This window comes from Actinophytocola sp. (genome assembly GCF_050699935.1).
In the GTDB taxonomy this organism is placed as follows: Bacteria; Actinomycetota; Actinomycetes; order Mycobacteriales; family Pseudonocardiaceae; genus Actinophytocola.
In genome coordinates this window covers 1-41,177 of record NZ_JBOHGB010000055.1, presented here as the reverse complement: position 1 = coordinate 41,177, position 41,177 = coordinate 1, and the positions used below count along the sequence as shown (strand labels likewise).

Genomic DNA, 41,177 nt, shown 5'->3' with positions numbered 1-41,177 from the left:
GCCGTGTCCCGGTGGGCGGCGGCGCCAGCCGTGTCCCGGTGGGCGGCGGCGCCAGCCGTGTCCCGGTGGGCGGCGGCGCCAGCCGTGTCCCGGTGGGCGGCGCGGCCCCGTGTTCGCCGTCTCCGCGGATCACGGCAGGGAACACGTACCGGGTCAGCACGAAGGCGATCGCCACGATGATCATCGGGCCGTAGATCCACGCGGTCCAGTGCGGCATCGAGTCCTCCCGTCGGTGGAGGAATCGTGACGCCGCGCCAGTGCGTAACACACAACCCGGAGCGAAGGTCGGCACCGGACCCTCCGCATCGCACAGCACCCCTAGCATGTGGGTGGCACGTACGAGCTGCGGGAGGGCTGGGCCGGTCATGAGGTGGTTCCGCCGGCGCGACCGGGACCCCGTCCCGGAGCGGCCCGACCCGCGCACGCTCGCCGAGCGGTTCTGGTGCGGCTGGCAGGAGCTGCTGCCCGAGGTCGCCGCCGCGCTCGGCGACCGGGAGCCGGGCCGCGTGGAGAACCAGCTCTGCGAGCTCGTCGCCGGCCTGCACCCGGACCTGCACTTCTCGATCGAGCGTGGCCAGCGGGCGATCTACGCGCTCGTCGTCACCGGCCAGGAGGACCCGCGGCTGCGCCCGTTCACCGACGCGTGGCAGCGGGCCGCGCCACCGGAGGACACGATCTGGGAGTACCACGACTCGGTGCCGGCGGTGCCCGACCCGACCCTCGTGACCGTCAACCTCGGCCCGCACCGCATCTCGCTGGCGGAGGTACGGGTCGTGGCGCAGGTCGACGAGGCCGCGGGCGTCGTCGACGTGGCCGTGCACCACCCGGTGATGGCGTCGCTGGACGAGGCGGCCCGCTCGGCGATGACCTACCTGCCGCTCGACGCGGCGCTGGGGGAGCGGCTCGCGGCCGAGCGGCTGCGCCGGGTGGAGACGGCCGAGGCGGAGCCCGCGGACACGATCGGACTGCTCGAGCTGCGCACGCTCGTGCGGGACCTGGCGGGCTGAAAACCGTCGGTGGCGCGCACTAGTCTGCGATCGTGACCAGTGCGGACAGTGCGGACGGCGACGTGACAGTGCGGGCCGAGGGCGTCGAGGACGTGCCGGCGGCGGTCCGGGCGCGGCACGGCGCGCTGGCCGAGGAGATCAACGGCCACCGTTTCCGCTACTACGTCCTCGACTCGCCGACGATCTCCGACGGCGAGTTCGACGCGCTGTGGCACGAGTTGCTCGCGCTGGAGGAGAAGCATCCGGGGCTGGTCACGCCCGAGTCGCCGAGCCAGCACGTCGGCGGCACCTTCTCCACCGAGTTCGCGGCCGTGGACCACCTGGAGCGGATGCTCAGCCTGGACAACACCTTCGACGCCGACGAGCTCGGCGCGTGGGTCGACCGGGTGGAGAAGGAGCTCGGCACCACGTCGTACCTGTGCGAGCTCAAGATCGACGGGCTCGCGATCAACCTGCTGTACGAGCAGGGCCGACTGACCCGCGGGCTGACCCGTGGCGACGGGCGCACGGGCGAGGACGTCACGCTGAACGTGCGCACGCTCGACGGGGTGCCACACCAGCTGAGCGCCAGCGACGAGTTCCCGGTACCGAAGCTGGTCGAGGTCCGCGGCGAGGTCTACTTCCGGCTCGCGGACTTCGAGGAGCTCAACGCCCGCCTCGTCGAGGCCGGCAAGCCCGCGTTCGCCAACCCGCGCAACACCGCGGCGGGCTCGTTGCGGCAGAAGGACCCCAAGGTCACGGCCAGCCGCAAGCTCAGGCTGATCTGCCACGGGCTGGGCAGGCGGGACGGCTTCGAGCCGGCGCGGCAGTCGGAGGCGTACCGAGCGCTCGCGGCGTGGGGGCTGCCGGTGTCGCCGCACACCAAGGTCGTCTCCTCGCGCGAGGAGCTGTTCGCGCACCTCGACTACTGGGGCGCGCACCGCCACGACGTCGAGCACGAGATCGACGGCATCGTGGTCAAGGTCGACGAGGTGGCCAAGCAGCGCCGGATGGGGTCCACGTCGCGCGCGCCGCGCTGGGCTATCGCGTACAAGTACGCCCCGGAGGAGGCCACGACCACGCTGCTGGACATCCAGGTCAACGTGGGCCGCACCGGGCGGGTCACGCCGTTCGCGGTGATGGAGCCGGTGAAGGTGGCCGGCTCGACGGTGTCGCTGGCCACGCTCCACAACGCCGGCGAGGTCGAGCGCAAGGGCGTGCTGATCGGCGACCGCGTGGTGATCCGCAAGGCGGGCGACGTGATCCCGGAGGTGCTCGGCCCGGTCGCGGACGCGCGCGACGGTTCCGAGCGCGAGTTCCGGATGCCCACGACCTGCCCGTCGTGCGGCACGACGCTGGCGTACGAGAAGGAGGGCGACGCCGACATCCGGTGCCCCAATGCGCGGTCGTGCCCCGGGCAGCGCAAGGAGCGGCTGACCTACATCGCCGGCCGGTCGGCGCTGGACATCGAGGTGCTGGGCTACGAGGCGGCGGCCGCGCTGATCGACTCGGGTGTCCTCGGCGACGAGGGTGACCTGTTCGACCTCGACGAGTCGCGGCTGCTGGAGGTGGAGCTGTTCCGCACCAAGGCAGGCACGCTGTCGGCCAACGGCCAGAAGCTCCTGGCGAACCTGGAGGTGGTGAAGCGGCGTCCACTGTGGAAGGTCCTGGTCGCGTTGTCGATCCGCCACGTCGGGCCGACGGCGGCGCGGGCGCTGGCGCAGGAGTTCGGCTCCCTCCCGCGGATCATGTCGACCCCGGAGGAGGAGCTGGCGGCGGCCGAGGGCGTGGGCCCGACCATCGTGACGGCCATCAGGGAGTGGTTCGCGACGGACTGGCGGCGCGAGATCGTGACGAAGTGGCAGCGTGCCGGGGTGCGCATGGAGGAGGAGCGCGACGCGTCCATCCCCCGCAACCTCGACGGTCTGTCCATTGTGGTCACCGGCAGCCTGCCGACGTTCTCGCGCGACGAGGCCAAGGAGGCGATCCTGGCCCGCGGCGGCAAGGCGGTCGGCTCGGTGTCGAAGAAGACGTCGTTCGTGGTGGTGGGCGACTCGCCGGGGTCGAAGTACGACAAGGCCGTGCAGCTGAAGGTCCCGGTCCTGGACGAGGACGGCTTCCGGGTGCTGCTGGCCGAGGGGCCCGACGAGGCCACCAAGGTGGCGACGATCGGCGACGACACGTCGGCATCGGACCCCGACGCCGATGAGTGAGGTGACGATCCGCCGGGCACGTGAGCCGGAGCTGGCCGAGGTCGGCACGTTGACGGTCGAGGCTTACCGGGCCAGCGGCTACCTGGAGGCCGACAGCCCGTATGCGCTCAAACTGGCGGACGCCGCGCTGCGCGCCCGGGAGGCGGAGGTCTGGGTGGCGGTCGACGAGCCCGACACGGTCCTGGGCACGGTGACGATGGCGCCGCCGACGTCGCCGTGGGCGCAGGTGGCCGGGCCGTGGGACCTGGAGTTCCGCATGCTGGCGGTCGGGGCGGCGGCGCGAGGCCGTGGCGTCGGTGAGGCCCTGACGCGGGCGGTCCTGGAACGCGCGGCGGAGCTGGGCCTGACCGGCGTGGTGCTGAGCAGCTCGACGGAGATGACGACCGCGCACCGGATCTACGAACGCCTGGGCTTCCGCCGGACTCCCGACAAGGACTGGAGCCCGTCGTCGGGCACCGAGCTGGTGACCTACCGCCTGGACCTTGGCTGACCGAAGTCGCCCAGGACCGAACCGATGGCCGAGACGGCGTCGGCGATCTCGGACGATGTCCGGGCCGCGTACCCGAGCACCAGCCCGGGCGCCCCGTCGCGCTGCCGGTGCCACGACAGCGGCTGCACCTTGACCCCTCGCTCCAGCACCGCTCCCGCCAGCGCGACGTCCGAGAACGACCCCGGAAAGGTCACCGTCAGGTGTAGCCCCGCGGCCGCCCCGTGCACGGAGGCTCCCGGCAGCGAGGCACGGATCGCGGCGATCATCGCGTCCCGGCGCCGGCGATGCCGCGGCCGGAGGTACCGCAGCTGCTGCTCCAGCGCCCCCGACTCCATCAGGTGCGCCAGGACGAACTGCGCCAGCACACCGTTGCCCAGGTCCGCATTCCGTTTGGCCGCAACGACATCCGCGTGATGACGCGGTGGCACCAGCAGCCACCCGATCCGCAGCGCCGGCGCGAGCAGCTTCGACACGCTGCCCGCGTAGCACACCCGCGTCGACACCATCGAGCGCAGTGCTGGGACGGGCGGGCGGTCGTACCGGTGCTCCGCGTCGTAGTCGTCCTCGATGATCACGCCGCCGGACGACGCCCAGTCGAGCAGCTCGCGGCGGCGCTCGCCGGAGAGCACCACGCCGGTCGGGAACTGGTGGGCCGGCGTCACGAGCACGGCCGGCGCGGTCAACGCCGACACCCGCAGGCCGTGGGAGTCCACCGACACCGGTGGCGTGGCCACGCCCCAGTTCCGCAGGTGCTGGCGGGTACCGAGCGAACCGGGATCCTCGACCGCGATCGCCGGCAGCCCCAGCACCTGTGCCAGCAGCCCGAGCGCCTGCGACACCCCCGCCACGATCACGACCTCGCCCGGGTCCGCACGGATCCCGCGGTTGCGCGCGAGCCAGTTCGCCACCGCCTGTCGCAGCGACGACGTTCCCCGTGGGTCGCCGTAGCCGAGGTCGGACGCGGACAGCGAACCGAGCACGGTCCGCTCCGCCCGCAACCACGCCGCCCGCGGGAACGCCGCGAGGTCGGGCACGCCCGGCGTCAGGTCGACCCGTGCCGGCGCCTCGCGCAGCGCGTCGAAGACGTCCAGCCCCGGCGGCCCGGCGAACGGCCCCGCGTTCGGGCCCGCGGTCGGGTCCGTGGTCGGCGCCGCCGTCGGCTCGGTGGACGGCGAACCCGGCTCGGCGGAGGCGGGCGAGGTGACCGGCGCGGCCACCACGATCGTCCCGCCACGGCCCCGGCCCACGACGTGCCCGTCCTCCACCAGCCGCTGGTAGGCCTCCGTCACCACGCCGCGCGAGACCCGTAACTCCGCGGCCAGGACCCGGGACGCGGGCAGCCGGCTACCGATCGGCAGGCGGCCGTCGGAGATTGCCGAGCGGAGGCGGTCCGCCAGCCACGCCGACCGGCCACCCGCGGGCGCGTTCGCGATCGAGAGCTGCAGGAAGTCCGCTCCGGTTATGGACCTCTCGGTTATCTCCGATTTGGACCTGTTCACCGGACCATTGTGCCGGCACAGTCAACGGCGTGACCGCGATCGACAGTCCCACGGCGTACGTGCACGGATACGGACCCCACGAGACCCGCCGCCTCGGCGACCAGGCCGACACGCTCGCGAGCCTGCTCCACGCCGGCACCGCCTACCCGGCGGGCAGCCGCGTCCTGGAGGTCGGCTGCGGGATCGGCGCGCAGACCGCCCACCTCGTCGCTTCGAGCCCCGGCGCGCAGATCGTCGCCATCGACCGGTCGCCCGAGTCGCTCGCGACGGCCCGCGCGCGGGTCGCCGCCCCGGTGGAGTGGCTCCGCGCCGACCTGTTCGACCTGCCCTTCGCCGACGGTGAGTTCGACCACCTCTTCGTGTGCTTCGTCCTCGAGCACCTGCGCGAGCCGGTCCGGGCGCTCGAGGGCCTGCGCCGGGTGCTGGCGCCCGGTGGCACGATCACCGTCATCGAGGGCGACCACGGCTCGGCGTTCTTCCACCCGGACAGCCCCGCCGCGCGGACCGTGATCGACTGCCTCGTGACGCTGCAACGGTCGGGCGGCGGCGACGGGCTGCTCGGCCGCCGGGTCGAGCCGCTGCTGACCGCGGCCGGCTACCGCGACGTCACGACCCGACCGTGCACCGTGTACGCCGACCGCACCAGGCCCGATCTCGTGGCGGGCTTCACGCGCAACACGTTCATCGCCATGGTCGCCGGCGTCCGCGCGGAGGCGCTCGCCGCCGGCCTGGTCACCGAAACCGAGTGGCGGCGGGGAATCGACGCACTGCACCGCACCGCCGAGGACGGCGGCACCTTCCACTACACGTTCTTCAAGGGCACGGCGCGGAAGTAGGTGGCGAGCACCTGGTCCGCGAGCTGTCCGGGCCCGTGCCGGTCCGCCCGTAGGACGAGGGTGTCCGGCGGCAGCGCGGCGCGGGCGGCCACGCAACGCTCGACGTTGCGCAGCCGGAAGGCGCGCGCGTCGGCGTCGGCCCGCGGGTCGTCCGGGTCGAGGACCTGAGCGTCGATGCGGCGGCGCAGCTCGTCGGCCGGCACGTCGAGGAACACGTGCCGGAGGGACACGCCCGCCGCGGCGATGAGCCCGAAGATCTCGTCGCGGTGGCCGGTGTCGACGAGCGTCATCGGTGTGATGACGGGCCGCCCGTACTCGCGGTGCAGGCCGACGGCGAACTCGGCGGTGAGCCTGCGCCACAGCGGCATGTCCTGGAAGTCCCCGCCCTCCGGCGCGGGCGCCCACGCACGCAACAGGAAACCGATGTACTCGGGATCGAACGGCAGCGCGTCCGGCACCCGGCGGTGCAGCTCCTCGGCCAGGGTGGTCTTGCCGGCTCCGAACGCTCCATCGAGCCAGAGGATCATCCTCAGCCCGACAGCACGACCGCGACGATCCCCGCCAGGTGCGCGAGCCGTGCCACCTCGGCGGCCCGGAACATCGGTCCGCCCGGTCGCCCCACGAGCAGCACCCGGTCCGGCTTGCCCAGGGGAGTGGCGGCGAGCTCCGTGCCCAGCTCCCGCCAGGTCTCCGGCACCCACGCCTCCTCGCCGTCCAGCACGGTCGCCCGCGCCAGCGGCAGCCACGGCAGGTCCAGGGTGCGCAGCTGCGGCGCCGCGGTGCTCGCGGTCAGCGTCTCCGCGCCACCCTCGGCCGGGCCGACGACCAGGGCCCACCCCGCGCGAATGATGCGCGGCACGCCCTCGGTGAAGATCGTCAGGCCCTCGTCGGGCTGTGCGGCGACCTCCTCCACCAGCTCGAGCTCCCGGTGCGTGTCCAGCACGCCCGCGTATGGCCGCACCGCGTCGACCTCGACGTCGGTCACCGACTCGGCGGCGGTGATCAGCACGTCCGGCAGCCTGCCCTTCGGCAGCTCCACCACCAGGTCGTCGATCGCCACGCCGCCGGTCCGCTCCACGACGTCCACGCTCAGGATGTCGGCACCGATGTGGCCGAGCGCCGTCGCCACCGCGCCGAGCGCACCCGGGCGGTCCGGTAGCTGCACTCGGATCAGGAAGGACAAGGCGAACGCCTCCTGCTACTTCGGTGGTGACCCCGCGTCACTGCCGGTGTCGATCTCATGCCGGCCGACGATTGTCGCAGACGCCAGCATGCCGCCACACCAGGCGTCCGCACCACGGGATCGACGAGCCTGTGACCAGCTTGCCACCTCGATAACCCGTTCGGGCCGTGTACGGCGCTGGAAATAGACTCCGACCGACCCCTAGTTAACGAGACGCCAGCCCAGGGAGTACGTCCAGTGCCCAACATCTCGCGCGACGAGGTAGCCCACCTCGCTCGCCTGGCCAGGCTAGCCGTCACCGAGGACGAACTGGACACGTTCGCCGGCCAGCTGGACGTGATCCTCCAGTCGGTGGCCCGGGTCGGCGAGGTCGCGGCCGACGACATCCCGCCGACCTCGCACGCCGTGCCGCTGCGCAACGTCTTCCGCGACGACCTCCCCCGCCCGGGTCTCACGCAGGCGCAGGCGCTGGCCGGCGCGCCGGCCGTCGAGGATGGCCGCTTCCGCGTGCCGCGCATCCTGGGGGAGGAAGCATGACCCTCCTTGTGTCGACCTCGAGGCCAAACCGGGCCGCGGGCTTCCCAACCGCACCTCAGGGGAACGTGACGCAAGCCAGCCACAAGTACGTGACCAAACAGGATCGTCCCTCTACCGACGTGACCACAACATCTAATTCGGGGGAGGCGGACCAGTCATGACCGAGCAGACCCGTATGACCGCGGCCGAGCTGGCCGCCCGGATCCACTCGGGCGAGGTCTCCTCCGTCGAGGTCACCCAGGCGCACCTGGACCGGATCGCCGCCATCGACGCGACCGTGCACGCGTTCCTGTACGTCGACGCCGAGGGCGCGCTCGCCGCCGCCCGCCGGGTCGACGAGGACGTGGCCGCGGGCCGTCCCGTCGCCTCGCCGCTCGCCGGCGTGCCGCTCGCGCTCAAGGACGTCTTCACCACCGCGGGCATCCCGACCACCTGCGGCTCCAAGATCCTCGAAGGCTGGGTCCCGCCCTATGACGCGACGGTCACCCGCAGGCTGCGCGAGGCCGGGATCGTGGTGCTGGGCAAGACGAACATGGACGAGTTCGCGATGGGCTCCTCCACCGAGAACTCCGCGTACGGGCCGACCCGCAACCCGTGGGACCTCGACCGGATCCCGGGCGGCTCGGGCGGCGGCTCGTCCGCCTCGCTCGCCGCGTTCGAGGCGCCGCTCGCCATCGGCACCGACACCGGCGGCTCGATCCGCCAGCCCGCATCGGTCACCGGCACCGTCGGCGTCAAGCCGACCTACGGCGGCGTGTCGCGCTACGGGCTCGTCGCGTTCTCCTCCTCGCTCGACCAGGGCGGGCCGTGCGCGCGGACCGTGCTCGACGCGGCGCTGCTGCACGAGGTCATCGGCGGGTACGACCCGATGGACTCGACGTCCATCGACGCGCCCGTGCCGCCGGTGGTCGCGGCCGCGCGCGCGGGTGCGGACGGTGACCTGTCGGGCGTGCGGGTCGGCGTGGTCCGCGAGTTCGCCGGCGAGTGGTACCAGGACGGCGTGACCCGGTCGTTCCAGCAGGCGGTCGAGACGTTGCGTGGGCTCGGCGCCGAGATCGTGGAGGTCTCCTGCCCGCACTTCGACTACGGGCTGCCGGCGTACTACCTGATCGCGCCGAGCGAGTGCTCGTCGAACCTGGCCCGGTTCGACGCGATGCGCTACGGGCTGCGGGTCGGCGACGACAACGGGAACAGCGCCGAGCAGGTCATGGCGCTCACCCGGGAGGCCGGGTTCGGCGCGGAGGTCAAGCGCCGCATCATGATCGGCACCTACGCCCTGTCGTCCGGCTACTACGACGCCTACTACGGCCAGGCGCAGAAGGTCCGCACGCTGATCACGCGCGACTTCGAGGCCGCGTTCGCCGACCTCGACGTGCTCGTCTCGCCGACCACGCCGACGACCGCGTTCCGCATCGGCGAGCGCGTCGACGACCCGGTGGCCATGTACCGCGCGGACCTGTGCACGATCCCGGCCAACCTGGCCGGCACCCCCGCACTGAGTATCCCTTGTGGACTGTCCGAAGAGGATGGTATGCCGGTCGGCCTGCAGGTCATGGCCCCGGCACTGCAGGAGCAGCGCATGTACCGCGTGGCCGCCGCGTTCGAGGCCGCCCGCGACGCCGCCCAGGGCGGCCCACTGATCAACCGGGTTCCGCAGCTGGAGGTCGCCCGATGACTGTCACCGCGGACGTGCTGGACTACGACGAGGTCGTCGAGCGCTTCGACCCGGTGCTCGGGCTCGAGGTGCACGTCGAGCTGAACACCGGCACGAAGATGTTCTGTGGCTGCCTGACCGCGTTCGGCGCGGAGCCGAACACCCAGGTGTGCCCGACCTGCCTAGGCCTGCCCGGCTCGCTGCCGGTGGTCAACGGCAAGGCGGTCGAGTCGGCGATTCGCATCGGGCTCGCGCTGAACTGCGACATCGCCGAGTGGTGCCGGTTCGCGCGCAAGAACTACTTCTACCCGGACATGCCGAAGAACTTCCAGACGTCCCAGTACGACGAGCCGATCGCGTTCGGCGGCTCGTTCGCGATCACGCTGGACGACGGCACCGTGGTCGAGGTGGGCATCGAGCGGGCCCACATGGAGGAGGACACCGGCAAGTCGCTGCACGTCGGCGGCGCGACGGGACGCATCCACGGCGCCGAGCACTCGCTGCTGGACTACAACCGGGCGGGGGTGCCGCTGATCGAGATCGTCACGAAGCCGATCACCGGCACGGGTGCCCGCGCGCCGGAGGTGGCCCGTGCGTACGTGACCGCGCTGCGGGACCTGCTGCGCGCGCTGGACGTGTCGGACGTGCGGATGGACCAGGGCTCGCTGCGCTGTGACGCGAACGTGTCGCTGATGCCGCGCGGTACGGCGGAGTTCGGCACCCGGACGGAGACGAAGAACGTCAACTCCTTGCGCAGCGTCGAGCGCGCGGTGCGCTACGAGATGACGCGGCAGGCCGCGGTGCTCGCCGGCGGCGGGGCGATCCTGCAGGAGACCCGGCACTTCGACGAGGCCACCGGGACCACGTCGGCCGGCCGGCGCAAGGAGACCTCGGAGGACTACCGGTACTTCCCGGAGCCGGACCTGGTGCCGATCGCGCCGTCCGCGGAGTGGGTGGAGAAGCTGCGCGCGACGCTGCCGGAGCTGCCGTGGCAGCGGCGGAAGCGGATCCAGGCGGAGTGGCGGCTATCGGACCTGGAGCTGCGCGACCTGGTCAACACGGGCGCCATCGACCTCGTCACGTCCACAGTGGACGCGGGGGCGACGCCGGACCAGGCACGCGCGTGGTGGGTCAACTACCTGTCCCAGGAGGCGAACTCGCGCGGCGTCGAGCTGGGGGAGCTGCCGATCTCCCCGGCGCAGGTGGCGCGGGTGGCGGCCCTGGTCGCCGAGGGGAAGCTGACGAACAAGCTGGCCCGTGACGTCGTCGACGGCGTGCTGGCCGGCGAGGGCGAGCCGGACGAGGTCGTGGCCGTGCGCGGCCTGGCCGTGGTCTCGGACGACTCGGCCCTGTACGCGGCGGTCGACGAGGCCCTGGCCGCGCAGCCGGACGTGGCGGAGAAGATCCGCGGCGGCAAGGTCCAGGCCGCGGGCGCGATCGTCGGCGCGGTCATGAAGGCCACCAAGGGCCAGGCCGACGCCAAACGCGTCCGCGAGCTGATCCTCGAACGCTGCACCTGACCCCGCGAGTCCAACACTGGGGACGCGCGAGTCCAACACTGGGGACGCGCGAGTCCAACACTGCAGACCCGCGAGTCCAACGCTGCGGACCCGCGAGTCCGCGGTTGCGGGCGCCGCGAAAGTTGGACTCGCGGGTCGCGAACGTTGGACTCGCGGGTCGCGAACGTTGGACTCGCGGGTCCGGAACGTTGGACTCGCGGGTCGCGAACGTTGGACTCGCGGGGTGGGGCGGGATTGTCGGACCGCGCGGTTACGATGCGCGGCGCGATGACAGCGAAGTACGCCGTACTAGGGCCCCTGCAGATCACCGGTCACGACGGTCGGGGGTTGCGGCTGCGCGGTGACCGGCAGCGGTCGCTGCTCGCCATGCTGCTCTTCCACGCCAACAAGCAGGTTCCCACCGACCGCCTCGTCGACGCGCTCTGGCCCGACGTCCCGCCCAAGTCCTACGCCTCCAACCTGCACACCTACGTCTCCCGGCTCCGCAAGCGGCTCGGGCCCATCGACAACACCGGCAGCGGCTACCGCCTCCGCGTCGACGACGACGACCTCGACCTGCTCGTCTTCCGCCGGGAGGCCGCGAAGGGCCGGGCCACCCGCGATCCCCGCGCCGCCGCCACCCATCTGCGTCGCGCGCTCGCCCAGTGGCGGGACCAGCCGCTCGCCGACCTGACCGTGCCGCCGCTCGACGCCGAGGTGGCGAGGCTGGAGGCGGAGCGGTTCGCCGTCTTCGAGGACTGGGTCGAGGCCGAGCTCGCCGCCGGCCACCACGCCGACCTGATCGGCGAGCTGTTGGCCGCCGTCGCCGAGCACCCGTTGCGCGAGCGGCTCGTGGGCCTGCTCATGACCGCCCTGTGGCGCTCCGGCCGCCAGGTCGAGGCCCTCGCCGTCTACCGCGACACCCGCGCGACGCTGATCGACGAGACCGGCGTCGAGCCGGGCCCAGAGCTCCGCGAGGTCCACGTCGCCATCCTGCGGGGCGAGGACGAGCCCCCGGCCTGGCCGATCCGCCAGCTTCCCGCCGAGGTCCTCGACTTCTCCGGACGCCGCGAGCTCGTCGACGAGCTGACCGCCACGCTCGCGCGGCGGCGCACACCCGTCGTCGTGCTCAGCGGTGAGCCCGGGGTCGGCAAGAGCATGCTCGCCGTCCGCGTGGCGCACCGTGTCCGCGACGCCTTCCCCGACGGCCAGCTCTACGCCCACCTCGCGGGAGCCACCGACCCGCGCGAGGTCGGCGACGTGCTCGCGGACCTGCTCCGGACGCTCGGCGTCACGGGCCCGGCCATCCCCGACGACGTGCACGCCAGGGCCGCCGTCCTGCGCAGCCGCCTCGCCGACCGCACGGTCCTGCTGGTCCTCGACGACGCGGCGAGCCCCACGCAGATCCGCGACCTGCTCCCGGGCACGAGCAGCAGCGCCGTGCTCGTCACCAGCCGCCGGAGGCTGTCCGGGCTCGCCGGCGCCCACCGCGTGACCGTCCCGCCGTTCACCGACGCCGAGGCCGCGGAGCTGCTGGAGCGGGTCGCCGGCGCGCGGGTCGGCGGGGACCCGGCTGGCGCCGGGCGGATCGCCGCCGCCTGCGGGAACCTGCCGCTCGCGCTGCGGATCGCCGCCACCCGGCTGTCGCTGCGCCCGCAGCTGCGCCTGGGCGAGCTTGCCGACCGGCTGGCCGACGAGCGGCGCCGGCTCGACGAGCTGACCGTGAGCGACCTGCAGGTCCGGCCCGGTCTGGCGCTGAGCTACGAGGCGTTGAGCGAGCCCGCTCGGTACCTGTTCCGGCTGCTCGGCATGGTCGACGTCGGCAACCACCCGGCCTGGGCGCTGGCCGTGCTGCTCGACGGGCCCGAGGGCGAGGCCGCGGTCGAGGAGCTGGTCGAGTCCAGCATGCTGCAGCCCGCGGGCGTGGACGCCTGCGGCGAGCCCCGGTTCGTCATGCACGACATCGTCCGCGCGTACGCCACCGAGCTGGCGCACGGGCTCGCCGGCCTGCCCGAGCGCGAGGTCGCCGGCACGCGGCTGGTCCACGCGAGCTACACGCTGACCGACCAGCTCGTCCGGCGGCTGCCGCGCGTCACGCCGCTGCCCGAGCCGGACGAGGACGTGCCGGCCCCGCCGATCCCGGGCGAGACCCGGCGCCGGCTGCTCGCCGACCCCGAGGCGTGGTTCGCGACCGAGCGGCCCGCGCTCGTCGCCGGCATCGGCCGGCTGTGCCGGGTCGACGAGTTCCGCGACGGCCAGTATGTGCTCGCCGCGGACCTGTTCGACCGGTTCGCCGCGTACCTGTGGCTGCACGGCTACTACGCCGACCTGCGCTGCTGTGCCGACGCGCTGGTCACCGCCGCCCGCGCGGACGGCAACGAGCTCGTCGAGGCCCGGGCCGAGGCCGTGCTCGCCCGGCTGCTGCACGTCCGCGGCCGGTACGCCGAGGCCGTCGCGAAGTACCGCTGGTGCGCGGACCGGTTGGCCCGCCTGGACGATCGCCGCACCGGCGGGTGGGTCCTGACCAACCTCGCGGACTGCCTGACCGGGCTGGGCGAGCCGGAGGAGGCGTTACGGCTGGCCGACCGGGCCGCGGTGGACGGCGAGGACGACTTCGCCACGCTGTCGGTGCTGCGGACGCGTTCGGCGGCGTTGAACCGGCTCGGTCGGCCGAAGGAGTCGGTGCTGATCGACACCGAGGCGCTGGCGGTCGCGCGGCGCGTCGGCGAGCCGCGGACGGTCGCGCTGGCGTTGCAGAATCTCGCGTGGAGCCTCGCGCTGACCGGCGAGCTGGACCGGGCGGCGGTCGCCGCGGGCGACTCGGTGTCGTTGCTGCGCGGCACCACCGCGCGCTCGTCGCTGGCCCGCTCGCTGCGCACGCTCGGCGCGATCCACGCCGGGCAGTGCCGTCGGGCGGACGCGGTCGAGGCGTTCGCCGAGGGCAGGCGGATCGCCGAGGAGATCAACGAGCGGCCGCGGGAGCTGTCGTGCTCGCGGGCGATCGCGGCGAGCCTGGTCGGGACCGGCCGGGCCGCGGAGGCGGTTCCCGAGCTGCGGCGCTGCCTCGCCGCCTACCACGAGATGGGCAGCCAGGCGTCGATGACGGTCACCCTGCGGCTGCTGGCGGCCGCGTACGAGGCGACCGGCGAGCGGACGGCCGCGACGGCGGCGCGGGAGGAGGCAGACCGCCTCACCGATCCGCGCGACGCGAGCACCACGACGCTCATCGGCCTGCTGCTCAACCTGACGGTCCCGTGAACGAACGTGTGCCGGACGCGCTCCCCACGCGCCCGGCACCCGGCCTTCCCCGACAAGGCGACCGTCCCCTACGCGGTCGCCTCGGCGTGGCGGCCTGGTGCGGCCGCCTTGGCGTGGCGGCCGTTGGCCGGCAGCCAGGTGAAGATGATCGAGAGCACCGCGCCGAGCAGGGTGACGAACGAGAGCATGGCCATGCTCGTCGTGGTCTCGTCGGCGACGATGACCCCGGCGAACGCCATGGTGAGCAGCGCGAACGTGGTGAGCAGGACGCGGGCCCAGGTGGCGGCCCGGCGTATCAGCAGGGCGAACACGAGGAGTGCGGCGCCCGCGGCCAGCGCGAGGTAGCCGCGCATGGCGAAGGTGGACTCGAAGTCGTCGAGCGACGCGTAGCCGGCGAGGACCACGGCGGACTCGAGGTTCTCGTCGGTCAGCGCCTCGGCGGGCAGCCCCGAGTCGACCAGGATGTCCTTGATGAGGTCGCTGCCGCCGGTGGCGATCATGATGCCGTTGACGATCGAGACGATCGCGGTGAGCACTGTGACGACGATGGCGGCGGTGAGCGTGCCGGGGCGACGGGCCGCCGATCTCTCGGGCGTCACGGGGTATGCGGACACGTGCGTGCTTCTCCTTGACTGACTTGCCGGATGGGGATGACCCGCGAGGCGCGGCACCCTCGGTCCGCGCGGTCACCAGGCAGGCACGCTAGAAAACCCGTCCACACGGAACACACACAGAACCCCACCCCGCGAGTCCAACGCCCCGGACCCGCGAGTCCAACGTTCCGGACCCGCGAGTCGAACGTTCCAGACCCGCGAGTCCAACGCCCCGGACCCGCGAGTCCAACGCGGGTCTCGCCACCCGCGCCCGCCGCCGCTTGACGGACTTACGTTGTAAGAATAGAGTGCCTTACGCCGTAAGTTCGACCGGCGACACGAGAGGCGGAGCGGACATGAGCACGGACCAGACGCGGAAGGTCTGCATCGTCGGCGCCTCGGGCAAGCTCGGGCAGTACATGGTTCGACACGCGCTCGACCGCGGCTACGAGGTCGTCGGCGTGTGTCGCGAACGCAGCGTCGGAAAGCTCGCCGCGCTCGCGGACCGGATCACGATCGTTCCCGGGCCCACGAACGACCGAGAGGTGATCCGGAAGGCGGTCGCCGGATGCGACGGCGTGCTGACCGTGCTGGCTCCCTGGGGCGTGCGGCAGTACTCGTCGGGTACGGCGCAGGCGGTGCTCGACTACGCCGACCCCGACGCGCGCCTGGTCTTCTCGTGCGGCTGGCACATCACCCGGGACGGCCAGGACCAGTACTCCTGGACGTTCAAGGCGACCGTCCGGATCGTCACCTGGCTGGCCCGCCTCGCGCGCGTCGTCGAGCTCGACGACCAGGTGGAGGCGTGCCGGCGGATCTTCGCCAGCGACCGGCGGTGGACCGTCGTCCGCGGGAGCGACCTCGAGGAGGGCGAGAGCCAGGGGCTGCCCGTGTGGAGCCGCCACGTCGGCGACCCGGTCCTCGCGAGCAACCTGACGCGGCGCGTGGACTTCGCCCTGTTCATGGTGGAGGCGCTCACCGACGACACGCTCATCCACGAGGCGCCGGCGATCGTCGGGTGCCTCTCGCCCAGCGCGCTGACCCACGCCGGCGATGGTCGACCCCCCGAGCCTGCCGGGGACACGTCCTAGTCGGGGCCGCCGCCGCCTCCGCCTTGGAGGACGGTGATCAGGACGGCGCGGTCGTCGCTCGACACCGGCTTGCCGCCGTCCTTGTTGACCGTGCCCGCCACGGCCAGGCCCTCGTTCATCAGGTCGAACCCGGACATCCGCCCGAAGCCCTCGCCGTCCGCCATCGTGACCTCGGGCTTGCCGCTGAACGAGCCGTCCTGGGCCAGCGGCAGGTTCTGCAGGTTCCCCGCCCGCTCGGTCACGACCCACACGCCGTCCGGCGTGGACGCGCAGCCCGCCACCCCGGGCCTGTCCGGCCAGCTCCACGCCGGGGCGCCCAGCGGCTCGCCCAGCTGCAGCGCGTACAGCCGGTCACCGCTGGGTGTCTGGTCGGTGACCCACAGGCGTGAGCCGTCCATCGAGCCGCACACGCCGCCCGGCGAGTACAGGCCGTTGGCGACGATCCGCGCAGGGGTCGGGTTGTCCGGCGCCGGCTGACCGGTCCCGTCGAGGCGCAGCACCTTGCCCGCCAACGAGTTCGGGTTCCGGGCCAGCGCCGGATTGCCCGCATTACCGGTCGCGAGCAGCAGCGCGCCCCGGTGGTCGAGCCCGAGCGTCCCTTTGTTGCCGGTCGGCCCCCGCGGGATCCCGGTCAGCACCGGCTTGGGCGTGTCACCGGGCGCGATGCGCACCAGGCGGTTGTCGGTCGGCGTCGTGACGTACGCGAACAGCAGCTGGTCCTCGGCGTACGTGGGGGAGAGCGCCAGCCCGGTCAGCCCGCCGTCGGACCGCGCGTCGACCGGCACGGTCGCCACCACCTGCGGCTCCACGCCCTGCTTGACCCGCAGGATGCGGCCGGTGTCTCGCTCGCCCACCAGCGCGGCCGGCTCCTGGCCGTCGCCGGGCAGCGCGGCCACGGCCACGACCGTCGACATGCAGGTGCCGATCACCGCCGGGTTGTAGTCCGTGCAGCCGTTCGGCGGCGGAACCTCGGACGGCCGGGGTCGCTCGGTCTCGGCCGTCCCGCCGGTGGCGCCCTCGTCACCGGGCAGCTCCGGGTCGGGTGCGGCCTGCGGCGTCAGCTCGTCCTGCGGATGCCACTCCGCCGGCTGGTCACTGAAGGTGGCACAACTCGCGGTCAGCAGGGCACCGCCGACCGTCACACCGGCCACCAGCGTCCGCCACCGCACTCCCATGTCCTCCAAGCTAGGTCCAGGACCGTGAACCTCACGTGAGAGGGTGGCTGGTGTGACGATCACCGTGCTGGTACCCGACGAGCAGGGGGTCGCCGCGCTCGCCGGCATCGACGGCGTCCGGGCGCTCACCTACGCCGCGGAGGATCCGGACGCGCCACTCCCCGCGCGCGCCGACGAGGCCGAGGTGCTCGTGCCCAGCTTTCTCGCCGAAGTCGACCCGGCCGCGTACGTGAACCGGCTGCCGAACCTGCGGCTGATCCAGCTCATGACCACCGGCGCGGAGACCTGGATCGGCCGTGTCCCGGACCACGTCATGCTGTCCACGGCCCGCGGCGCGCACGGCGGCAGCACCGCGGAGTGGGCGCTCGGCGCGCTGATCGCCGTCTACCGGGAGCTGATCCCCTTCGAGCACGCGCGACAGGCCCGCGAGTGGCAGCGCCGGCCCACGGAAACGTTGCAGGACAAGCGGGTCCTGGTGCTCGGCGCGGGCGATCTGGGCCGGCGGATGCGCCGGCGCCTGGAGGCCTGCGACGCGGCCGCCACCCTCGTCGGCACGACCGCCCGCGAGGGCGTGCACGGTATCGACGAGCTGCCGGCCCTGCTCGGCGCACACGACGCCGTCGTGCTGATGGTGCCGCTCACCGACGCGACGACCGGTCTCGTCGACGCGGACTTCCTCGCCCGCATGCCGGACGGCGCGATCCTGGTCAATGCCGCGCGCGGCAAGGTCGTGCACACCGACGCCTTGCTCGCCGAGCTGCGGGCGGGCCGGCTGCGCGCCGCGCTCGACGTCACCGACCCCGAGCCGCTCCCACCCGACCATCCATTGTGGACAGCGCCCGGGCTGCTGCTGACCCCGCACGTCGCGGGCAGTGTGCACGACTACCGGCGCCGCGCGTACGCGGTGGTAACCGCCGAGGTGGCCCGGTACGCGAACGGCAAGGACCCGGAAAACCTGGTGTACGGAGCGTATTGATGCGACGTGCCCTCCCAATGGAGTAGCCCGATGCCCTACTCTGCGCTGGGTGACTACTGACGACAACCGCTCTCGGGCTGCGGGCGGTTACTCAGATAGCGGCCTGTTCGATCGTGGCGGAGACAGCGACTACGCCAGATCGGACGCGGACTTCGACGACGCCGGGTACTCCAGCGCGCAGACCACGGTGCTACCCGGCGCCACCTCTCCCTTCGACAGCGACTTCGACAGCGTTCTCGCTGAGGAGCCGAGCAAGCCACCCATCGCGTGGCACGGCGGGCTGGACTTCGGCCTGCTGGTGCTCAGACTGGTCCTCGGTGGCCTGTTCGTGGCACACGGCTTGGACAAGCTCTTCGGCTGGTTCGACGGCCTCGGCCGCGGCGGCACCGAGCAGCTGCTCACCGGGTTCGGCTTCACCGAGCCGGCGATCCTCACCTGGGTCCTCGCGATCAGCGAGACCACCGGTGGCGCGCTGCTCATCCTGGGCCTGTTCACGCCGATCGGCGCGGCCGCGGTCCTCGGCGTGATGGCGAACGTCATCGTCGTGAAGGCGGACTGGAGCCTGTTCCTCGGCGGTGTCGAGCTCGAGATGATGTACGCGGGTGCGGCGTTCGCGCTGCTGTTCACCGGCCCCGGCCGGGTCGCGCTCGACCGCAACACGCACTGGTTCGGCAAGGCTCCCGCGTACGGGTTCGTGTTCCTCATCATCGCGGCGGGCGCGGCCGCGGTGACCCTGTTCGTCTTCCGCTGAACGGGAAGCGGAGGATGGACCCGTGCCATCCGCGCTTCCCGACGGCGACGCAGCGCCATCCGACGGCCAGCTGCCCGAGCCCGCCCTGCGGGGGCTCGGGCGCCGGCCGTTCGGCGTCTACGTCCACGTGCCGTTCTGCGCGACGCGGTGCGGCTACTGCGACTTCAACACCTACACCGCGGCAGAGCTGGCGTCCTCGCCCGCCTCCCCGGTGTCCTGGTTGGATGGTCTGCGCCGCGAGCTCGAGCTGGCCGCGTCGGTCCTCGGCTCCCCACCGCGCGTGGACACGGTGTTCGTCGGCGGCGGCACGCCGTCACTGCTCGGTGCCTCCGGCCTCGCCTCCGTGCTCGACGCGATTCGTGCGAGCCTCGGCCTCGCGGACGGTGCCGAGGTCACGACGGAGTCCAACCCCGAGTCCACGTCGCCGGAGTTCTTCGTGGGCATCCGGGAGGCCGGCTACACGCGGGTGTCGCTCGGCATGCAGTCCGCGGCGCCGCACGTGCTCGCGGTCCTCGACCGGACGCACACGCCGGGCCGCGCCGTGGCCGCCGCCCGCGAGGCGCACGAGGCCGGGTTCGCACACGTCAACCTGGACCTGATCTACGGCACGCCGGGGGAGCGCGCGGCGGACCTGGCCGCGTCGCTCGACGCCGTGCTCGATGCGGGTGTCGACCACGTGTCGGCATACGCGCTGATCGTCGAGCAGGGCACCGCGCTCGCCCGCCGCGTCGCCCGCGGTGAGCTGCCCGCTCCGGACGACGACGTGCTGGCGGACCGCTACGAGCAGGTCGACGCGACGCTGTCCGCGGCCGGGCTGCACTGGTACGAGGTGTCCAACTGGGCACGCGGGACGGCCGCGTGGTGCCGGCACAACCTGGGCTACTGGCACGGTGCGGACTGGTGGGGCGCCGGGCCGGGGGCGCACAGCCACGTCGGTGGGGTGCGCTGGTGGAACGTGAAGCACCCGGCCAGGTACGCGTCACTTCTGGCGTCCGGCCGGTCCCCGGCGGCCGCCCGCGAGGTGCTGTCCACTTCGGACCGTCGGCTGGAGCGTGTGCTGCTGGAGCTGCGCCTGGTGGACGGCCTCGTGATCGACGCCCTCGATCCCGCCGCGCGACAGGAAGCCCGCACGATGGCCGAGGAGGGCCTGCTCGACCCGGCCGCGCTGAAGGGCGTGAACGGCCGCTTCGGCCGCTGCGTCCTCACCCTCCGCGGCCGGCTCCTGGCCGACGCGGTCGTCCGCCGCCTGACCTAGCCGCTGGTCGCTGTCCGGCTTGCAGGGCGCGGCAGCGTGAGTCCATTGAGGACCACTCGCAGTCACGGCGCGGGCTGGTCAATCACGCGGCTGGTCCTCGTCGGCGCGGGCGCTGACCGAGGTGAATCGATCACCATAGGACGAAATGCTTCGAAACTCTTTCCCTGGAGCACGTCTTGTGCTCGGATGGCTAGGCCAGGTCGGGTGTGACATATGGAGGCAATGTGAAACACATACGATGGGTCGCGGCCACTATCGGCGCGGCACTCGTCGCCACCACGGTCATCAACGTGGTCGGTACCCCGCAGGCCAGTGCCGCGCCAGCGTTCCAGATGCCCTTCCCCTGTGGGCAGACCTGGAGTGGCTCGACCCGCAGCTATCACAGTCCGGCCCGCGCGGTCGATTTCAACCGCTCCAACGACTACGGCGACCGTGTGGAGGCCTCGGCCTCCGGCACGGTGGCCAGGGTCGAGAACGAGGGCAACACCAGCTATGGCCGGTGGATCGAGATCAACCACGGTGACGGCTGGCGGAGTCGCTACGCGCACCTGTCTGTCCAGGCGGTGAGCGTGGGCCAGCGAGTGTCCAAGGGGCAGCGGATCGGCAACGTGGGCAGCACGGGCGGCTCAACGGGCCCCCACCTGCACTTCGAGCAGCGATACAACGGTACCGCTGTCAAGATCAGGTTCAACGGCTCCTATATCTACTACTACGGCACCCGCAGCTACACCAGCCGCAACTGCGGCGGTAGCAGCAACCCGTACACGCCGCGCGAGGTGTGCGGCTCCGCCTACTCCGTGATCGACTCAGCCAGTGTGGGCAGCCGCGGCCGGGTCTACCTGCTCTACAACAACGGCTGGAACTGCGTGGTCACCCTCAAGACGAGCAATCTCGGTTCGGCGTCGTCGATGTCGGCCCACCTTGAGCCACGCAACGGCAGCAGGAGCACGGACTCCGGCCAGTTCTCCTACTACGCGGGCCCGGTCAAGAAGTACGCGCCAGGGGTCTGCGTGAGGTGGGGCGGCTCGATCGGCTCGGCGAGCTACAGCAGCCCGTGGGAGCACTGCGGCTGACCGCTCACGTCACCTCCGGGGTGGGGCCGTGTCTCCACCCCGGAGGAGGTCAACCCGGTGACCAGCCGCGCCGACAGGTCGGAGATCTACGCGCGCAGGCCCGTGAGCAGGCGGCCCATCACCTCGAGGTACTCCGCCTTGATGCGGGGCTGCTCCTCCGCCGGCGCCCCTGCCAGCGCCTGCCCGGCCGCGCCGATCATCCCGAACGCCAGCTGCGTGGTCGTCTTCAGCGGCACCGGGGCCAGAGTCCCGCTCTCCAGCAGCGCGCGCACGAACTCCTCCACCATGCCGTACGCGTACTTCTCCTCCTCCTCGATCCAGCACGTCCAGCCCAGCGCCAACGGGCCCTCAAGCCAGACCACCCGGCCGTACACCGGATCGCAACACTGGTTCAGGAACTCGTCGAGCGCCAGCAGCGCGCTGTCCCATGCGTTCGAACCGCGCGCACCCGCCTTCGCGGTCTGGTCCACCGCGTCCGTCTCCAGCCGGGCGAAGACCGCCTCGAACAGGGCGCGCTTGCTGCTGAAGTGGTGATACACGGCCCCGCGGCTCGCCTGGATGTCCGCGGCGACGTCCTCCAGCGACGTGCCCGCGAAGCCCAGTTCCGCGAACCGCTTGGTGGCCGCGTCGAGCAGTGCGGCACGGGTGGCCTCGGAGAACTGGTCACGCCTGCTCTTCGCCGTTGACATGCGCCGAGTATAAGACATACGCTGTGTATGTTACGAACGCAGAGTAGGTGAAGCGATGTCCTGGGAGACGACACGACGCCGCTACCGACTCGTGCACTCCGTCCTCGACGAGGTGGCCCGCACCGGCCGGCCCGAGGTGCCACCGCGGCTCCGTGCGCGAGTGGACGCCGAGTTCGGGGACTTCGGGGGATTCCTGCAGGAGGTCCGGCGCCGCTGGAACCGGTCGCTCGAGGCACGGCTCGACGGCTTCGACCCGGCCGGCGAGGTGTGGCGCGAACTCGCGCGGGACCTGCCCGCAACCCGCCTGCTGCTGGACACCTACGCGGACCACCCCGCCCTGGGGGAGCGGCGAGCGATCGCCTGAGGAGGATTCACATGACGGAAGCGGTCATCTTCAACCCACTGCTGCCGGGCTTCGACGCAGACCCGTACGCGCACTACCGGGAGGTCCGCGAGCTCGACCCGGTCCACGAGCACCCGCTGGGCTTCTGGTTCCTGACTCACTACGACGACGTCACCCGGCTGCTGCGCTCGGGCCTGTCGGTCGAGGATCGCAACCTCGTCGAGGGCCCGATCGCCGAGCAGTACCGTATGCTCGGCGGGGAGCGCAACGCGGTCACACTGTCCATGTTGGACCGTGACCCACCGGACCACACGCGGTTGCGGTCGCTCGTCACGAAGGTGTTCACGCCGCGCGCGGTCGCGGCCCTGGAGCCGATGGTGACGGGGCTCGTCGACGACGCGCTCGACCGCATCGCCGACGGCGGGCACGTGGATCTGGTCGAGGAGCTCGCGTTCCCGCTGCCGTTCGCGGTGATCTCCACGATGCTCGGCACCCCGCCGACCGACCACGTGCGGCTGCGCGAGCTGACCGGCACGCTGGTCCGCTCGCTCGAGGTGGTCACCGACCCGGAGGTGATCCGCGCGATCGCCGACGCCGAGGTGGCGCTGTCCGGGATGACCGAGGAGATCATCGCCTGGAAGCGCGCCAACCCGGCCGACGACCTGCTCACCGCGCTGATCCAGGCCGAGGAGGACGGCGACAAGCTCTCCGACGACGAGCTGGTGGCCCAGGTGCTGTTGCTCTACGTCGCCGGCCACGAGACCACGGTCAACCTCATCGCGAACGGTGTCGTGGCGCTGCTGCGTTACCCCGAGCAGTTCGCGAAGCTGCGCGCGCGGCCGGACCTGGCGGCCAGCGCGGTCGAGGAGTTCCTCCGCTACGACAGCCCGGTGCAGCAGACGCGGCGGATCACGACCGCGCCGTACCCCGTGCGGGACAAGGAGATCCCGGCCGGCCAGTTCGTCATCGCGTGTCTCGGCGCGGCCAACCGGGACCCGGACTTCTGGGGCCCGGACGCCGAGGACCTGCGGATCGACCGGCCGGACGCACACCGGCACGTGTCGTTCGGCGCGGGCCCACACCACTGCCTCGGCGCGGCGCTCGCCCGGTTGGAGGGCCGGGTCGCGATCAGCGGCCTGGTCACCCGGTTCCCCGACCTGGCGCTGGACGGTGCGGTCACCTGGAACGGCCGGCTCAACCTGCGCGGCGCCGCCTCGGTGCCGATCAGCGCCTAACTATGCCCGGATGGGGTCCTTCCGGTCGCTGGGTGCCCGGAAGGCGTCCTTCCGGGCGGTCAGTCCGAGCGGAGGGTCAGGGCGCGGCTGACGGCGCTGAGCTGACGCGTCGCGTCGATCAGGTGCTTCAACTCCGGAGGTTCGATGGCTTGATCGCTGTCGGTCCACGATTCGTGTGGCCGGGTGTGGCACTCGACGATGAGGCCGTCCGCCAGGACGCCGGCGGCCGCCATCGCCAGTGGTAGCACCCATTCCCGGCGCCCCGACGCGTGGCTGGGGTCGACGATGACGGGTAAGTCCGTTCTTGTTCGCAGTACGGGCACCGCCGAAATGTCCAGCGTGTTGCGGGTTTCGGTGACGAACGTGCGGATACCCCGCTCGCAGAGAATGACCTCGTCGTTTCCCGTGGACCGGACATAGTCCGCGGCGCCGAGCCATTCGTCGTAGGTGGCCGCGAATGCTCTCTTGAGGACGACCGGACGCCCGGTGGCACCTACCGACTGCAGGAGACGGCTGTTGTGCATGGAACGTGCGCCGACGAGAAAACCGTCCACGTGCGGCTCGAGTAGCTGAACGTCCTCCGCGTCGAGCGGCTCGGCAATGACGGGTAAGCCGGTGGCGTCGCGTGCGCGCGCAAGTAAAGGGATCCCTTCCGGTCCGATCCCCTGGAATCGGTCTGGGCCGGATCGGGGCTTGAAGACAGATCCACGAAGAACGTCCGCTCCCGACGACGCGGCGGCGCGGGCGTGCGCGAGGTAGTCGGACTCAACCGAACACGGCCCTGCGATCACGGGGAATCCGCCCGCACCGAACTCGACATCGCCGATGGCGACAGTCCTCATTCTCGCCCCACCGTATCGCTCGATTACCGCCCGGTGTATGCCGTGACTTTCGAAAGCACCTCGGTGGCGCCGGCGAAGACGGACGTCGCGGTAGCCATCGTCCCGGATGCCGCGAGTTCGTCGGACATGACCTCGACACATATGTCCGCGTCGACGCCATGTGACACGAGAAGCGACAGCAGGCTGGTCGCGTGTCCGTCACCGTCGCCCGGAACGAGTCGACGATGAAGCGATTCGAACCGCATTTCCTCCAGTCGATCTCGACCGACGTCGCAGAGTTGTACGGCGAATACCCGGTCCGCGGGGACGCGTGCGAAGTCCTCGGTCGTCGTGTCGGCGCGCACCCAGTGCCAGACGTCCAGCAGGAGCCCGGCGTTGTCCCGATCGACGGATCGCACCAGCTCCCAGGCCGTGGGCAGGCTGGGAATCCCACCGAACGGCATGAACTCCAACGCGATCTTGACGTCCCCGGCGCGCTCACACAGGGCGGCGAAGCTTCGGCACATCTCGTCCAGAGGATGCTTCTCGAACAACCCGACGTTGATGCGCTCGGCGCCGAAGACGCGGGCGAGGTGCAGGAGGGTGGTCTCCTTGGAACTCGGCGACGCCGGAGCGTCGTCGAGGAACCAGTCGCTGAGAAACTCGACTTCGGTGACGACCAACTCGTGCTCGTCGAGCATCGCGAGCATGTCCGAGTCGTCGAGGCCGTTCCGAAGCGCCTCGGCGTAGACCTCCGCGCTGAGGCCGATGCCATCGAAACCGGCGGACGCGGCCACTCTCACGCGTTCCTCGAACGGTGTCTGCCCGAATGTCAGTGAACTTGCCGTCAAACGGCGAGGAGTGGCCGGCCCATGGTCGGCGCCTGGCGCCATCAGACGTCCTCGAGGAGTTGCATCGATACAATTTTCTGTTCGTTGAACTCCGGATAGAACTTCCGCATGAGATGGAACGTCTCGGAGAAGCTGAGCTGGCCGGGTGCGGACCGATCACCGATGAAAGAAAATGTCAAGCGCGAACCCAGGGCGGGAAACATAACTCGTCCGACCATGCCGACGGACCCCATTGATATGACGATGAGCCCCAACTCCGCCATCTTGAGCGTCAGCGATGCCAGTGTCCGGACGTCACGTCTCGACTGGGCCATCGCGCTTATCTTGACGATGTCGGCACCCACGTCCTTGGCCTCGTTCACGATGGTTTCCAGAGCGTCCAGAGCCGGCGTCCTGTCGAAGTCGTGGTGGGAGACGATGACAACCCGGTCGTGAGCCTTGGCGGCCGCGATCACGTCTGAGCGGATCTCGCTCGACGACAGCTCGATGTCCACCGCGTCGACCTCGGGTATGACTGCCTGGAACAGAGCGAGCCGATCGGTCTCGGATCCACTCCAGCCGCCACCCTCGTGTCGACTGCGGATCGTCCCGAGAACGGGCAGGGCCTGGAATGTGCGGACCTCGTCCATTACGTGATCGCGAGTCGTGTTCGAGTACTGGTCTATGCGAAGCTCGGCGACGTCGACGCCGGCGGCCACGGCCTCTCGTGCGAGCCGCTCGCTGTCGTTGTCCCGAAAGCTAACGGCAACAAGAGGTATCTCACTCTCGAGTAGTGCACGTATCCTGTTCACTTTACTGCCAATTCACTTGTTGGACACGGATCGTCTGGCTCATGATACACCCATCATGTCATTTGCTTGAACTCTAGGCCGTAGCCATTCTTGGCCATTACTGCCGCGCCGATGAGGGATGAATCAGGGGCGGTATTCGCTCGCTTGATCCGTTCTCGGCTTCCTTGTCGTCGCCAAACATTTTCGGGGAAGCCGTTCAGGAACGCGTCGAGGTACCTGTTGGCACGATCGATGAGACCGGGTGCGCTCGATACACCTGAGCCCACGAGGATGGTCGTGGCGGACGAGACGTACAACAGGTTCGCGCATGCACGAGCGACGTACCTCGCTTCCAGGTCCCAGGCCGGGTGTGCCGCGGGCAGGTCGTGCGCGGGCATTCTCCATCGGCCCATGAGCGCCTTGCCCGAGGCGAGTCCTTGCAGGCAGCTCCCATGGAACGGGCAGCTGCCCGGATAGGAGTCGTCCGGCTCTCGCGGCAGGTAGGTGTGTCCCAGTTGCGGAGGATCACGTCTGCGCCCTGCTTCTCGGTGACTGTAGAACGCACCGCCGACTCCGGTGCCGATCGAGAGGTAGACGAAGTCGTCGACATGCCCGCCTTCGCGGTGAGTTCCTTCCGCCAGGGCGCCCGCATTGACATCGACGTCGAAGTACACCGGAATGGCGAACTCGTTGGCCAGGATTCGCGGTAGGTTGAGTCCCGACCATTGCGGCTCGGAGCTGCCGACGATGGTGCCGAACTCCGGATGGTTCGCGTCCGTCTCCAGTGGTCCGAATACGGCCAGGCCGATCCGACGTACTTCATGCCGACCGATCATGCCCGTCAGGCGGTCCTTGAGTTCGCCGACGGTTTGGTCCGTCGTTGTCGTGGGGACTCTGTGGCGCTCGACCTCGGCCAGGTCGGCGGTGAAGACACCGGCCAGGACCTTGGTCTTACCCGCATCGACCGCGACCACGTTTCCGGTGGCCCGCGCGTGCCCGGTCACCGTGTGGGGTGCGGAGTGTCGCTGTGGAGCAGCGTCTGGTCCGGCTGGTTCCGCCAGTTCTCGAACAGGTCGAACAGATACTCGGAACCGGCGTTCCTGCGGTAGTACCGGTACTCCAGCGACTGATCGGCGAGCTTTCCGGTTCGATGGTTCCAGAACGGGAACGTGATCAGCAGGTGGGATTCGTCGATGTTCAGGCCAAGAAGGAAGGGGAAGGCCGGGTAGCGCCAGATCTGCAGGGTGGCCTGGTCCGCGCACAGCTCCTTGAGGCGTGTGACGGTCTCCGCCTCTTCGTGCTCCCAGTGGCTCGGGAACGAGTCCTTGTTCTGGGCCCTGGAGAAATCGATGGTGCGCAGGACGATGTGGAGCTTGTTCGGGTTGAGTTGCACGAGATCGCGAAGCAGGGCGGTGGTGAACGTGCCTCCGGTGAACGCGAGGATCTCGATCTTGATCGCGGTCTGCGACGACTTCTTGGCGATGATGTCGCGCACGAAGTCCGCCGTGCCACTCACGTCGTTGGCGAAGGTGAGGCCCTTCTCGGTGGAGTCGAGGCTCTGCCGGATGGTCTGCGCGATGCGGTCCTTGGTACTGAGATTGACTCGGCCGAGCACGATGAACACGGCCGGAAAGACGATGAGCGCCGAGACGAGATTCGGCAGGCAGGCCTTGATGAACTCCTGGACGGACCCGGGTGTCGGATCGGGCATCAAGAGGTAGATGACCGTCAGTGCCGCCGCCGTGACCAGCGCCAGCATGAGCTTGAGCCATTCGATTGCGGCTTCATACCTGTCGTCTCGATCATCCGACATGCCTGAGGTCATGTAGCCGCAGCCTTCTGCTCTTGTGGTCTTGATGGTGGGACAACCCTGCGAGGACAGGATCTGGCATCGTTGCCGACCGCGCAAGATCGGTACGGGCGACGGCGTGCCTCGCGAAGTCCCTAAACATCCGATCGAGTGGCGGGATCCCACTTCGCGGGTTGCACGGAGATGGTGGGCTGATCTCTGTGCTGCGAAAGGGAAGTCCTGTGATCGAGCGCTACAGTCCCGGCCTCAACAAGCGGCGGCTCGGGCGGCTGCTGACCCGCTTCCGCAAGGAGGCCAACCTCACGCTCGACGACGCCGCCCAGCTGCTCTATCTCAGCCGCTCGGGGCTCAACCGGCTGGAGACCGGGGAGACCAAGGTCAACGTGCACGTGCTCAAGAGCATGCTCGACCTCTACGAGATCGGCGGCGACCGCTGGCCCGCTCTGATCGAGATGGCTCTGCACGCGCGCGAGAAGGGCTGGTGGCACGAGTTCGGCCCCGGTGTCGCTGGTGCGTACGTCGACTTCGAGACCGAGGCGGAGGAGATCCTCGCCTTCGGCCTGGCCACGATGCACGGTCTGCTGCAGACCTCCGGTTACTCGCGGGCCTTGCTTCGGCGTTTCTACCGGGGCCGCCGGGACATCGATGAGTTGGTGGAGCGCAACATCGCGTTGGGCATGGCGCGGCAGGAACGACTGGATGCCGAGCGGCCGCTCCAGCTCAAGGTTGTTCTGGATGAGGCGGTGCTGATCCGCCCACTCGGTGGCCAGGACGTGCAGGCCGGGCAGCTCGCGCACCTGGCCGAGGCCGTCGAGCGGCCGTCCGTCGAGATCCGAGTGCTGCCACTGGCGCAGGTCCATCCGGGTCTCCAGGGCGCCTTCAGCATCATGCGCTTCCCACGCGATATGGAGGAGCCCGACGTCGTTTACCACCAGTACCCTTTCAATGAGCAGTTCCTCGACAACCCGGAGCAAATCGGCAGGTTCCACCGACTGTTCCGGGAGCTGTGGTCGGAGGCGCTGAGCCAGGAGGACTCGATCGAGCTGTTTCGGCGGCATGCCGAGCTGTGAACCGGAGGAGAGATGGCGGAACTGGTCTGGCGGAAGAGCAGCCGCAGTAGCGGCGAGGGCACGGAATGCGTCGAGGTTGCTCTGCCGCCCGAGGCCGCCGCTCTCCGGGACTCCAAACACCGCCGTGGGCCAGTGCTCGTCGTGCCGCGAGCTAGCTGGGCTCGGTTGTTGGAGTCCGTGGCGCGGTCGTAGGCATCGGGCACGGCACGCCCTTCACGCTGTCGGCCTTCGGCAGCTCGTCGCGCATCTGGTCGGCCAGGTCCGCCGGCGTGGTGCCCTCGGCCGGCAGCAGCCACAGGCTCGCCGGCATCGCCTCCGGGCGAGCCAGCTTCACCAGCTCCGGCTGGTCGGCGAAGATGGCCTTGAACCGCTCCCAGGTCTCCCGCTTGGTCTCGGTGTCCAGCCCGACGATCCGGTCGTCGTCGCGCAGCTTCTTCGCGGCTGTGCGCATCTCGGCGTCCTCGTCGAAATAGACGACCACCTGTTGCGGACCGGGACCGGATGAGCAGGCGTCCGGGCCGGCCGCCGCCGGTTGCGGTGAGCCGGTCAGCACGAACACCACGACAGCCGCCCCCACCAGCACGAGTACGGTCACGGCGGCCGCCCACCAGAGCGCCACCTTCCGCGAGCCGTCCACCGGGCCACCCTGGCACATCCGCCTCGCCGCTCGCGGGAAATCAGCACGCTTCGACCCGGAGTGCCAACCGCTCCGTAAACTTGTGGTGAAGACCCCCGCGAGGCCGAGAGGAGGTGCAGGGTGGCGAGCTCTGACGAGCGCCGGTTCGCGGTGCTCCGGGCGATCGTCGCGGACTACGTCTCCAACCAGGAGCCGGTCGCGTCGAAGGCGATCGTCGAGCGGCACAACCTGGGTGTCTCCAGCGCTACCGTGCGCAACGACATGGCCTCGCTGGAGGAGGACGGCTACATCGCGCAGCCGCACACCAGCGCGGGGCGCGTGCCGACGGACAAGGGCTACCGCCTGTTCGTCGACCGGTTGTCCGAGATCAAGCCGCTGTCGGGCGCCGAGCGGCGGGCCATCCAGTCCTTCCTCGGCGGCGCCATCGACCTCGACGACGTGCTGCGTCGCAGCGTCCGGATGCTCGCCCAGCTGACCCGGCAGGTGGCGGTCATCCAGTACCCGACGCTGACGCACTCGCTGGTCCGGCACATCGAGCTGGTGCAGCTCACGCCGGCGCGGGTCATGCTGGTCCTGATCACCGACAACGGCCGGGTGGACCAGCGGACGATCGACCTCGGCGACGTGATCACGGACGACGACGTCGGCCGGCTGCGCGCCGTGCTGAACTCCGCGCTCGTCGATCACCGGGTCACCGAGGCCGCGGTCAAGGCGAGCGAGCTGCTCGAGGAGGCGCCCGCCGAGCTGCGCGACCCGATGACGAGGGTCGCCACGGTCCTGGTCGAGTCGCTCGTCGAGCACCCCGAGGACCGGCTGGTGCTCGGCGGCACGGCCAACCTCACCCGCAACGCGGCGGACTTCCCGGGGTCGCTGCGGCAGATCCTCGAGGCGCTCGAGGAACAGGTCGTCGTGCTCAAGCTGTTCGCCGCCGCCGGCTCGCCGGGCACCGTCACGGTCCGGATCGGGGAGGAGAACGAGGCCGAGGAGATGCGCAGCACCTCGGTCGTCTCGATCGGTTACGGGACGCACCACACTCTGCTGGGTGGCATGGGCGTGGTCGGCCCGACGCGTATGGACTACCCGGGAACGATCGCGGCGGTCCGGGCCGTTGCCAACTATGTGGGAGACATCCTGGCCGGGCGATGACCCGCGCGGCAGGCATGAACGCAGGGAAGTAAGCGAACCCCGAGGTCACGGTGACACCGGGGCAGGAGGACGGGAACACGGTGGCGAGGGACTACTACGGCACTCTCGGGTTGCGGCATGACGCGACATCCGAGGAGATCAAGCGTGCCTACCGCAAGCTCGCGCGCGAGCTGCATCCGGACGTCAACCCGGATGAGTCGGCGCAGACGCAGTTCCGCGAGGTGACGGCGGCCTACGAGGTCCTGTCCGACCCGCAGAAACGCAAGATCGTCGACATGGGCGGCGATCCGATAGGCAACGGCGGCGGGGGCGGCCGCGACCCGTTCGCCGGGTTCGGGCTCAGCGACATCATGGACGCGTTCTTCGGCGGGGGCGGGCCCGGTGGCGGGCGTGGGCCGCGCAGCCGCGTACAGCCCGGCTCGGACGCGCTGATCCGCATCGAGCTGACGCTGGAGGAGTGCAACACCGGCGTCAGCCGCGAGCTGACCGTCGACACGGCGGTGCTCTGCGACGAGTGCCGCGGGTCCGGGTGCGCGGAGGGCACGTCGCCGCAGGTGTGTGACACGTGTGCCGGGCGTGGCGAGATCCAGTCGGTGCAGCGGTCGTTCCTCGGCCAGGTCGTCACGGCGCGGCCGTGCCCGGTGTGCCGGGGCGTCGGCGAGGTCATCCCCGACCCGTGCCGGCAGTGCGGCGGCGACGGCCGGGTGCGCGCGCGGCGGACGATCACCGCGAAGGTCCCGCCGGGCGTGGCCGACGGCATGCGGGTGCGGCTGTCCGGCCAGGGCGAGGTCGGCTCCGGCGGCGGTCCGGCCGGCGACCTGTACGTCGAGGTCGTCGAGGCGCCCCACCCCACGTTCGAGCGCAACGGGGCGGACCTGCACTGCACGGTGCGGGTTCCGATGACCACCGCGGCGCTGGGCTCGGTCGTACCGCTCGACACGCTGGACGACACGGTGGAGCTGGTGCTCGAACCGGGCACGCAGCCGAACACCGAGCTGGTGCTCACCGGCCGGGGCCTGCCGCGGCTGCGCTCGTCCGGCCGGGTCGACGGGCGCGGTGATCTGCACGTGCACGTGGAGGTCGACATACCGTCGAAACTGGACGCTCGGCAGACGGAGCTGCTCCGTGAGCTCGCGAACCTGCGGGGCGAGGAGGAGCAGGTGGTGTCGACGAACGGTCGCACTGCTGGCGGGTTGTTCTCGCGGCTGCGCGCGCGGCACCGTTGAGCCCTCCGGTTTTCCTCGTCGAGGCGATTCCGGGCGCTGAAACGTTTTTACTCGACGGGCCCGAGGGCCGGCACGCGGCCGCCGTGCGCCGGTTGGGTCCGGGATCCGCGCTGATCGTGTCCGACGGCACCGGCCGGGCGGCTGCCTGTGTCGTGGAATCCGTGGTAGGCAAGGAATCCCTGGCGTTGCGGGTTTCGCAACGTTGGCAGGAACCTGAACCCAAGCCGAGAATTGTGCTCGCGCAGGCCCTGGTAAAAGGGGATCGCGGCGAGCTGGCCGTTGAATTGGCAACCGAAACGGGTGTGGATTCCGTCGTTCCGTGGCGCGCGTCCCGCTGCGTGGCCCGCTGGGACGACGGCCCCCGCGGGGCGAAAGCGTTGGCACGCTGGCGAAGCACGGTCCGCGAGGCGGCGAAGCAGTCGCGCCGCGCGTGGGTCCCCCCGGTCGCGGAGCCGGTGTCGACAGCAGGCCTGGCCGCGCTGGTCCGAAAGGCCTCCTTCGGGATTGTGCTGGACGCGGCTGCACCAAGTGGACTCACGGACTTGCCCCTTCCGGCCGACGGGGAGTTGGTACTGGTCGTAGGGCCCGAGGGAGGTATTTCCGAAGGCGAGTTGGAGGCTCTCCAGGAGGCAGGTGCGCAGGTCGCAAGGCTTGGCCCGACCGTGCTGAGGGCGTCGACAGCGGCCGCCGCGGCTATAGCCGCACTAGGAGTCCTGACGACACGCTGGCGCTGAGCGTGTCGGACGGTCTACGCTTTGCATTGCAGGCGGCTGGTGGGCGCCATGCTTTTTGACTACCGCCGGACACCTCCCCCCTCGGTCCGGCGGCGCCGCGTCGCGGTGGAGCGACCCCCAGGCTTCACCGCGACGCGGCATCCCCTCCCCTGTTCGGTGCGTTCCACGGCACCTTCCCTCCACGGCGTTTCTGGGGGCGACCCCCAGACCCCACGGTGCGAGCTCCTCCTTACCCAGCTTGGTTTCTTTTGTGTATTGACCAGCATCTGTTGGCTCGCCTCGCTTCGCATCGGCTCGGGGCTCGCTTCGCTTCGGCTTCGTGTCTCGCTTCGCATCGGCCCTTTTGGTATGGCCTCGCTTTGGGGTTGGGGCCTTTCGTGGGTTTTCGGCATTGTTGGCGGCTTGTATTCCTTGTTGATGGGTCGGTTTGCGTCTGCTGGCTTGGTTTGGTCCAGTCCTTTCCTCCTTTTGGCCTAACAGGGTCGCTCTGTGGTGGTACTGGCGTTCCGTCGTGCGTCGCATTGGGCAACTTGGGTTTGGGGCAGTACCTTTCGAACGTGGCGGCTAAGTCCACTCCTTACGAGGAGCTCGAGGTCGGCGACCGGACCGTGCGGATCAGCAATCCCGGGCGCGTCTACTTCCCCGCCCGTGGGGAGACCAAGCTCGACCTCGCCCGTTACTACCTCGCGGTCGGCGACGGGATCGTGCGGGGGCTTCGGGAGCGGCCGTGCATGATGCACCGGTTCCCCGACGGCGTGACCGGCGAGAAGGTGCACCAGAAGCGGTTGCCGCGCGGCGCCCCGCCCTGGGTCGAGACCGTCCGGGTCGACTTCCCGCGCTACGGCCGCCACGCCTACGAGCTGTGCGTCACCGAGCTGGCCAGCGTCATCTGGGCCGTGCAGATGTCCTGTGTGGAGTTTCATCCGTGGAACTCCCGTCGCGCCGACACCGAGAAGCCCGACGAGTGGCGCATCGACCTCGACCCGATGCCCGGCGCGACCTTCGACAAGGTCCGCCGGGTCGCCGCGGTCGCCAAGGAGATCCTCGACGAGCTCGGCGCGGTCGGCTGGCCCAAGACCTCCGGCGGCAAGGGCCTGCACATCTACGTTCGCATCGAGCCGCGCCGGGGCTTCCAGGACGTCCGGCGCGCCGCGCACGCGTTCGCCCGCGAGGTCGAGCGCCGCGCCGGCGACCTCGTCGACCTCACCTGGTGGCGCAAGGAACGCGACCCCACCACGGTCTTCGTCGACTACAACCAGAACACACGCGATCACACGATCCGCGGTGCCTACTCCGTCATCGGCGTTCCCGAGGCGCGGGTGTCCACGCCGATCCGCTGGGACGAGCTCGACGACGTCGACCCGCGGGAGTTCACCATCGCGACCGTGCCAGGGCGCTACGCCGAGCTCGGCGACCTGCACGAAGGGATCGACGACACCGTCTACTCGCTCGACCGGCTGCTCGAATGGGCGGACCGCGACGAGCGGGAGGGCGAGGCACCCCCGGCCGAGGACTAACCGCCTGCAAGGACGCCTTGCGGACGCTCAGTGCCTGCAAGGCGTCCTTGCAGGCAGTCCGCGCTAACCTGCAACGCATGTCGGACTGCCTGTTCTGCAAGATCGTCGCCGGGGACATCCCGTCCACCAAGGTGCACGAGACCGAGACGACCTTCGCGTTCCGGGACATCAACCCGCAGTCGAAGGTGCATGTCCTGGTCGTGCCGAAGGCCCACCACGAGGACGTCGTCGAGCTCGCCGCCGCTGACCCGCAGCTGCTCGCGGACGTGATCGCCACCGGCGCCGCGGTCGCGAAGGCCGAGGGCATGGACGTCTCCGGCTTCCGGTTCGTCTTCAACACCGGCGAGCATGCCGGCCGCACCGTGTTCCACGCTCACCTGCACGTACTCGGTGGCGAGCAGCTGGGCCTGTTCGGCCGGCCGACGGGCTGACCGGCATCTTCGGTGCGAACTGTCGGTGGGGACGGCTAGCATCGAAGGGGTCAAGAACCGACGAGTTGGCGCATGAGCGCGCAGAAGGCAGGACCGAACGCACGTGACCGGTACCGCACGGGGCAGCGAGCCCCAGACTTCTGCGCAGACAACCAATGGCCCGGCCGAGGCGGGCAGTATCGATTCGGCAGCCCAGTCCCGGTTCGTGGTCCCCGGCGAGGCGGTGCTCGCCCTGCTCGGCTCCCGCGACGAGAACCTCCGCGTCGCCGAGGAGCTGCTCGACGCCGACATCCACGTCCGGGGCAACGAGGTCACCCTGTCCGGAGAACCCGGTGACATCGCGTTCGCCGAGCGGGTGTTCGCCGAGCTCATGACGCTCGCGGGCCGAGGCCAGCAGCTCGGGCCCGACGCCGTCCGGCGCACCGTCGCGATGCTCTCCGCCGGTGCTGCCGAGTCGCCCGCCGAGGTGCTGAGCCTCGACATCCTGTCCCGGCGCGGCCGCACGATCCGGCCGAAGACGCTGAACCAGAAGAAGTACGTCGACGCGATCGACAAGCACACCGTCGTCTTCTGCATCGGTCCGGCCGGCACCGGCAAGACCTACCTCGCGATGGCGAAGGCCGTCCAGGCGTTGCAGGCCAAGCAGGTCAACCGCATCATCCTCACCCGCCCGGCCGTCGAGGCGGGGGAGCGGCTCGGCTTCCTGCCCGGCACGCTGTACGAGAAGATCGACCCGTACCTGCGCCCGCTGTACGACGCGCTGCACGACATGGTCGACCCCGAGTCGATCCCACGCCTGATGCAGGCCGGCACCATCGAGGTCGCCCCGCTCGCGTACATGCGTGGTCGTGCGCAGCCGGTGCACACCAACGTGCTCACCCCCTCCGGCTTCCGCCCGATCGGCGAACTGGAGGTCGGCGACCTCGTGGTCGGCTCCAACGGCGAACCCACCCCGGTGCTCGGCGTCTACCCGCAGGGCCGGAAGACGATCTACCGGGTGACCACGCAGGACGGCGCGTCCACGCTGTGCTCGGAAGACCATCTCTGGGCAGTGCGCCGTCACCGCGGGCCCTGGCGGGTCGTGGAGACCAAGGCGATGGTCGCCAGCCCACGTGACTACGAGCTTCCGCTGCTGAGCCGGCCGGTGGCGCTGCCCGAGGTCGACGTCCCCACGGCCCCGTACGTCCTCGGCCGGCGCCTCGGCGGCTCGACCGACGCCGCGGCGGACCGGATGAGCGGTGCGCGGGTCGGCACGCTCACGCGTCCGACGTGCGTTCCCACGGAGTACCAACACAATTCGGCGGGCGTTCGACTCGCGGTACTCCAGGGGTTGCTGGACGCGGACGGCGAGCCGGCCGGGCCGGGCGTGATCCGGTACGAGACCACGTCCGCACGGCTCAGGGCCGACGTGGTCACCCTCGTTCGCTCGCTGGGTGGCATCGCACGCGCTCATGGTCGCTTGCTCGAACTACACCTGCCTGATGGTGTCGGACCGTTCCGCTCGCGGCACAAGCTCGAGGCGTATCCGGGTGGCGGCCGTCCGATGCGGTTCATCGATCGGATCGAGCCGGCGGGCACCGACGAGGCCGTCTGCATTCAGGTAGCCGCGGCCGACTCGCTGTATGTCACCGAGGACTACCTGCTGACGCACAACACCCTCAATGACGCGTTCATCATCCTCGACGAGGCGCAGAACACCTCTCCCGAGCAGATGAAGATGTTCCTCACCCGGCTCGGCTTCGGGTCCAAGATCGTCGTCACCGGTGACATCACGCAGGTCGACCTGCCGGGCGGGACGAAGAGCGGCCTGCGCGTCGTGCAGGGCATCCTGCAGAACGTCGATGACGTCCACTTCTCCGTGCTGAACAGCCACGACGTGGTCCGCCACCGGCTGGTCGGGGACATCGTCGACGCATACGACCGGTGGCAGGCGAGCCAGGACTCCGAGCCGGAGGTCCGGCACTCGGGTACGCGGCGGGGTCGCCAGGCATGAGTATCGAGGTCGCCAACGAGTCGGGCGTGGCGGTGGACGAGCCGTCGATAGTCGCCGCCGCTCGGTTCGCGCTCGATCGCATGCAGGTCAGCAGGCTGGCCGAGCTGTCCGTGGCGCTCGTCGGCCTCGACGTGATGGCCGAGCTGCACGAGCGCTACCTCGAGCTGCCCGGACCGACCGACGTCATGGCCTTCCCCATGGACGAGCTCGACTCGGTCCGCCGGCCCGACGCGCCCGAGCCGGGGCCGGCGCTGCTCGGCGACCTGGTCCTGTGCCCGACGTTCGCCCGTGACCAGGCGCGCAAGGCCGGCCACGGCCTGATGGACGAGCTGCACCTGCTGACCGTCCACGGCGTGCTGCACCTGCTCGGCTACGACCACGCCGAGCCGGCCGAGGAACGCGAGATGTTCACGCTGCAGGAGCGGATTCTCGCCGACTTCAAGACCGAGCGTGCCGCGGCCCAGCGCCGCGCGGCACAACGACGCGAGGACGACAAGCTGCTCGGCGCCGTCGGCCTCACCGAAACGCGGCCGGACGATCCGGCCGAATAGGCCTCCCGGGGGAGACGGTGTCTGACACGGCCGGCTTGCTGGTGATCGCAGTGATCCTGGTGGTCGCCGCCGGGATGTTCGGCTGTGCGGACGCGGCCCTGTCGGCGGTGTCCCGCGCCCGGGTTGAAGGCCTGGTCCGCACCCGCCGCGCCGGCGCCCGCCAGCTGCTCGCCGTCGTGTCGGACCGGCCGCGGCACATCAACCTGCTCCTGCTACTACGCCTGGGCTGCGAGCTCATCGCGACCGTCCTGGTCACCGTGGCGTGCCTGCGGCTCGCCGACTCCGCCTGGCTCGCCGGCGTGATCGCCGCGGTGAGCATGATCGTCGTGTCGTACGTGCTGGTCGGCGTCGGTCCGCGGACGCTCGGCCGGCAGCACCCATACGCGGTCGGGCTCATCGCGGCCGGCCCGGTGCGCGCGCTCGGCACGGTGCTCGGCCCGCTGTCGCGGTTCCTGATCGTCGTCGGTAACGCGATCACGCCCGGTCGTGGCTTCCGCCAGGGCCCGTTCTCCTCCGAGGTCGAGCTGCGCGAGCTGGTGGACATGGCCCAGGAGAGCGGTGTCGTGGACGCCGACGAGCGGGAGATGATCCACTCGGTGTTCGAGCTGCGCGGCACGATCGCCCGCGAGGTGATGGTGCCGCGCACCGAGATGGTGTGGATCGAGCAGACGAAGTCCGTGCGCCAGGCGCTCGCGCTGTCGTTGCGCACCGGGTACACGCGGCTACCGGTGATCGGCGAGAGCGTCGACGAGATCGTGGGCGTGGTCAACCTCAAGGACCTGGTCAAGGTGGCGATGGAGGCGCAGCCGAGCAACGGCAGCGGCGAGGGCCCGCACACTGTCGGCGACCTGATGGGCGAGGCCACGTTCGTGCCGGACACCAAGCGGCTCGACGACCTGTTACGCGAGATGCAGCTCTCGCGCAACCACATGGCCATCGCGGTCGACGAGTACGGCGGCACGGCCGGCCTGCTGACGATCGAGGACATCCTGGAGGAGATCGTCGGCGAGATCACCGACGAGTCCGACACCGACGACCGGCCGCCGATCGACCACCTCGACGACGGCGCGGTGCGGGTCAGCTCGCGGTTGCCGGTCGAGGACCTGGGCGAGCTGTTCGGCATCGAGCTGGACGACTCCGACGTGGAGACTGTCAGCGGCCTGCTCGCACAGCAGCTCGGCCGGGTGCCGCTGCCCGGGACGGAGGCGGAGATCGCGGGGCTGCGGATGCGCGCGGAGGGCGGCAAGGACAGCCGCGGGCGGATGCGCATCACCTCGGTGGTGGTCCGTGCCGTGGCCCCGGCCGTCGTGGCGGACGAGGACGAGAGGAGTGCCGAGCGTGCCTGAGCTGGACGCCGAGGACACGAAGCTGATCACCCTTGCGCGGTCGGCGCGGGTCCGGACCGGCGCGGCCGAGGGGGCGGCGGTCCGCGATCTCGACGGACGGACGTACCTGGCGGGCACGGTGGCGCTGCCGTCGTTGTCGCTGACCGCGTTGCAGGCCGCGGTGGCGGCGGCGGTGTCGTCGGGTGCCGCGGGCCTCGAGGCGGCGGTCGTGGTCACGGAGTCGGCATCGGTCGACGCCGAGTCGCGCGCGGCGGTGGCGGACCTGAGTACCGACGCGCCGGTGCTCGTCGCCGACCCGTCGGGCAGCCTGCGCTGACCGCACGCGACAATGTCGGAGTGACCACACCGGACGCCCTGCACCGATCGGGGTTCGCGTGCTTCGTCGGCAGGCCCAACACCGGGAAGTCCACGCTCACGAACGCGCTCGTCGGGTCGAAGGTCGCGATCACGTCGAGCAAGCCGCAAACCACCCGGCACGCGATCCGGGGCATCGTCCACCGCGACGACGCCCAACTGATCATCGTGGACACGCCGGGCCTGCACCGGCCGCGAACGTTGCTGGGCCAGCGGCTCAACGACGTCGTCCGGGCCACGTGGTCCGAAGTGGACGTTGTCGGCTTCTGCGTGCCGGCCGATGAGAGGATCGGGCCGGGGGACCGGTTCATCGCCACGGAACTGGTGAAGCTGTCGAGGCACACGCCGGTGATCGGCGTGGTGACGAAGACGGATCTCGTGTCGCGCCAGCGGATCGCGGACCAGCTGGTGGCGCTGCAGGACGTCATGGAGTTCGCGGACATCGTGCCGGTGTCCGCAGTGGACGATTTCCAGATGTCGACCCTGGCGGACCTGCTGATCGCCCGGCTGCCCGAGGGCCCGCAGCTCTACCCCGACGGCGAGCTGACCGACGAGCCCGAGGCGGTCCTGATCGCGGAGCTGATCCGGGAGGCGGCCCTGGAGGGCGTGCGGGACGAGCTGCCGCACTCGATCGCGGTCACCGTGGAGGAGATCCTCCCTCGCGAGGGCCGCGACGACCTGCTCGACATCTACGCGAACCTGTACGTGGAGCGGGACAGCCAGAAGGGCATCGTGCTGGGCCACAAGGGAGAGCGGCTGCGCACGGTGGGGATGACCGCGCGGCGGCACATCGCGGCGCTGCTGGGCAGCAAGATCTATCTGCACCTGCACGTCAAGGTGGCCAAGGACTGGCAACGCGACCCCAGACAGCTCCGCCGCCTGGGCTTCTGACCCCGCGTGTCCAACGCTCCGGACCCGCGTGTCCAACACTCCGGACCGGCGAGTTCAACACTCCGGTAGCCGCGAGTGTCGGACTCGTAGGTCGCGAATGTTGGACTCGCGGGTCGCGAGCGTTGGACTCGCGGGTCGCGAGCGTTGGACACGCGGGTCAGGGGTGGCGGTGGCCAGCGGCTCCTCGTCGGTCTGTCGGCCACGAAACTGTCGGTAGGGGATGAGACGATTGGGGCGTGAGCCTCTACCGCGACACCGGCGTGGTGCTGCGCGTGCAGAAGCTCGGCGAGGCCGACCGCATCATCACCCTGGTCACCCGCAAGCACGGCAAGGTCCGCGCGGTGGCCAAGGGCGTCCGGCGCACCACGTCGCGCTTCGGTGCGCGAGTGGAGCCGTTCGCCCATGTCGACGTGCAGTTCTACACCGGCCGTACGCTCGACATCATCACCCAGGTGCAGACGCTGGACGCGTTCGGCGCCGGCATCATGTCCGACTACCAGCGCTACACCGCCGGCTGCGCGGTCCTCGAGACCGCCGACCGCCTCTGCCCGGAGGAGGGCGAGCCGGTGCTGCGCCTCTACCTCCTCGTCGCCGGCGCACTGCGGGCCCTCGCCGAGAGGGATCGTGACTCGTCGCTGGTGCTCGACGCGTTCCTCCTCCGCGCGATGTCCTTCGCCGGCTGGGCCCCGGCCGTCCGCGAGTGCGCCCGCTGCAACGAACCCGGCCCGCACAAGTCGTTCTCCGTCCCGGCCGGGGGTTCGGTCTGCCCCCGCTGCCGCCCGGCCGGCTCGGCCGTCCCCGCTCAGGACACGCTCGCCCTGATGGACGCGCTGGCCCACGGCACCTGGGACGTCGCCGAGGCCGCCACCCCGGCCGCCCGCCGCGAGGGCAGCGGGCTGATCGCCGCCCTCCTCCAGTGGCACCTCGAACGCCAACTCCGCTCGCTCCCACTGGTGGAGCGCAAGCCCACCCCGGCTCCCTGAGCCAGTCGCCCCGGTTGTCCACAACCCGCACAGCTGTCCACAGAATCCCCCTCGAACAGCCCTTTTGTCACTACCCGCCGATAGACTGGCGTGGTGGGGTGGCCCCCGGTGAGGGTGGGGGCGTCGTCCAAGTCGATCACCTGTGTGGGTGCAGGCACGACTCTTCGTTGATCATGTGAGTGTCTACGTCTGTCGGGGATGCTGGCGATGACGGCGGTCGCGGTCGTGGTGGGTGCCGCCTCGGTGATGGGGGTGTGGGAATGGGTCGCGGATCTGCCGCAATGGGTGTTGCGGGTCTTCGGTGCGCGGGCCTGCCCGCGACGGCCGGGCTGGTATCTGGCGCCCAGCGAGGCCACGCTGTGTCGTGCGCTGGCGTTGGTGGACGGTGCGGAGTTGGATACCGCGATCAGCGTGTGGATCACCGACAACGGCCCGATCTGCCAACGCCCGATCTGCCAACGCTCGATCTGCCTGCACGTGCCCGGCACACGTGGCTGGGCCGGGCAGCCCCGCGCGGGAATGGACGGCGTTCGCGCTGGACGGCAAGACTCTGCGGGGGCACCGTGCCCCGGTGACGGCGGTGCCCCGGGGTGCATCTGCTGGCCGCGCTCACCCACCAGACGGGAGTTGTTGCAGGACAACGACTCGTGCCGATCGGTGAAAGCGAGATCGCGGAGTTCGAGTCCTTGCTCGACGGCATCGACCCTTAC

General features: G+C 70.6%; 40 protein-coding genes and 3 pseudogenes. 30 read left to right on the top strand and 13 right to left on the bottom strand.

Annotation, left to right across the window (positions count from 1 at the left end; translation table 11 throughout):
• Nucleotides 1-217: pseudogene (locus ACRDTB_RS19060) on the bottom strand (hypothetical protein); the annotation flags it as partial.
• A 148-nt stretch (nucleotides 218-365) separates the two neighbouring features.
• Here ACRDTB_RS19060 and ACRDTB_RS19055 point away from each other — a divergent pair.
• From ACRDTB_RS19055 to ACRDTB_RS19045, 3 genes are read left to right on the top strand one after another with little or no spacing between them, the layout of a single operon-like run.
• Nucleotides 366-1,007, top strand: a complete 642-nt coding sequence (locus ACRDTB_RS19055; protein WP_431432060.1) for a hypothetical protein — start codon at nucleotides 366-368, stop codon at nucleotides 1,005-1,007.
• Between the two features lie 32 nt (nucleotides 1,008-1,039).
• Entirely contained in the window at nucleotides 1,040-3,199 is a 2,160-nt protein-coding gene (gene ligA, locus ACRDTB_RS19050) for an NAD-dependent DNA ligase LigA (protein ID WP_431432058.1), read from the top strand.
• A complete protein-coding gene (locus ACRDTB_RS19045; RefSeq protein WP_431432056.1) occupies nucleotides 3,192-3,689 on the top strand; it encodes a GNAT family N-acetyltransferase in 498 nt (165 codons plus the stop codon). Before ligA ends, ACRDTB_RS19045 begins: the two co-directional genes overlap by 8 nt.
• On the opposite strand, the gene ACRDTB_RS19040 is transcribed toward ACRDTB_RS19045, so the two are convergent.
• Nucleotides 3,668-5,188, bottom strand: coding sequence for a PLP-dependent aminotransferase family protein (locus ACRDTB_RS19040; protein ID WP_431432053.1), 1,521 nt, complete (start codon nucleotides 5,186-5,188; stop codon nucleotides 3,668-3,670). The genes ACRDTB_RS19045 and ACRDTB_RS19040 overlap by 22 nt on opposite strands.
• A 29-nt stretch (nucleotides 5,189-5,217) precedes the next feature.
• On the opposite strand from ACRDTB_RS19040, the gene ACRDTB_RS19035 reads away from it, so the two are divergent.
• Complete coding sequence (locus ACRDTB_RS19035) at nucleotides 5,218-6,024, top strand: methyltransferase domain-containing protein (RefSeq protein WP_431432051.1); 807 nt, start codon at nucleotides 5,218-5,220, stop codon at nucleotides 6,022-6,024.
• Here ACRDTB_RS19035 and ACRDTB_RS19030 read toward each other — a convergent pair.
• Nucleotides 5,991-6,551 carry an AAA family ATPase gene (locus ACRDTB_RS19030; RefSeq protein ID WP_431432049.1) on the bottom strand — a complete coding sequence of 187 codons (561 nt, stop codon included), beginning with the start codon at nucleotides 6,549-6,551 and terminating at the stop codon, nucleotides 5,991-5,993. The two genes, ACRDTB_RS19035 and ACRDTB_RS19030, sit on opposite strands and share 34 nt — an antisense overlap.
• Nucleotides 6,552-6,553: 2 nt before the next feature.
• Nucleotides 6,554-7,207: an amino acid-binding protein gene (locus ACRDTB_RS19025; protein ID WP_431432047.1), complete on the bottom strand. Its 654-nt coding sequence runs from the start codon at nucleotides 7,205-7,207 to the stop codon at nucleotides 6,554-6,556.
• Nucleotides 7,208-7,444: 237 nt separating this feature from the next.
• Here ACRDTB_RS19025 and gatC point away from each other — a divergent pair, with 237 nt between their 5' ends.
• The 4 genes from gatC (at nucleotide 7,445) to ACRDTB_RS19005 (ending at nucleotide 14,155) form a co-directional block, all read left to right on the top strand.
• The gene (gene gatC, locus ACRDTB_RS19020) at nucleotides 7,445-7,744 is read left to right on the top strand and encodes an Asp-tRNA(Asn)/Glu-tRNA(Gln) amidotransferase subunit GatC (RefSeq protein WP_431432044.1); all 300 of its coding nucleotides are present in this window, start codon (nucleotides 7,445-7,447) and stop codon (nucleotides 7,742-7,744) included.
• Nucleotides 7,745-7,901: 157 nt separating this feature from the next.
• On the top strand, nucleotides 7,902-9,419 hold the full coding sequence (gatA, locus tag ACRDTB_RS19015) for an Asp-tRNA(Asn)/Glu-tRNA(Gln) amidotransferase subunit GatA (protein WP_431432043.1): 1,518 nt from the start codon (nucleotides 7,902-7,904) through the stop codon (nucleotides 9,417-9,419).
• Nucleotides 9,416-10,918 (top strand): Asp-tRNA(Asn)/Glu-tRNA(Gln) amidotransferase subunit GatB, encoded by a 1,503-nt coding sequence (gene gatB / locus ACRDTB_RS19010; protein ID WP_431432041.1) that lies wholly within the window; start codon nucleotides 9,416-9,418, stop codon nucleotides 10,916-10,918. The genes gatA and gatB overlap by 4 nt, the downstream gene beginning before the upstream one ends.
• Before the next feature lie 267 nt (nucleotides 10,919-11,185).
• Nucleotides 11,186-14,155 carry a BTAD domain-containing putative transcriptional regulator gene (locus ACRDTB_RS19005; RefSeq protein WP_431432039.1) on the top strand — a complete coding sequence of 990 codons (2,970 nt, stop codon included), beginning with the start codon at nucleotides 11,186-11,188 and terminating at the stop codon, nucleotides 14,153-14,155.
• Nucleotides 14,156-14,223: 68 nt separating this feature from the next.
• On the opposite strand, the gene ACRDTB_RS19000 is transcribed toward ACRDTB_RS19005, so the two are convergent.
• Nucleotides 14,224-14,769, bottom strand: coding sequence for a hypothetical protein (locus tag ACRDTB_RS19000; RefSeq protein WP_431432038.1), 546 nt, complete (start codon nucleotides 14,767-14,769; stop codon nucleotides 14,224-14,226).
• A gap of 335 nt (nucleotides 14,770-15,104) precedes the next feature.
• Between ACRDTB_RS19000 and ACRDTB_RS18995 the strand changes: the two genes are divergently transcribed.
• Complete coding sequence (locus tag ACRDTB_RS18995) at nucleotides 15,105-15,839, top strand: NAD(P)-dependent oxidoreductase (RefSeq protein ID WP_431432036.1); 735 nt, start codon at nucleotides 15,105-15,107, stop codon at nucleotides 15,837-15,839.
• Here ACRDTB_RS18995 and ACRDTB_RS18990 read toward each other — a convergent pair.
• Entirely contained in the window at nucleotides 15,836-17,014 is a 1,179-nt protein-coding gene (locus tag ACRDTB_RS18990; RefSeq protein ID WP_431432035.1) for a PQQ-dependent sugar dehydrogenase, read from the bottom strand. The genes ACRDTB_RS18995 and ACRDTB_RS18990 overlap by 4 nt on opposite strands.
• A 43-nt stretch (nucleotides 17,015-17,057) precedes the next feature.
• Here ACRDTB_RS18990 and ACRDTB_RS18985 point away from each other — a divergent pair, with 43 nt between their 5' ends.
• The 4 genes from ACRDTB_RS18985 to ACRDTB_RS18970 all read left to right on the top strand — a co-directional run bounded on the left by ACRDTB_RS18985 (nucleotide 17,058) and on the right by ACRDTB_RS18970 (nucleotide 21,069).
• On the top strand, nucleotides 17,058-17,990 hold the full coding sequence (locus ACRDTB_RS18985; protein WP_431432033.1) for a 2-hydroxyacid dehydrogenase: 933 nt from the start codon (nucleotides 17,058-17,060) through the stop codon (nucleotides 17,988-17,990).
• A 49-nt stretch (nucleotides 17,991-18,039) separates the two neighbouring features.
• Nucleotides 18,040-18,741: a DoxX family protein gene (locus ACRDTB_RS18980; RefSeq protein WP_431432031.1), complete on the top strand. Its 702-nt coding sequence runs from the start codon at nucleotides 18,040-18,042 to the stop codon at nucleotides 18,739-18,741.
• Between the two features lie 22 nt (nucleotides 18,742-18,763).
• Nucleotides 18,764-19,996, top strand: coding sequence for a radical SAM family heme chaperone HemW (hemW, locus tag ACRDTB_RS18975; RefSeq protein WP_431432030.1), 1,233 nt, complete (start codon nucleotides 18,764-18,766; stop codon nucleotides 19,994-19,996).
• A 224-nt stretch (nucleotides 19,997-20,220) separates the two neighbouring features.
• Nucleotides 20,221-21,069, top strand: a complete 849-nt coding sequence (locus tag ACRDTB_RS18970; RefSeq protein WP_431432028.1) for a M23 family metallopeptidase — start codon at nucleotides 20,221-20,223, stop codon at nucleotides 21,067-21,069.
• Nucleotides 21,070-21,155: 86 nt separating this feature from the next.
• Here ACRDTB_RS18970 and ACRDTB_RS18965 read toward each other — a convergent pair whose 3' ends face one another.
• Entirely contained in the window at nucleotides 21,156-21,758 is a 603-nt protein-coding gene (locus ACRDTB_RS18965; RefSeq protein WP_431432026.1) for a TetR/AcrR family transcriptional regulator, read from the bottom strand.
• Nucleotides 21,759-21,813: 55 nt separating this feature from the next.
• Between ACRDTB_RS18965 and ACRDTB_RS18960 the strand changes: the two genes are divergently transcribed.
• Together ACRDTB_RS18960 and ACRDTB_RS18955 are read left to right on the top strand one after the other, a co-directional pair.
• Entirely contained in the window at nucleotides 21,814-22,122 is a 309-nt protein-coding gene (locus ACRDTB_RS18960) for a hypothetical protein (protein WP_431432025.1), read from the top strand.
• An 11-nt stretch (nucleotides 22,123-22,133) separates the two neighbouring features.
• Nucleotides 22,134-23,336: a cytochrome P450 gene (locus tag ACRDTB_RS18955; protein WP_431432023.1), complete on the top strand. Its 1,203-nt coding sequence runs from the start codon at nucleotides 22,134-22,136 to the stop codon at nucleotides 23,334-23,336.
• Nucleotides 23,337-23,395: 59 nt separating this feature from the next.
• On the opposite strand, the gene aroF is transcribed toward ACRDTB_RS18955, so the two are convergent.
• The 5 genes from aroF to ACRDTB_RS18930 are packed head-to-tail and all read right to left on the bottom strand — an operon-like array spanning nucleotide 23,396 to nucleotide 27,687.
• Entirely contained in the window at nucleotides 23,396-24,178 is a 783-nt protein-coding gene (aroF, locus tag ACRDTB_RS18950; protein ID WP_431432021.1) for a 3-deoxy-7-phosphoheptulonate synthase, read from the bottom strand.
• Nucleotides 24,179-24,201: 23 nt separating this feature from the next.
• Nucleotides 24,202-25,050, bottom strand: a complete 849-nt coding sequence (locus tag ACRDTB_RS18945) for a sugar phosphate isomerase/epimerase family protein (RefSeq protein ID WP_431432019.1) — start codon at nucleotides 25,048-25,050, stop codon at nucleotides 24,202-24,204.
• A complete protein-coding gene (aroD, locus tag ACRDTB_RS18940) occupies nucleotides 25,050-25,799 on the bottom strand; it encodes a type I 3-dehydroquinate dehydratase (protein WP_431432017.1) in 750 nt (249 codons plus the stop codon). Before aroD ends, ACRDTB_RS18945 begins: the two co-directional genes overlap by 1 nt.
• A 53-nt stretch (nucleotides 25,800-25,852) precedes the next feature.
• A complete protein-coding gene (locus tag ACRDTB_RS18935) occupies nucleotides 25,853-26,782 on the bottom strand; it encodes an ROK family protein (RefSeq protein ID WP_431432014.1) in 930 nt (309 codons plus the stop codon).
• The gene (locus ACRDTB_RS18930; RefSeq protein WP_431432012.1) at nucleotides 26,779-27,687 is read right to left on the bottom strand and encodes a hypothetical protein; all 909 of its coding nucleotides are present in this window, start codon (nucleotides 27,685-27,687) and stop codon (nucleotides 26,779-26,781) included. The genes ACRDTB_RS18935 and ACRDTB_RS18930 overlap by 4 nt, the downstream gene beginning before the upstream one ends.
• Before the next feature lie 122 nt (nucleotides 27,688-27,809).
• Between ACRDTB_RS18930 and ACRDTB_RS18925 the strand changes: the two genes are divergently transcribed.
• Together ACRDTB_RS18925 and ACRDTB_RS18920 are read left to right on the top strand one after the other, a co-directional pair.
• Nucleotides 27,810-28,658, top strand: a complete 849-nt coding sequence (locus ACRDTB_RS18925) for a helix-turn-helix domain-containing protein (protein WP_431432010.1) — start codon at nucleotides 27,810-27,812, stop codon at nucleotides 28,656-28,658.
• Between the two features lie 12 nt (nucleotides 28,659-28,670).
• Nucleotides 28,671-28,850: a DUF397 domain-containing protein gene (locus tag ACRDTB_RS18920; protein ID WP_431432008.1), complete on the top strand. Its 180-nt coding sequence runs from the start codon at nucleotides 28,671-28,673 to the stop codon at nucleotides 28,848-28,850.
• On the opposite strand, the gene ACRDTB_RS18915 is transcribed toward ACRDTB_RS18920, so the two are convergent.
• Nucleotides 28,810-29,295 carry a permease-like cell division protein FtsX gene (locus ACRDTB_RS18915; RefSeq protein ID WP_431432006.1) on the bottom strand — a complete coding sequence of 162 codons (486 nt, stop codon included), beginning with the start codon at nucleotides 29,293-29,295 and terminating at the stop codon, nucleotides 28,810-28,812. The genes ACRDTB_RS18920 and ACRDTB_RS18915 overlap by 41 nt on opposite strands.
• Before the next feature lie 120 nt (nucleotides 29,296-29,415).
• Here ACRDTB_RS18915 and hrcA point away from each other — a divergent pair, with 120 nt between their 5' ends.
• From hrcA to ACRDTB_RS18850, 13 genes and pseudogenes are all read left to right on the top strand, one after another.
• Nucleotides 29,416-30,441 carry a heat-inducible transcriptional repressor HrcA gene (gene hrcA, locus ACRDTB_RS18910; protein WP_431432004.1) on the top strand — a complete coding sequence of 342 codons (1,026 nt, stop codon included), beginning with the start codon at nucleotides 29,416-29,418 and terminating at the stop codon, nucleotides 30,439-30,441.
• An 80-nt stretch (nucleotides 30,442-30,521) separates the two neighbouring features.
• Nucleotides 30,522-31,667: a molecular chaperone DnaJ gene (gene dnaJ / locus ACRDTB_RS18905; RefSeq protein WP_431432062.1), complete on the top strand. Its 1,146-nt coding sequence runs from the start codon at nucleotides 30,522-30,524 to the stop codon at nucleotides 31,665-31,667.
• A complete protein-coding gene (locus ACRDTB_RS18900) occupies nucleotides 31,664-32,401 on the top strand; it encodes a 16S rRNA (uracil(1498)-N(3))-methyltransferase (RefSeq protein ID WP_431432002.1) in 738 nt (245 codons plus the stop codon). Before dnaJ ends, ACRDTB_RS18900 begins: the two co-directional genes overlap by 4 nt.
• A 557-nt stretch (nucleotides 32,402-32,958) precedes the next feature.
• Complete coding sequence (gene ligD / locus ACRDTB_RS18895; RefSeq protein ID WP_431432000.1) at nucleotides 32,959-33,918, top strand: non-homologous end-joining DNA ligase; 960 nt, start codon at nucleotides 32,959-32,961, stop codon at nucleotides 33,916-33,918.
• A 77-nt stretch (nucleotides 33,919-33,995) separates the two neighbouring features.
• Nucleotides 33,996-34,349, top strand: coding sequence for a histidine triad nucleotide-binding protein (locus tag ACRDTB_RS18890; RefSeq protein WP_431431998.1), 354 nt, complete (start codon nucleotides 33,996-33,998; stop codon nucleotides 34,347-34,349).
• Between the two features lie 178 nt (nucleotides 34,350-34,527).
• Nucleotides 34,528-35,199 (top strand): annotated as a pseudogene (locus ACRDTB_RS18885) (PhoH family protein); the annotation flags it as partial.
• A gap of 804 nt (nucleotides 35,200-36,003) precedes the next feature.
• Nucleotides 36,004-36,342, top strand: a pseudogene (locus ACRDTB_RS18880) (PhoH family protein); the annotation flags it as partial.
• Entirely contained in the window at nucleotides 36,339-36,893 is a 555-nt protein-coding gene (gene ybeY / locus ACRDTB_RS18875) for an rRNA maturation RNase YbeY (protein ID WP_431431996.1), read from the top strand. The pseudogene ACRDTB_RS18880 and the gene ybeY, both read left to right, overlap by 4 nt.
• Nucleotides 36,894-36,910: 17 nt before the next feature.
• Nucleotides 36,911-38,239 (top strand): hemolysin family protein, encoded by a 1,329-nt coding sequence (locus ACRDTB_RS18870; protein WP_431431994.1) that lies wholly within the window; start codon nucleotides 36,911-36,913, stop codon nucleotides 38,237-38,239.
• Entirely contained in the window at nucleotides 38,232-38,555 is a 324-nt protein-coding gene (locus tag ACRDTB_RS18865; protein WP_431431993.1) for a cytidine deaminase, read from the top strand. Before ACRDTB_RS18870 ends, ACRDTB_RS18865 begins: the two co-directional genes overlap by 8 nt.
• A 20-nt stretch (nucleotides 38,556-38,575) precedes the next feature.
• Nucleotides 38,576-39,484: a GTPase Era gene (era, locus tag ACRDTB_RS18860; protein ID WP_431431991.1), complete on the top strand. Its 909-nt coding sequence runs from the start codon at nucleotides 38,576-38,578 to the stop codon at nucleotides 39,482-39,484.
• Between the two features lie 236 nt (nucleotides 39,485-39,720).
• A complete protein-coding gene (gene recO, locus ACRDTB_RS18855) occupies nucleotides 39,721-40,467 on the top strand; it encodes a DNA repair protein RecO (protein WP_431431989.1) in 747 nt (248 codons plus the stop codon).
• Between the two features lie 198 nt (nucleotides 40,468-40,665).
• A partial coding sequence (locus tag ACRDTB_RS18850; protein ID WP_431431988.1) for a transposase family protein occupies nucleotides 40,666-41,177 on the top strand: 512 nt, incomplete at its 3' end.

Coding starts and splice junctions, on each gene's coding strand:
- ACRDTB_RS19055 (WP_431432060.1), top strand. CDS start 366: ATGAGGTGGTTCCGCCGGCGCGACCGGGACCCCGTCCCGGAGCGGCCC.
- ACRDTB_RS19045 (WP_431432056.1), top strand. CDS start 3,192: ATGAGTGAGGTGACGATCCGCCGGGCACGTGAGCCGGAGCTGGCCGAG.
- ACRDTB_RS19030 (WP_431432049.1), bottom strand. CDS start 6,551: ATGATCCTCTGGCTCGATGGAGCGTTCGGAGCCGGCAAGACCACCCTG.
- gatA (WP_431432043.1), top strand. CDS start 7,902: ATGACCGAGCAGACCCGTATGACCGCGGCCGAGCTGGCCGCCCGGATC.
- gatB (WP_431432041.1), top strand. CDS start 9,416: ATGACTGTCACCGCGGACGTGCTGGACTACGACGAGGTCGTCGAGCGC.
- ACRDTB_RS19005 (WP_431432039.1), top strand. CDS start 11,186: ATGACAGCGAAGTACGCCGTACTAGGGCCCCTGCAGATCACCGGTCAC.
- ACRDTB_RS18995 (WP_431432036.1), top strand. CDS start 15,105: ATGAGCACGGACCAGACGCGGAAGGTCTGCATCGTCGGCGCCTCGGGC.
- ACRDTB_RS18990 (WP_431432035.1), bottom strand. CDS start 17,014: ATGGGAGTGCGGTGGCGGACGCTGGTGGCCGGTGTGACGGTCGGCGGT.
- ACRDTB_RS18965 (WP_431432026.1), bottom strand. CDS start 21,758: ATGTCAACGGCGAAGAGCAGGCGTGACCAGTTCTCCGAGGCCACCCGT.
- ACRDTB_RS18960 (WP_431432025.1), top strand. CDS start 21,814: ATGTCCTGGGAGACGACACGACGCCGCTACCGACTCGTGCACTCCGTC.
- ACRDTB_RS18955 (WP_431432023.1), top strand. CDS start 22,134: ATGACGGAAGCGGTCATCTTCAACCCACTGCTGCCGGGCTTCGACGCA.
- aroF (WP_431432021.1), bottom strand. CDS start 24,178: ATGAGGACTGTCGCCATCGGCGATGTCGAGTTCGGTGCGGGCGGATTC.
- ACRDTB_RS18945 (WP_431432019.1), bottom strand. CDS start 25,050: ATGGCGCCAGGCGCCGACCATGGGCCGGCCACTCCTCGCCGTTTGACG.
- ACRDTB_RS18920 (WP_431432008.1), top strand. CDS start 28,671: ATGGCGGAACTGGTCTGGCGGAAGAGCAGCCGCAGTAGCGGCGAGGGC.
- ACRDTB_RS18890 (WP_431431998.1), top strand. CDS start 33,996: ATGTCGGACTGCCTGTTCTGCAAGATCGTCGCCGGGGACATCCCGTCC.
- ybeY (WP_431431996.1), top strand. CDS start 36,339: ATGAGTATCGAGGTCGCCAACGAGTCGGGCGTGGCGGTGGACGAGCCG.